Genomic DNA, 57671 nt, shown 5'->3' on the forward strand with positions numbered 1-57671 from the left:
AACAACAACTTTGCCTATGCCAAACTAGCGGATGGCAACGCCCTTTCCTTGAGCAAGTTCGATGTCTCTGGGGAGGAACTTCAAAAGGGACTCCAAGGCTTTATCTATACCGAGAGAGGAGTGCACCGCCCTGGCGATGTCATCCACCTTACCTTTGTCTTGGACGACAAAGGCAATCCCTTGCCCAAAGATCATCCCGTAACCTTGGAGGTCAGTGATGCCCGCGGCAAATTGGTGCAGCGCAATGTGCTCACAGCGGAAGCCGCTCCCATATCTGAAGGGCTCTATGCCAAAAAAGAAGAAAAATTCCACTATTTCCCCATTCCCACCCAACCCAATTCACCGACTGGGACCTGGAATGCCAAAATCATCGTGGGAGGGGCACAGTTCAATAAGAGCTTAAAAGTAGCCACCGTAAAGCCCAACAGACTCAAAGTAGACTTTACCTTTGACGATGAAGTCCTTAAGGCCAACACCAACAATAAAGGGAAAGCAACCGTTCAATGGTTGCACGGAGCACCTGCCCGAAACCTTAAAATCGATATCAATGCCTCCTTGGAACAAAGCAGTAGCGCATTCCCCAACTTCAAGGGATATGTTTTCCAAGATCCCGTGCGGAGTTTCAACCAGACCGAGCTACAATGGATCACCTCTAAATTGGATGCCAATGGGGTTTTGGACATCAACGAAAAAATAAGCATCAATGGCAATGCTCCTGGCATGCTGCAGGCTACTTTTACCACAAAAGTGTTTGAAGGCGGTGGGGATTTCTCCATCGATGTCTTTTCCAAAAAACTGGCCCCCTTTTCACATTTTGTGGGACTTCGCTCACCAGAGGCCAAACGATATGGCTCCTTCCTGACCGATGAGAATACCTCTTTTGATGTAGTGTCGGTCAATGATCAAGGAAAACCGTCGGGGAACCGAAAATTAAAGGTGCAAGTATTCAAAATTGAATGGCGCTGGTGGTGGAACCGGGGCTATGACAATCTCTCACGATACGAAAATGCCACGGTACACCGTCCCTTCAAGGAAATGGAAATAACCACGGGTGCCGATGGAAAAGCCAACTTCAACATCAATGTTCCCGACGAGGAAGGCGGGCGTTTCTTGATTCGGGTGATTGATGAAGCCTCTGGCCACGCCACAGGAAGAACCGCCTATTTCTACCGCAATTGGGGGAAGAGACCCGCTTCCGGGGATACCGAAAGTTCCAAAATCCTGGTCTTCTCTGCTGATAAGGAAAAATATCAATTGGGAGAAGAAGCTGTAGTCACCTTCCCTTCGGATAGGGGTGGACGCGCATTGATCAGTATTGAAAATGGAACCGAGGTCCTTTCCCAACAATGGATCGAGACCTCGGCCCAAGAAACCAAGGCCACGATTCCCATCACGGCCGAAATGGCGCCCAATGCCTATATTAATATCTCATTGTTGCAGCCCCATGGACAGGTAAAGAACGATCTGCCTATCCGTCTGTATGGTGTGGTGCCCCTTTTGGTTGAAAACCCGGCCACCTTTTTGGAACCGCAACTTTCCGTGCCCGAGGTGCTTCAACCCGAGAAATCTTATACAATATCCGTTTCCGAAGCCAATAAAAAACCCATGACCTATTCCCTTGCTGTTGTAGATGAAGGTCTATTGGACCTGACCCGTTTCAAGACTCCGGACATCCACAGCTCGTTTTACGCAAGACAGGCATTGGGGGTAAAGACCTTTGATATTTTTGATGATGTCATGGGTGCCTACTCCATCAGTGTGGACAATATTTACGCCATTGGTGGGGGTGGAATCGGTGCTGGGGCCAAAAATCGCAAGGCACAACGCTTTAAACCTGTGGTCACCTATTTGGGGCCCTTCACGTTAAAAGCTGGGGAAAAGGCATCCCATACCATTGACATGCCCAATTATGTGGGTGCCGTCCGTACCATGGTGGTGGCCGGAAATCGCAACAGCGCTTATGGGAATGCCGAAAAAACCACTCCGGTACGCAAACCTCTGATGGTATTGACCTCCATTCCCAGAAAATTGTCACCCGGTGAAAAAGTGACCATCCCTGTAACAGTCTTTGCCATGGAACCCAAAGTGAAAAATGTAACGGTTTCCATTGATGCGGGCAAGGCCTTAGAGCCCATTGAAGGCACCTCCAAAAGTATTACGTTCAACTCGGTTGGGGAACAGATCGTGAATTTTGATTTTAAAGTCAACCCCACGACCTCCTACCAAACCATAAAGGTTACGGCTTCGGGCGCTGGGGAAAACGCCAGTAGTGAAATCGAGATTGATGTGGAAAACCCCAACCCGATCACCACAAAAAGTGAACTGTATACCATTGATGCCAATGGTTCGCAGACCCTATCCTTTGAAACCTTCGGCACTTCGGGAACCAATGAAGCTTTTGTGGAGTTTTCTACCCTCCCCCCCATGGATTTTTCAAAACGAATGGATTATCTGCTGCGCTACCCCCACGGTTGTGTGGAACAGACCACATCCGCTGCATTCCCACAATTATTTTTGGCCGATGTCTTGGATGTTACTTTTGAACGAAAAAAAGACATCGAGAAAAATGTGAAGGCAGCCATCCGCAGATTGGGTGATTTTCAAACCCCATCTGGCGGACTCAGCTACTGGGCAGGCTATGGCAATGCCGATGATTGGGGCACCTCATATGCCGGTCATTTTATGTTGGAGGCCAAACAACAAGGCTATCAACTGCCATTGACCTTCTTGAGCAATTGGCTGCGATACCAAAAGAACACGGCCCGCCAATGGAGCAATCAGGCTACGGGATACAACACTGATGTTGCACAGGCTTACCGCCTCTACACCTTGGCCTTGGCTCAACAACCGGAACTGGCAGCCATGAACCGACTACGAGAATCCAAGAACTTGAGCAATGAGGCCAAATGGCGTTTGGCAGCGGCTTACGCCTTGGCCGGCAAGAAAGAAGTGGCACAAGAGATTGCACAAAAGGCGAACATCGACTTCACTCCCAACAATTACAATTACAGAACCTATGGTTCTGTGTTCCGAAACCGGGCCATGGCCTTGGAAACCTTGGTCATTTTGGGGGATGCCCAACAACGGGAGCTGGCAATTTCCTTGACCAAAAACCTATCATCACAACGTTGGTATAGCACCCAGGAAACGGCCTACGCCCTACTCTCCCTATCTAAAATGGTGTTGAAGAACGGTGGCAAGTCCATTGATTTGACTTTTATCCAAAATGGGAAAGAAACGGCCGTAAAAACCGATAGGGCCATTGCCCAAAGAGGTCTTGCCATTACTGCTTTCAACAATGAATTGCAGATAAACAACAAACAGGGCAATACCATTTATGTCACCCTCACGCAAACCGGAAAACTTCCTGTTGGTGAAGAATTGGCCCAACAGCAAAACCTGAATCTGTCTGTGGCCTATCTGGATGCCATTGGAAACGCAATCAATATGAACGAGCTTAGGCAAGGAAGCGAGTTTCAGGCAAAAATCACGATTTACAACAGTTCCAATGATTATGTGGACAATGTGGCCCTGACCCATATTGTGCCCAGCGGATGGGAAATCGTGGACACTTCCTATGCGGGTGGTGACAATGGTAATGCTTCCAAAGCGGATTATGTGGATACAAGGGACGACCGTACCCATCTATATTTTGACCTTGGTCCGAAAAAATCAAAAAGCTTCACGATAAAACTGAATGCTTCATTCCTAGGCGATTACTATCTGCCCGGAGCACAAGCCGAAGCCATGTACGACAATAACTACCAAGCCCGAAACAAAGGACAATGGATTAAAGTGGTTCAGTGATGTGGCGTGGATAAAAAACATATCGCCCCTACGAAAAACGCTTACCAAGCATAAAATCAAGATAAGTGTCCTTGGCGCTGTCTTGATTTTATGGTTGTTCTGTCTGCCCAAAAAACTGTTCCAAGACCCTACCTCCACGGTCGTCAACAGTTCCGATGGGATTCTGATCGGGGCTAGGATTGCCGATGATGGGCAATGGCGGTTTCCCCAGTTGGACTCCGTTCCCAAGCGTTTCGAGGAGTGTATCCTATTATTTGAGGATGAATATTTTTACAGACATCCCGGCTTCAATCCCATTTCCATCGTCAAGGCGATTGGACACAACCTTACCAAAAAAACTCGTAGGGGTGGAAGCACCATTACCCAACAGGTAATTCGCCTAAGTCGGAAAAACAGGGGTCGCACCTATTGGGAGAAGTGTATTGAGATTTTTATGGCCACCCGATTGGAACTAGGATATTCCAAAGAGGAGATTCTGAATTTATACGCTTCGCATACCCCCTATGGCGGCAATGTGGTAGGATTGGAAACGGCTGCATGGCGCTACTTTGGCCTTCCCGCCCATGAATTGAGTTGGGGACAATCGGCGGCATTGGCGATTTTACCCAATGCACCCTCCTTGATCTTTCCCGGAAGAAATGAGCAGGTGCTTTTGGGCAAGCGGAACCGGTTGTTACAAAAGTTATGGGAAAAGGATGTGATAGACGAAACCACCTATGAATTGGCCTTGGAGGAGCCCTTGCCCCAAAAACCCATGCCCCTCCCAGATGTGACGCCCCATCTTACGGAACGGATTAGAAATGGACACCCGGGACAACGCATTACAACGTCCATTGACCGCCCCCTACAAAATCGACTCAACCTATTGGCCGAAAGACACTATCAGCAATTAAAAAGTAACGAAATCCATAATCTGGCCATTTTGGTACTGGATGTGGAAACCCGAAAGGTTTTGGGCTATGTGGGGAATTCCCCTTCGGGGAAAGACCATGCCAATTATGTGGATATCATTACCAAGAACAGAAGTACGGGAAGTACCCTAAAACCCTTTCTTTTCGCTTCCTTGCTAGATGAAGGTATTGTGTTGCCCCATAGTTTGGTCGAGGATGTTCCCACCGTCATCAACGGATACCATCCCCAGAATTTTGACAAAAAACATGCGGGTGCAGTACCGGCCAGCAGGGCACTTTCCCGCTCTTTGAATGTCCCTGCGGTACGATTGCTTAGGGAGTATGGGTTACAAAAATTCTACAACAAGCTCAAAAAAATGAATTTGGAATCACTGGACCGCCCCTCTTCGTATTATGGATTGTCCTTGATTCTCGGGGGAGCCGAAAGCTCTTTATGGGAAGTGACCCAAACGTATGCTGCCTTGGCCTCCACCTTGAATTATTTTGTGGACCACTCGAGCACCTACCGCCCAACCGAGTTTCTGGAACCTTCTTATCTTCTAGAGGATAAACTGGATTTTGGGGAACAACAATTCGACCCATCCATTTTTGGTGCGGGAGCCATCTATAGCACCTTTCAATCCATGATGGAGGTGAATCGCCCGGAAGGGAGTGAGAACTGGCAATTTTTTGATTCCTCCCAGCCCATTGCTTGGAAAACGGGAACTAGTTTTGGGTTTAAGGATGCCTGGGCCGTGGGCACCACTCCCAAATACACCATTGGGGTCTGGGTGGGCAATGCCGATGGGGAAGGCAGACCTGGCCTAACAGGAATCAACGCAGCAGCCCCTATTCTTTTTGATGTACTGGACGCCCTGCCCTACAGCAATTGGTTTCAAGAACCTTTTGATGACCTGATCGAGTTGGAGGTATGCACCCAAAGTGGTTACCGTGCTTCGGTCTACTGTAGCGAAACCCAAAAGGAGTATGTGCCCACCCACGGTACACGAAGTGGTCCCTGCCCCTATCATCAGCAGGTATTTCTGGATGCCTCGGAACAATTTCGGGTGCATTCCGACTGCTACCCTTTGGAAGACATGGTAGCCCAAACCTGGTTTGTGCTCCCCCCCGTACTGGAGTACTATTATACCACATCGCACCCCAATTACGCACCGCTACCTCCGTATCTGGACGGATGTTCTTCCGTGGAAAGCCAACCTATGGATTTTCTTTACCCGAAGCGGAACGAGACCATTTTGCTCCCCAAGGATTTGGGCAATACAACTTCTGATATCGTCCTAAAATTGGCGCATCAGCAGTCCAATGCCATTGTCTACTGGTATCTGGACGAAACCTATTTGGGCAAGACCGAAAATTTCCACGAACTGATTCTGGACATCAAACCAGGGGATTATGTGCTTTCCGCCACGGACCATTTGGGCAATCGCCTAGAACAATCCATCCAGGTCCGGTTGGCCTCAGAAAACTAAGCCTACTTCTTCCGCATAAAAATGGTAATGGGCACTCCGGTGAAATCAAAATTCTCCCTAAGCTTGTTCTCCAAAAATCGCTTGTATGGATCGCGCACATATTGCGGTAGGTTACAGAAAAAAGCAAATTGCGGATAGGGTGTAGGCAATTGGGTACAGAACTTGATCTTTACATATTTGCCCTTGTAGGCCGGAGGAGGTGTATGCTCAATGATAGGGAGCATTATATCGTTCAATTTTCGGGTCACGATTTTCTTTGAACGATTTTTGAAAACATCCACTGCCGTTTCGATGGCTTTGTAGATCCGTTGCTTGGTCATTACCGAAATAAAGAGAATGGGCACATCCTCAAAAGGTGCGATGGCCTGTTTAATTTTAGCGGTATATTCTTTCACGGAATTGGTCTCCTTTTCCACCAAATCCCATTTATTCACCAATATCACGATTCCCTTGTTGTTCCGTTGGGCCAACCAGAAAATGTTTTCCACCTGCCCATCGAAGCCGCGAGTGGCATCCAACATCAAAATACAGACATCACAATGCTCAATAGCCCTTACGGAGCGCATTACCGAGTAAAACTCCAAATCTTCCTTGACCTTGGATTTTCTTCGGATTCCGGCAGTATCCACCAAATTGAATTCAAACCCAAATTGGTTGTATTTGGTATCAATACTGTCCCGAGTGGTCCCTGCAATATCGGTAACAATGTAACGGTCTTCCCCGATCAGGGCGTTTATAAAGGACGATTTTCCTGCATTGGGTCGTCCCACAACGGCAAAACGGGGCAATTCACTCTCTTCTTCCTTCACATCGGGCAATACTTCCACCAAGGCATCCAACAACTCCCCAGTTCCACTTCCATTGATACTGGAAAGGGTGTAGTACTCCCCTAATCCCAAGGCATAGAATTCCACGGCGTCTGCCATTCGTTGTGCATTATCCACCTTGTTCACAGCCAAGAAAACAGGCTTATCAACCTTACGGAGCAATTTGGCCACATCCTCATCCATTCCGGTAATCCCAGATTCCACATCGACCATGAAAATTATTGCATCGGCCTCGCCTATGGCGAGTTCCACCTGCCGGTCGATTTCCTTTTCAAAAACATCATCGCTCCCCAACACATATCCTCCCGTATCGATCAAGGAAAATTCACGACCGTTCCAGTCGCTCTTCCCGTAATGACGGTCGCGGGTTACCCCGCTCACGGCATCCACTATGGCCTCACGGCGTTGTATCAATCGGTTGAAAAAAGTGGATTTCCCTACATTGGGTCGCCCTACGATGGCTACTATAGCTCCCATCAGCATTAAATTTTGGCAAAAGTACCATTTATTATGAAGAAAAAATGATACCTTCTTTTATCTATTTCAATATGTTATGAGTGATTTCACCAATGAGATTGTCCTTAGGCCCCGATTTCAGTTGGCCTTGAAAACCGATTTGGACCACATAAAGCAGGTTTTTGATTCGGTTGGGGACGGACAATTTGTGGTAAAACGTTTGGACGAGCACATCTACATCCGGTTCCAACCCTCTGAAATCACCTTTTGGTCCCCACAGCTCCATCTGGAACTCATTTCCTTTGAGGAAGGAGAGAGCCAAATCCATGGGGTATTTGGCCCCAACCCTACACTTTGGACGTTTTTTATGTTCCTCCATTTTGGTGTGGGCACCCTCTTTGTGATCTTGGGTGTATTTGCCTATTCCAACCATTCGTTGGGAAAAGATGTGACCCTTTGGCTGGTGGGTATGTTCTTCTTGGTATTGATTTGGTTCGGGCTATATGCTTTTGGCCGTATGGGAAAATCCAAGGGAAAACCCCAAATGGAGCAACTCAAGGATTTTTTCAGGAAAATGGTCTCAGGCTTCCCCCGAGAATCGGTCTAGTTGTTGTACCCAAAGCGCTTAAGTTGTTGGCTGTTGCTGCGCCAATTTTTATTGACCTTCACATAGAGTTCGATATGTACTTGCTTTGCAAAGAATTTTTCCAAGTCTTTACGAGCTTCCACACCCACTCTTTTTAGGGCACTTCCCTTGTGCCCGATGATAATCCCTTTTTGGGTATCGCGCTCCACCATGATCACGGAACGGATTCGGATGATATCCTCGTCTTCCAAAAACTCCTCGGTCTCCACTTCTACTGAATAGGGAATCTCTTTTTTATAGTGCAGTAATATTTTTTCCCTGATGGTCTCATTGACAAAAAAACGTTCGGGTTTGTCGGTCAATTGGTCTTTGGGGTAGTAAGGAGGGGCTTCGGGCAGCAATTCCAAAATACGTTCAAAGACTTCCTTTACATTGAAGTTCTCCAAGGCTGATATGGGATGGATCTCCGCATTGGGAAGCACGGTCTGCCAATGTTGCATCTGTTCCTCCAAAGCTGCTTGGTCTGACGTATCTATCTTGTTGAGCAATAGCAACACCGGAATCTTACTGTTCTGTATTTTCTTGAAAAAAGCTTCATCCTTGAGCGCTTTTTCACCGATTTCCACCATATAGAGCAAAACATCGGCATCCTCAAAAGCCGATTTCACAAAATCCATCATGGAAGATTGGAGTTCATAGGCAGGTTTGATAATTCCCGGGGTATCGGAAAGGATTACCTGAAAATCGTCCCCGTTGACAATACCCAAAATCCGATGACGGGTCGTCTGGGCCTTGGAGGTGATGATGGAAAGTTTCTCCCCTACAAAGGCGTTCATTAGGGTAGATTTCCCTACGTTGGGATTTCCAATGATATTTACAAAACCTGATCTATGCGCCACCTTGCTTCAATTTTTTAAAATAGTTTTTGGCCGACTCATTTACTTTGGGTGATAAATACAGTACGGCAATCATGTTGGGAATGACCATTAGGGCATAGGATAAATCTATGAGATTTTTCACTAAATCCAACGATGCAATCGTGGCAAAAACCACCATCACAATAAAAAATACATTGTACCACTTCCCTATTTTGGGATTGGTAAGGAATGAAAGGCATTTTACCCCGTAATAGGAATAGGTAAACAGTGTGGAAAGGGCAAATGCCGTTACTATCACCATTAACAAAATGTCCCCAACCCCATAAAGTGTTGTTTCAAAAGCGGTCATGGTCATGGTAATTCCGCTGCCATCCTCCAGGTACGCCCCACTCAAAATAATGACCACGGCGGTAAAGGTACAAACCATTATGGTATCTATAAATGGGCCCAACATGGCCACCAATCCTTCCTTGGTAGGTTCATCGTTACGGGATTGTCCGTGGTACATGGGTGCACTACCCAGACCGGCCTCATTGGAGAACATGGCACGGCGTACCCCAACTATCACCAGGCCCCAGAATCCACCCGTGACTATAGTATCAAAATTCCAAGCCTCCACAAAAATCATCTTAAGGGCCGGCAATACTTCCCCAGCATTATTTGCCATCACAAAAATCACGGCCAAGAGGTATACCCCTACCATAAAAGGTACAATGGCCGATGCTACCTTGGCGATTTTGGAGAGTCCACCAAAGATAACGATGGAGGTAACTATGGCCAAAACAAACCCAATACCCAGTTTCCAATTAAACTCGCTGGTAGCCAATAAGGTTTCATGGGGTTTGATCACCCCCATAAAGGCTTCGGTAAACTGGTTGGCGGTAAACACGCCAAGAAAACCGAACAATCCGCAAATACTGAAAAAAATGGCCATGGGCTTTGCCCATTTTCCCATTCCCTTGGTAATATAGAACATAGGGCCTCCCTGTAATTTTCCATCGACATCGGTATCCCGGAACATAATGGCCAAACTACCGGAATAGAATTTTATACCCATGCCCAAAAGTGCGGTCATCCAAATCCAAAAAACAACCCCTGGCCCCCCATCATGGATGGCAATGGCCACACCGGATATATTCCCCAAGCCCACAGTGGCCGCTACTGCTGCTGACAATGCCTGAAATGAACTCACATCCCCTTTGGCATTCTTATCATCATACTTTCCTGAAACTACAGCAATGGCATGCCCGAAATAGCGATAGGGCGTAAATTTGGAGTAAAAAATCAGGAAAACCCCTCCTCCTATCAGTAATAGAAGCATGGGCCATTCAGTGTATGGTAGTATAGAGGACAGAAAATCATTGATTGCTTTCATAGGGTCAAAAACTCCGAATTTAGGGATTTTCAGCAGTATAGCCCCAAATGATTTAGGAATATTGGGTTTTGTTTGGAAATAACCGAAAAACGGTTGTATATTTGCCGTCCACATCGCGGGGTAGAGCAGTAGGTAGCTCGTCGGGCTCATAACCCGAAGGTCGCTGGTTCGAGTCCAGTCCCCGCTACTAGAAATTTAAACGGATTGCAGTTGCAATCCGTTTTTTTTTGCCCTATCCTTTCGTTTTCCAACCTACTTTCCCATAATTCTCCTGCGATTCAGACAAGGATGAAGTCAGAAATCAATTTTTAATTCACATAAAAATCCCTAAATACTGGGTTTTATGCCACCCATATTACACAACCCAAAACTCTTCAAAAATATTAATGCGTAAAAAATACGCTAATTAGTGCGTAAAATTTACACTAACTGTTATATTTGTTTTCACCAACCAAGAAAAATGTCAGATATAAACATCAATATTCCAGAAGTCTCAGTGGATTGTGTCATTTTCGGTTTTCATGCAACAGACCTCAAAGTCTTGTTACTAAAAGTCGATGATTCAGAATATTGGAGTTTGCCTAGAGGTGCGGTTTCGCGAAAAGAGTCCCTCGGCATGGCCGCATCAAGGGTACTGGAGGAAACAACGGGTATTGGAAATGTTTTTCTACAGCAGTTTCAAACCTTTGGCGCCGTAGATCGCTACAAACACTATTCAAAAGAGCAGACCAAAGCGGTATTGGAATCCTCTAAAAAAGAGGCGACCGAGAGCCTTTCCTATCAGAGCACCATTTCAATAGGCTACTATGCTTTGGTTGATTTTGAAAAAATAGCCCCCCCTTTTAAAGAATATCAATGGTGTGCCATTTCTGAAATTCCAAACCTTTTGTTCGACCACAACGATTTTGTGGATATGGCCCTTGTGGCCCTAAGAAAAGATTTGCGCTATTTGCCCATCGCCAAGCTTTTACCGGAAAAGTTTACGCTACGCGACATGCAAAACCTCTATGAAACCATCCTTGACCGGGAATTTGACAGGCGGAATTTCCACAAATTGTTGATGCGCTATGAATTTCTCATCAAGCTTCCCGAGAAGAGAAAAGGAGGGGCCAACAAGCCCCCAAACCTATATAAAATAGATGTTGAGAAATACGAAACCGCATTGCAGGATGGTATCTCATACTAAACCCACCAATTGATCAAACCATGAAAAGTCGCCAGTTTTTTATCTCTGTTCTATGGGTCTGGATCGTAGTCAGCCATGGAACCTTGCATGCTCAAGACCATGACACCAAAAAAACCAAGGTGTTTGTCATCGGGGCCGTGGACCAATACCACTCGCCCATGGCGGACAAATCGGAAAGCATGTTTGCCCAACTGGCCAACAAAAATAATTTTGAACTACATTTTACGCGGGATACCTCAGAGATCAATCCATTGAACCTGGCCCAATACGATGTGTTCCTTCAACTGCATGTAGCTCCTTTTGATCTTTCCGCTGCCCAACAATATACCATTCAGCAGTTTATGGAGAAAGGCAAGGGCTGGATCGGAATCCATGCTGCCGGACTCACAGGCACCCAATTTGACCAAAAGGGAAAAGAATATTGGAAATGGTATGAAAATCTCTTGGGTGGCGTAATCTATTCCCCCCATCCTCCGCTCCAAGACGGTTTGGTTCGAATTGTGAATTCAGAACACCCAATTACCAAGGGGCTATCCGCCAGTTTTACCCTGCGTGATGAGTGGTATGAGTTTGACCGGCTTCCGTCCCCACCCGTTAACATCCTTGCCATAGCGGACGAAAGCACATACGAACCCAGAAAACCTATGGGATATCACCCCGTGGTTTGGACCAATCCAAGTTATGACAAAGCGGTATACATAAGCATTGGCCACCATACCAGTTCGTGCGACAATCCAAACTATAGGACCTTGGTGGGAAATGCTATCAACTGGGCGGCCGACCAATATGGAAAGGAAGAAAGGCAGATGGATAGCTTTCTGGAAAGCCAAGCCACTATTCTGGTCAATCAGGTGGGTTATGACAGCAATCTTCCGAAAGAGGCAGTCCTTAAAAGCAAAAAAACCATTACTTCTGGAACAGCTTTCGCTTTGATCGATGCCAGAACAGGAGAAAAAGTATTTACCGGTTCCATTGGAAAATCGGAACAGGTCATGGATTGGTCGGATGATTGGTATACCACCATCAATTTCTCCCAATTCAATACTCCGGGCTTTTACAATATTGAGATAACGCTTGAAGACCATACGCTACAATCTTTTGATTTTGAAATCAATAGCCAACTAATCTCGAAAAGCTTGATCCCTGCCATCACCAAATTTTTTTATGGACAAAGGGCAGATTCCGAAGAAGAGCTCATGGGGGACGCCAACGTAAAACTTTTTGGCAGCGAAAACACTGTTGACCTTCGCGGCGGCTGGTGCGATGCTTCAGGGGATGTGAGCAAATACTTTTCGCATTTGGCGTATACCAACTACATGAATCCGCAACAGACCCCATTGGTGGATTGGTCCATGATGGAAACCGTGGAGGCCATTCCAAATCTTTTGGAGGCCACTGGAATCAAGGACTCGCTCATCCAAGAAACGTTCTACGGGGCAGATTACATCATGAAATCGCTATCCCCCGAAGGCTATTTTTACATGACCCTCTTCTCGTACTTCAAAAAAGACCCCAAGGAAAGACGTGTTGTGGGATTGTTAGCCGATAGTAAAACCACATCGGATTATCAAAGTGGATTTCGCGAAGGAGGAGGCATGGGTGTGGCCGCATTGGCCCGTATCTCCACATGGAAATGGAAAAGTAAGTACAGGCCCAGCGAATATCTGAAAGCGGCCGAGAAGGCTTATGCACATTTGCTGGAAAACAGCACCAAATACATTGATGACCATACCGAAAACATCTTGGATGACTATTCTGCCTTAATGGCCAGTACCGAACTATGGTTGGCCACAGGAAAATCAAAATACCAAAAAGATGCCAGGGCCAGAGCGGAAAAGCTTGTCCAAAGACAGTCCGAGGAAGGCTTCTTCTGGAGTGATGATGCAAAGACAAGACCCTTTTGGCATGCTTCCGATGCCGGACTTCCCTTGATAGCCTTGATCCGATATTTGGATGCCGAAAAAGACAGCGAGTTGAGAAGCCAGACCCTAAGTACCCTTAAAAAATTCATTGATTATCAACTACAGATTTCGGCAGAGACCGCCAATCCGTTCCAGTATCCCAGACAGACCTTCAAATATGAAGGCACTATCATGAAAGGTTTCTTTATCCCGCATGAAAACGAGAGTGGTTGGTGGTGGCAAGGCGAAAATGCCAGGATCGGTTCGTTGGCCACTGCATTGTTGAAAGGAGGGCGATTGGTATACCCAGCAACCACCCATTTGGGAGTGAGCGCAGAATTGGAGCAATCCATCAGTGCCTATCTAAACTGGATTTTAGGCACCAATCCCTATCAGGTGTGCATGATGTACGGTTATGGGCAGGTTAATGTACCCTATATGGCCTCCATGTATGGGCATGGGTCGGGTATTGGGGGCATTTCCAACGGGATTACCGGTTTCAAGGAAAAACCGGATGGCAGCGGAATTGATTTCAGATATGAGGATTCTGGCAATGAATGGCGATGGAGCGAGCAATGGATTCCCCATACCGCATGGTTTTTACAAGCGTTGACCGCCTTGGAATCAAAATAAAAAAGGGTTTGTTTCCCGATATGACAACTTAAAAAGATCAATCAAATGAAAACGATTTCTATACTGTTTACCGCTTTGTTGGGCTTGGTGATGACCACCTCAACATACTCCCAAACCAAAAAACGAATGATCGTAATTGCCGAGCGGGGTGAAATCCATGAAAGCTTTGTGGCCGCTGCTTTGGAATGGTTGGATGGCTATAGCGCTGCGAACCACCTGGAATATGACCTTATTACGGAAACCGATTCCATTTCCACCGACTTTTTGGAACGGTATGATTTGTTCCTTCAGTTGAATTTCCCACCTTATCGCTGGTCGGATGAATCAAAGGCCGCCTTTGAAGATTATATAGACAATGGCAAGGGCGCATGGATAGGATTCCACCATGCAGCACTCTTGGGCGAGTTCGACGGTTATGAAATGTGGGGCTGGTTTTCCAACTTTTTGGGAGGTATACGGTTCAAGGATTATGTCGCTAAAAGAGTGGATGGAGAAGTACATATTGAGGAGAAGGATCACCCAATTTTCAAGTCGCTTCCCAACCACTTTAACCTCCCTAGGGAAGAATGGTACACCTTTGACCGCAATCCAAGGGATGGCGCAAAGGTTTTGGCCACCGTGGATGAAAATAGCTACAACCCACCATCAAACATAACAATGGGAGACCATCCGGTCATTTGGACCAATCCCACCAAGAAAGCCAAAAACGTATACTTCTTGTTCGGTCACCACGGCGGATTGTTTGAAATACAAGAGTTCACCACACTTTTTGAAAACACCCTTCAATGGGCCCTAAAAAAAGATTGATGAGAAAATTTTTGATAGCAACACACGGCAAGTTTGCATCCGGTATAAAATCATCTTTGGATATGATCATCGGGGCACAGGACAACATTTTTGTCCTGGATGCCTATACCGAAAACAATAGTCCCATACAGGACCATTTGGATGACATCTTAAAGGAAATCGAAATAGGTGATGAGCTGGTCGTGTTCACGGACATCATGGGAGGAAGTATTACGAATCAAATCATACAACGGATCAATTCCAGCAATGCACATATTGTTTCAGGGGTAAATCTACCCTTATTGATCGAAGTAATCCTTTCAGACCCCAACGAAGATCTTCAAAAGGTCTTGGATGATGCCATTGAAAATGCAAAAACGCAAATCGTTTACGTGAGCAAATTGATAACTAAACAAACTCAAAATGATTAAATTAACTAGAATAGACGATCGACTAGTGCACGGTCAGGTCGCATTCACATGGGTGCCATCCCTCGGAGTGGACTGCCTTTTGGTGGCCAACGACAAGGTTGCCCAAGACGACTTTCAAAAAATGACCTTGGGCCTCGCCAAACCGGCCGGGGTAAAATTGGTAATCCGTTCCCTTGAAGAATCCATTCAGTTTTTGAACGATGAGAAAAACAAGTCCTTGAAAGTGCTCATCCTGATCAACTCAGTTATGGATGCTTTTGCCATGGTAGATGGGGTCAAAGAAATCAAATCAATCAATTTCGGAGGTATCCGTTCTGGGGAAGGAAAACGATTGATCTCCAAATCGGTGGCCATATCGGAAGAGGATAGCACACTTATACACACCCTGCTGGAAAAAGGGGTGGAATTGGAGGTTCGTCAAGTTCCCACGGACAAAAAGCAAATGATCGAAACCCTACTGTAACACCCTTCTTTTAGATGATAACCAATATTCTTATAACCTTAATAGCAGTGTTCGGGCATTTTGAGGACTTTTTGGGCACTACCCTGCTCAGTAGACCTTTGGTGCTGGGACCTCTCGTAGGTCTGGTTCTGGGTGATGTTACCCAAGGTATCATCATGGGCGCCACTTTGGAACTCATATTTATGGGAAACATCAAAGTTGGGGCGGCCATTCCCCCAGATGTCATTACCGGAGGTGTTCTGGGAACCGCCTTTGCCATCATGTCCGGCAAGGGAACTGCCATCGCATTGGGATTGGCGGTACCTATCTCCATTTTGGCGGAAATGATCTTGAGTGGACTCTTTATTTTCCGTGCCGTGTTCAATAAAAAATTTGAACAGTATGCTGAAGCGGGAGACATTCAAAAATTTCAGCGACTGCACATTGTTTCTGGTCTACTGAAACCACTTTTAATGGGACTGATTGTCTTTTTGGCACTCTTTCTTGGTGCGGATGCCATGAAAGTGTTCTTGGATATGATCCCCCTTTGGGTGAACGATGGGTTGAAAGTGGCCGGCAACATGCTTCCCGCTTTGGGGTTTGCTTTGCTCATGCACGTCATGTTCAACAAAAAAGTGGCCCACTATTTCTTCTTAGGCTTTATTCTGAGCAGTTATCTAAAATTGCCCATGATCGCCATTGGCGGAATTGGGATCATCATAGCACTCGTCATCACAAAGTTTACAGAACAAAATTTTGATTCCGATGATGGGGACCAGACCACAGATGGTGAGGAAGCCATGTCTTCCCTATCCAAAAAGGAAGTGAGGGGTATTTTTTATCGATCCCTTGCCCTGGAAGCCAACTTCAATTTTGAAACATGTCAAAATACAGGGTTTGCATTTTCCATCATCCATATACTGAAGAAGCTATACAAGACCAAGGAAGATATTTCGGCTGCCCTTAAACGGCACTTGCAGTTTTTCAATACAAGTCCATATGGTTCCACATTGATCTTGGGTGTGGCCGCGGCCATGGAAGAGCAAAATGCAAAGACCAAGGATTTCAACCCGGAATCCATCAATGCCGTAAAAGTGGGTCTTATGGGGCCTATTGCCGGAATATTCGATTCCTTGTTCTGGGGCACTTTAAAAGTAGTGGCTGCTGGTGTTGGAGCTTCTCTGGCGCTTCAAGGGAACATTATAGGTCCGGTACTGTTTATCATCATATACAATGGTCCACACCTTTGGCTCAGGTACAAACTTACCTTTATTGGATATACCCAAGGAAACCGCTTTTTACAACGACTGTCAGGGAGTAAGCTAATGGACAACCTTACATTTGGATCTTCCATTGTTGGCCTCATGGTTGTTGGGGCCATGCCCTCCCTGCTCATGTCGGTGAATACCCCTATTGAAATAGGAACAGGGGATTCCACGGTTGCATTGCAAGGAATCTTAGATCAATTGGCACCGGGGATCATTCCGTTGTTGTTGACCTTTTTGACCTACTTCTTTTTGAAGAAAAACGTGAAAGTCACCCTATTGTTATTGGGACTGCTTGTACTTGGGTTCTTGGGAAGCATGTTCCACATATTCATCTAGACTTGTGAAAGTGGATAAAGAAGGAAAAATAGAAAAACGATTTATGGGGGTGGCCGCATCCCCAGGCATTTCCATAGGGTACGCCCATCTTATCATCAAGACCAGACCAACTTTATCTGGAATTTTGATTGACGACCAATCGATTCCCATCGAACTCGAAAAGTTTGAGGATGCCATCCGTACGTCAATGGAGCAACTTGAGCTGTTGAAGGACAAAGCAAAATCGAACCTGGAAGAATTTGACATTCTGGAATCACATATTGAATTGTTACAAGACCCACAGATCAACGATGAAGTCACAACCTACATTACCGAGGAAAGAAAAAATGCACTGGACGCGGTGACCTTGGTGGCCAACAAAATGGTACAGCTCTTTGAAGGATTGGACGATGCCTATTTACGTGCCCGATCGGCAGATATTCGGGATATTGGAGATCGTATTGCGGAAAATCTACAGGGAAACCACAAAGTAATAACTCCTCTTGGTCCCAATTCCATTGTGTTGGCCAAGGAACTCTCCCCTTCGGACACCATATCCATGGATTTGGAAAAAGTTTTGGGCTTTGCCACGGAAACCGGTGGAGCGGTTTCACATACCGCCATCTTGGCCAAATCCAACAATGTACCCGCAGTGTTGGGCTGTGGTAAGCTATTGGAATCGGTAATCCATGGAGATCATATCATCGTGGATGGAACCCAAGGAACGGTGATTGTAAACCCAAGCGAAAATGTGAAGGAAGAATACCGACAAAAGCAGGTGGATTTTATCAAACACAAGGCCTATCTAAACTCGTTGAAAGAGGTGCCTGCCATTACCAATGATGGGGTTGGTATAACCCTATTGGCCAATATCTCCAATGACCAAGACATGAAGAAGGCCTTGGAATATGGGGCCAAGGGAGCAGGTCTTTTGCGTACCGAGATGATGTATATGGAAAAGGAATCCTTCCCAACTGAAGAGGAGCAATACCAATTCTATAAATCGGTGGCCATCCATGCCCAAGGCACTCCGGTCACCGTAAGAACGCTTGACGTAGGTGGCGATAAACCCTTGGGGTATTTTGACCTTCCCAAAGAGGAGAATCCCTTTTTGGGATACCGGGCCATACGCATTTCCTTGGACCAACAAGAAATCTTCAGCACCCAACTTCGGGCCATTCTGAGAGCCGGTGTACATGGAAATCTTAAGATCATGTTCCCCATGATCTCCAGTGTCATGGAGCTTCGGAAAGCCAAGGAAATTTTGGACCAAGTCAAGGAAGAGCTGTTCTCCGAAGGCATCGCATTTGCCCCGAACATCCCCGTGGGAATCATGATTGAGGTTCCTTCAGCTGCAATCATGGCGGATGTACTGGCCAAGGAAGTGGATTTTTTCAGCATTGGCACAAATGACCTTTGCCAATATACCCTTGCCGTAGATCGTGGCAACGAAAACATAAAACAGCTGTACGACCCATTTGATCCCGCCGTGTTGAGGCTAGTTCATCAGAGTATTGAGCGGGCCAATGACCATAACATATCGGTGAGCGTCTGCGGTGAGCTTGCCTCTGATACCAGGGCAACCCTCCTTTTAATGGGAATGGAACTGAGGGAATTTTCAATGAGCAGTACCTCCATTCCAGAGGTAAAGGATATCATTCGCAAACACAATATCAAGAAAGCCAAAGAAATATGGAATCATGTCATGAACATGGACCATTCAAAAAGTATAACCGACTATCTCGAAAAACATATATGATTTCAAAAGAATACATCATCACGGATCCAGATGGAATCCATGCCCGACCAGCGGCAAACCTGATCAAGATCGGACGAAAATTTCAATCGACCATACAAATCAAAAAAGATAAGGACCCCATTGAACTCAACAGTATGATCGGGTTGATGATGTTGGGGGCAAAAGGGGGTGATTCCATAATGCTGACCATAGAGGGTGAGGACGAATTGGAAGCTGCCCAAGCCATAGAAGATTTTTTTCAAAACGAATTGAGTAAACCATAACAACGATACATGAAAATTACCATTACCAAGGACGAATCGGATTTTGACATCACCGCAGCATGGCGGATCATAGCACAAATCTTGGAGAAACCCAATTCTGTGATCGGGCTTTCAACGGGACAGACCACGATCAACATGCACGCCATAGTTTCCCAAATCCATGAAAAATACCCTTTTGCGGTAGATCAGCTCACCCTGTTCAATGTGGATGAATTGACCAATCTCCCCCGTGAGTATGCCGGTAGTTGCTATACCATGATCAAAAACCAGATTGCAGGTCCGCTAGGGATTCCAGAGGAGAATTTCATCATGCCCCCTACCATGTCCGATGATTTTGAGGCCGAAGCAAAGCTTTTTGAGGAGCGTTTGGCAGAACGGGGCGGGGCCGATCTACAGATGTTGGGGCTCGGCACCAACGGCCATATCGGGATCAATCAGCCAGGAACCCCATTTGAGAGTGAGACCTGGGTTTCCCCCATGGATCCTGATTTTGAAGCACGGGTGCGCAGGGAGACCAATGTATCTGCCGATCATGAACTGGGTGGTCTTACCCGGGGCATCAAAAATATTATGCACACCCGGAAACTGATCCTGATCGTAAAGGGAGAGCACAAGGCCGAGATGGTGGAAAAGGCCATATTGGGCCCCGTAACCATTGATATTCCCGCTTCGGTGGTGCAATTGCACCCCAATTGTGAGGTATTGTTGGATGCTGCCGCTGCATCCCGTATCAAGGATAAGATTTCGTAAGAAAGTTGTAATGATCACTTGGGTTGATCATAAAGGCCATATAAATGAATCGATAAAATCAAAACAAATGAGGAGACTACTATTTTGTTTCGCCGCATTGCTCCTATCTCTTTCAGGATGGGGACAATTCGCCACTACAAGCCTTCCCAAAACTTGGGACCACTATCCTTCGGGAATCCAAAAAAGGGGCTTTGGGCTTCATGCATCAAAACTGGTGCAGATGGACAATGACCCAGGCTTGGAAGACGTACTGTTGTTCAGTGCGCATAATGGGCATTACCCCTACTTCGATCTTTTTAAAAATTACTATGTAATTCTAGATCACTACTCCAAGGAAGTGCAGTACACCTCATCGGTTACCATTTCCACGGAACGGGACATCCTATTGGAAGACCGTGACAAGGATGGCAAATACGAACTCTACCGCAAATATTTCAAGGATGATGCATTTACTGTGGATGAAGAAGGCAACCATCTGGATGTGGAGTGGTTTTATGATACGATTGAATTCGACAAAAAAGTGGTCGTGGCTTATGTGACCTCATGGAAAGAGGGACTGCCAGACCCATCGTATGTGACCCATATCAACTATGCGTTTGGACACGTTACCGATAGCTTTGATGGGGTGCGCATTGACAACGAGGAGCGTTTACAGACCATTGTGGACCTCAAGCAGCAATTTCCTTCCCTGAAGGTAATGCTCTCCATTGGAGGCTGGGGAAGCGGACGTTTTAGTGAAATGGCTGCCGATAAAGGGAATCGAGAACGATTTGCAGCCGACTGCCAACGCGTAGTGGAGGAATTTGGTCTTGATGGAATAGATATCGACTGGGAGTATCCCACAAGCAACTTGGCCAAAATTTCCGCCTCTCCTGACGATACCGCCAACTTTACATTGTTGATGAAAGACATTAGGGATGCCATTGGCCCCTACAAACTGTTGACCTTGGCCACTGTGGCCTCTGGGGAATACATCAATTTTAGGGACATCATGCCTTATACCGATTTTGTGAACATCATGGCCTATGATATGGGAATGCCCCCAAACCACCATTCAGCCCTCTACAGATCTAAACGAACCGGAAATATAACCTCCGAGGAAGCCGTGGATGCCCATTTAAAAGCTGGTGTACCATTGGACAAGCTAGTCATGGGTATGCCTCTCTACGGTAAAGGCGATCGGGACAAAGTCGGGGATGTGGATTACAAGAGCCTCCTGCGGCAGACCAAATATGAGGTAAAATGGGATGAAGACGCCAAGGTTTCTTATTTGGTCAACTCACGGGGCCAGATGGTCTATACGTTTGAAACCCCAGAATCCATAGCATTAAAATGCCAATTCATATTGAACAGGGGATTGCGGGGAGGTATGTACTGGTCCTATGAATCCGACGACGAGGAAGGAGCCATGATAAAAACCATTTATAACATCTTAAGAACCCAAAAGCCATGAAAAAACTAAAAATGGCCCTGCTTGGCCTAATTACATTGTTGGGAGGTGTTTCCCAGATGCAGGCACAAAAGACAATCAAAACGATGATCGTCACAGGGCAAGATGGAAACCATTGGTGGAAAGGCAGTAGTGATGCCTTAAAACAGACCTTGGAGAACAGCGGTCTGTTCTCGGTCGATATAGAAACCACGCCCAATTGGGATGGGGATATTGCCTTGTTCAACCCCAACTTTGACCAGTATGATTTGGTGGTGATCAATTATGGGGGAACCACTTGGGCCGAACCTACCCAAAAGAAGTTCGAGGAATACGTTGCCCAAGGAGGAGGCGTCGTGGTCATGCACTCTTCCATTGTGGCCATGGACGACTGGGCCGAATACAACAAAATGATCGGATTGGGTGCATGGAACGGTCGTAATGAAAAAGACGGGCCTTATGTATATTGGAAAAATGACCGGATTGTCTACGATTATGCTCCCGGAAGTGCCGGGCATCATGCCTTGCAACATCCGTTTACCGTGGTCCACAGAAAGCCAGACCACCCTATTTTAAAAGGCCTTCCACCCGTATGGGAACATTTCAAGGACGAACTTTATGGAAGAACCCGCGGTCCCGCCCAACATATGGAAGTACTGGCCACCGCTTATGATGATCCCGAGTTGGATGGTACAGGTAGAAATGAGCCTATGCTATGGACCGTAAAATATGGAAAAGGACGTGTGTTTGTTACAGCCATGGGGCATGCAGGGAACGACCCTGAACTTCGGTATTCTACAGAATGTACGGGGTTTCAGGTTACCTTGCTTCGAGGGGCGGAATGGGCCGCTTCGGGAAAGGTCACCCAAAGAGTACCCAATGATTTTCCCAGCGAGGGAGTCATCACCTTACGAAAACAATTTAAATATCTACCTCGATAAATCCGTAAGGTTTAAAGGGAATTAAATCAATTGAGTTGGACCAATTATCGGCAATACCTTTTTTTGATATGGCTAAAAAGCATTCAAAACTTTAAAACACAGAACATGCAAAACGTACAGCCACACCATTACATTTTCATAGCACTATTGGGTATCTCTACCGGTGCAAGTTCACAATCCAATGAAACCTCCTATTTTATGGATGTCACGGAAACCCACATTCCCCATGATCCAGAAGCCCATGCTTTGGATGTTGCCTTGTTGGATGTGGACGCAGATGGGGATTTGGATGCCATACTGGCGTTGGAATCAGACATCAATCGGCTGTACCTCAATGATGGCAAGGGGAAGTTCACTTGGAAAAAAGGAGTGTTTGGAGGTGGGTCACATGATACGGAACATGTACGTATTGCTGATTTCAACCATGATGGAATCATGGATATCATCTTTGTGGCAGAAGATGATCAATACCATGAATATTATTTGGGCAATGGTGATGCCACCTTCCAAAATGCCAGTGATAGAATGCTTGGCTTTAGTGAAGGCAATGGATTGGAGGTAGGGGATGTAAATGGGGATGGATTGCCCGACATCGTAATCGGCAATTCAGGAGTTTCCGGACAAAATTTCCTTTGGCTCAATAACAAAAACAAGCCGGGTTACTTTATAGATCATACGGCACAAGGGTTACCCAAAATCAATGATGGTACCCAGAGCATAGCACTAGCCGATTTGGATGGCGATGGGGATTTGGACATGGTCGTGGGCAACGAAATCCCCCCAAACAGACTATTTCTAAACGATGGTAAGGGAACATTTAAGGAAATGGCAGACCAATTGGAGCTCTCTGTTCCGCTCCACACTAGAAAAGTTATTTTGGTGGATGCCGAAAATGATGGGGATTTGGATATTGTATTTGCCAATCTCACCAATAATGGGGGACAATGGGAAAAAGACCCCCGAACCCGTCTTCTTATCAATGATGGGAACGCCAATTTCAAGGACCAAACCGAACAAATGCCTTCCAATACCTTTTCAACCTATGCCGGCAGCCCTATAGATTTTGATCAAGATGGTGACATGGACCTTCTGATGAGTGCTATAGAAATCCCTCCTTTTGCCCCTATGCAAATGCATGCCTATGAAAATGACGGGAACGGGAATTTTACAGACAAGACCCAAGAAATCATCCCAAAAAACACTTTTGGCAGAAGCTGGGACATTGCCATTGGCGATGTAAACGGTGACGACATTGATGATACCCTCATTGGAGGCTGGGGATCACAGTTGCGATTGTTGCTGGGAAAAAGGAGGAACTAAAATAATGGGGCTGTTATCCTTGAGCTTCCAATGTTGAAGGGATTTCCAAAACCGGTGCATCCCGTAACCGTATTCCGGTAGCATTGTGAATAGCATTCAGAACCGCTGGGGCTACTCCAGGAACCCCTGGCTCACCAACCCCTGTCGGCATATGATCGGATGCTATCAAATGGACTTCAATTTCTGGCGTTTCACTATATCTCAACAAGGGATAGTCATGGAAATTAGACTGCTGCACCCTGCCTTCTTTCAAAGTAATACACCCTTTGAGCAATGCCGTCAATCCCCAAACAATGCTCCCCTCAATTTGGGATTTCACCTGACTGGGGTTGATTACCTTGCCGCAATCCACAACAGAAGTGAACTTATGGACTTTCAACTGGCCTTCATTTACCGAAACCTCAGCAATATGGGCACAATAGGAGTAGTTGTACATTATGGCCGAAACCCCAAAGGCACGACCCTCTTTCGTAGTTTTTGTATATCCAGACTTCTGGGATGCCGTTTCCAGGGTCTTTCTTAACCGTCTTGCATCCAGTTGGTAAGGCGACTCCGGGTTTCTGTTTAAGCTGGAAACATCCGCTTCCCCCAACAATTCCAACCGAAATGCAAGGGGGTCCTTTCCAAGTTTATGGGCCACCTCATCCATAAAAGATTCCATACCAAAACCCCAGGGATAAGCCATGACACTCCTCCATGAAGCTCTTGGAAGCAGTTGCTTTGCCGAATTCTGTATGCTTTCATGGAATCGTATGGGTTTGCCATATAAGTAAGATGGATAATTGGATGCCCGAGTAAAATATCCCCTATTGGAAAAACCCAAAAAGGTATTGTTCTTTCCCAAATGGGCAGACCAATATTCCACCGTATACGGATGATATTTGGATGCTGATATGGTATCCTCTCTGGTCCAAATCAATTTTACCGGTCTCCTTACCTTCCCTGACAGTATTATGGCCTCCTCTACAAAATCCGTAAAAAACCTTCTTCCGAAACCTCCTCCTGCAAATTTATTATGGATAATGACCGATGCAAGAGGAAGACCTGTAAGCTCAGCTATTCTTTCCCGGGTCATTTGCGGGGATTGGGTCCCGGCCCAAACCTCAACCTCATACCCTTTATGAAAAGCGACCGAGTTCAAGGGTTCCATACACGCGTTTGCCTGGTATGGAATTGTATATCTTGCCGAAATGGTTTCTTCTATCAGTGCATTGGGAAAATCACTGAACGCTCCACCATCAATGGGGTTTACAGCCTTTTCATTTTTCTCAAACTCTTTGAAGATGGCATTTTCATCCAAAGATGCATTGGCCCCATAATCCCATGTGATCTCCAGCAACTCACTGGCTTTGATTGCCCTCCATGACGAATCGGCCAATACGGCAATTCCCGAACGCACCCCGCCAACAAAGTCATTTTCAAAAACAGGAATAGGCTCAATTTGGACAATCTTAATGACCCCGGGCATCTTTTCAACGGCATCTGCATTGAAATGCTTCACCACACCGCCAAATACCGGACATCGGACAATGCGGGCATATACCATATTGGGAAGGGTCACATCCATGGAATATTCCAAACTCCCGGTAACGATTTTTTTATTTTTGTGGCCCGAAATGGACTTTCCAATGTATTGGTAGTCCGATTCCTTTTTGTAAGCAATGTCTTCCGATGGGTATTCGTCTTTGACCAAAGAGAGTAATTCTTCAAATGCTATTTTTAGCTGGGTCTTGGTTGAATGTACAAATCCATCTTTGGCATAACAATCAACAGGAAGAACATCCCATTTTTTGGATGCGGCCAGAATCAGCATTTCCCGAGCCATGGCAGCAGCTTTTCGTAGGGGTTCCCATAACTTTCTGATGCCATTGCTTCCCCCTGTCCCTTGGGTTCCTGGAAACTTTTCATAGCTCCCATCCGCCAATTGAATCTTGATCTTGTCCCAATCCGCCCCAAGTTCATCGGCCAAAATTTGGGTGAGGCCGGTAGAAGTTCCTTGGCCTATTTCAGATTGGGGGCAACTGAATTCCACAGTACCATCTGGCATTATCCTTAGAAAGAAGTTAGGTTCCCATGGCTCCACGGGTTCTGTCTCACAGCCCATAAAACCAATAAAGGAACTGATTAACAACCCTCCAGCCCCAAAACTCGTTGATTTCAAAAAAAATCTGCGCTCCATATCAATATACTATATGCTTTTGACTCTTAAGATGGCTTTTTCAATCCGGTTGTAGGTTCCGCACCGACAGAGATTCCCATCCATGGCTTTTTTGATATCCTGAAGGGAAGGATTAGGGTTTTGGTCCAATAAGGAGACGGCACTGATGATTTGACCACTCTGGCAGTATCCACATTGGGGAACATCTTCCGCTATCCAAGCTTCTTGAACCGGGTGCAACTTATGTTCCGTCCCTATTCCTTCAATGGTTACAATGGTTTTATCTGTAACTGTTTCAACGGGCAATGTGCAGGACCGGATCGAGACACCATCCACCATGACGGAACATGCCCCACATTGTCCAATCCCACAACCATACTTTGTTCCCTTTAGACCCAGACTGTCCCTTAAGACCCAAAGTAAAGGTGTTGCGGGGTCATCTTCAATTGTGTAGTACTTACCATTGATGTGAAGTGATATCATGTTTATCGGAGTTTTGACGATAAACTTATAGGGTAGTCCCCAGGATTCCTTCCTGTTTTTCGAAAATAGGAGATGAATTGTACGTATAAAGATCAATATTGAAATTCTTAATCCCAAGTTGATTCCCCAACATCAATATGACATTAACAAGAAAGGCCGGGATTTTAAATCCCGGCCTTTCTTGTTGCACGAACCATATTTTAAAATCCCTAGAAAATGGGCAGGTATCCGTCCAAATAATCGATGGTTTCCAGTAACTTCCCATTACTGTCATAGTAATTCACCGTGCCATCCCCATTTACCAAGCTTCCTTTTTCCAAGCGGTTTCCTTTTCCATCAAAACAGGAAATTACATCCATAAGCCTACCTTTATCATGCAAAAGCACATGATATAGTTGACCGTTATCGTGATAATGTTTCCATTCTCCATCCTTTGACCCTTTTTCATAATTGCCTATCTCTGCCAACTTTCCATTCCCGTGGTAATATTTCCACTCTCCAAAACCATCCCCGTCCTCATATGCCCCTGTTTTCTCCAAGGTTCCATCCTTATAATATTTCTCATAGATTCCTTCACGCACCTGATCTTTATAGTTTATCAGCTCCGAAAGTTTACCGTCTTCATAGTACATTTCCCATTGTCCGTCACGTCTGTCATTTTTGTAAGCCCCTATTTCCTTAAGTTGTCCATTCTTGTAATATTCCTTCCAAGTGCCTTGCTGATCGCCATTTGAATAACTTCCAATCTTAATCAATTGGCCGTTCTCCGAATACTCTTTGTATGTCCCATGGATCCTTCCTTTCTGATATACCCTTACCTCGGCCAACTGCCCGTTCTCATGGTAAACCTTTGCCTCGCCAATCGGCATACCCGCTTCCATAGTGGCTATGGCCGCCAACTGACCACTTCTATAATATTTTTTCCAAGTACCCGTTGGCATCCCATTTTCCAAAACGCCAACCTCATCCAGTTCTCCGGTATCATAATAGGTTTTGTGCTCTTGGGCATTTGCACTTATACCAATTACCATGAATACGACCAATAATAGTTTCTTCATATTTTCCCTTTTCGGTTAATCTGTCTAAAATGAATTTTTGTAGACCAGGTCTTTAGTGGAACGAATAAAACCCCGTTATCGTATGGACGCAACGGATGCACTTTATTTTACCTTAGGCCCTTTTAAAGAAAACCAATTCTAACTACTTGATGGGTAGACCACTCTTCCTGATTTTATGGTCTGAACAATTTCAATGGTATTTGATCTACGTTCAAAAACCACAAGATCGACCTTTCCATTTTCGCTGAGGCCATAACTTTGAACATTCATGAGTTCCAAAGGTTTTTCGGAGGCCATACGCCATGCCACTGACAGGGGAACCAAGCCCGAGTTCACCAAATGATCTATGCAATTAACTAGCGATTGTGCCGAACCGGCCAAAAGCCTTGGATTCTTCTTCATGAAGAGCCTTCCTTCCTTGCCCAGTTCAATGGCACCTCCAATATGGGAAGTATAGGTTCCCGGAGGTAATCCTGCAAATTGGGTACAGTCACTTACCAAAACACTATTCTCAGGCTTCACCTTGATAAAAACCTTCAACACGGATTCTGGAAGATGAAACCCATCGGCGATAAGGGAAATCCACAAATCATCCGAAGCCAATTGTTCCCAAATATAATTGGGGTGACGGGGCAAGTTAAGGTGGGCGGCATTCCCCAAATGGGTGGACATGCGGGCTCCTGCCTTCACGGCATCCTTGATCTGCTCTGGGGTCGCTTCAGTATGGCCAATGGAAACCAACACCCCAGAAGCAGCGCATTTTTCAATAAAATCATAAGTTCCCTCCCGTTCAGGGGCAAGGGTGATCAATTTTATCCTGCCTTTGGCATATTCTTGCCATGCTTTAAAAAGCTCCCAATCTGGATCTTTAATATGTTCAAGGGGATGCGCACCTCTTGGGCCTTCTTCCGCGGAAAGGAACGGGCCTTCCAGATGGATGCCCCCAATGGAACCATTCACAAGTTTATCTTCTTCGCAGGCTTCCACAATCGCCCTGAGGGCATTCTTTATATTCTCATCTGAATTGGTAATCAAAGTGGGATAGAACGTGGTGACCCCCACTTCCCATAAGCATTGGACAACTTTCGCTACCTCTTCCTTGGTGAGGTTCCCACTATTAAAATCGATTCCCTTATACCCATTTACCTGAAGGTCCACCAATCCTGGAGCTATCCGATGAAACGACTCATCCGAAGGCACATCCACTATATTGGATATAACCCCATTTTCAAAATGGATTTCAATACCCTTTCCACTTTCGAAATGTGTGCCTCGCAACCGGGTTCCCATCGTATTATGCTTTTGACTTGCTATCCAATTTAAGGTGTAAATCCTTTACTTCAGCAGGTACAGGTTTATTATTCAACAGTCCCCATAGCACAAAAAGAAAAAAAGACACCAAGGTCGGACCTCCAATTTCCAAGGCAAGGGAATGTGTTGGAACTAGTTTCAATCCCATAAAAGCCAATAGCCCTCCAACTATGGAAATCAATGCCGCCCTTCCATCACTTTTGGCAAAAGCAGGCAACAATCCCAAGATCATGGGAATGGAAATGGGCCCTAACAACGCAGCAAACCAGCTGACAATCAACCCAAACACCCCTCCAAAATAGCTGGAATTCAGCGCTGTAATGATGGTACATAGGGTAAAACAAAAGGTGGTGACCCTAGCAAGGCGGAGCAATTTTTTATCCGTAAACGTTCTTATTTTAGGAAACAACACAGGAAGTATGTCCCTACTGATCACAGCCGATACGGTATTTGAATCCGAAGCGGTCATGGACAAAGTATTGGCAAACAACGAAGCCAACACAAGGCCCACCAAGCCGGAGGGCAAAAACTCTTTGACCAGCATTCCGTAGGAAAGCGTGGGGTCCGAAAGGTTTTCAAAGAACAAGGGCGCACTGAACATGGGATAAAAAAGCACCAAGGGCCAAACAAAATAAAGTATGGAAGATAATATGGCAGCCTTTTTGGCCATCTTTCCCGATTTGGAAGAAATGAACCGAGTAGCCAAATTCCAGGTGCCTCCACTATAGCTGAAAAAATTAATGATCAATATCACACAGACAAAACCAAAGGTATAGGGTTCATTGAATAAGTTGGAATGCCCTTCTGGTAATCTATCCCATACGGTAAAGATTCCATCGAGACCATCATCCAGTTTTAAGATGATCACCACAAACATGGTGATACCTGCAAGAAGTTGCACCATAAATTGTCCAAAATCATTCCAAACATCCGCCCAAAGACCTCCAATGGTAATGTATATAAGTGAGATCATTCCCACCAAGATGATACCAAAACTAATGGAAGCTCCACTGAAAACATTCAACAAAACCGCAATGGCGGCCAATTTCCCTCCAGTATCAAAAACCTTGATGATAGCCCCTGTCCATGCAATCAGTTGTTGGGTTTTCAGGTCATATCGTTTCAGCAAATATTCTGTTGGGGACTGCACCCCAGAAAAAATACGGAGACGGGACCATCGTGGGGCAATAAAGAATGCCGCCATCAAAGTAGCCAAGGCAACGGTAAAGGCCCACCAAACATACAAACTGAAGCCATGGGTGTAGGCGATACCCGCATAGGCGACAAAAACGGCTCCACTATACCCTGAAACATGGTGTGAGATACCCGACAACCACCAAGGAAGTTTTCCTCCAGCGGTATAAAAGTCTGCCGAATTCTTTACCCGAAAATAGGCCCAGAGACCTATGCCCAAGAGCATTAGGAAATAGAAAGACAAAACAATCCAGTCGAGTATCTGCATCTTGATTATGAGATTATTTGGCCTTTGCAAGTCGGTCATAAAGGCCTTTGACCTGCTGGACCCGTATGTTGTTCTGTTCTTGCAGTTCCGCATCATAAAGAAACCCCTTGTTGATCTCCATGAACCGCTTGTTGAGCGTTTCGGCTTCAGCTAGAATAGCGTCCAATTTTGCAAGCAAAGCTGGAGTTTCCACTACTGAAAAATCTTTGGAATTGTACCGGGCCTCCACTGCTTTGAAATCCAAATAGTGCATCCGCAAATCGGCCATGAGCTTAAAATGCTCAAATTCCTGCTGGTTTCTGCGGGGTTCAATCTGGTTGACTTCTTTCCGAATTGGGTCATATTTGGCCTTTACTTCATCAATACTGGCACTTTTTTCAGGTTTTCCGTTCGCAATCAACTCTGAATCCGCCGAAAGGAATTTCCATAGCACCTGACTGTCCTTATGGCTTAAACCAAACCGTTCTTTCCCATATTGCAAAGCAAAGGATTGCCCATCAATGGGGGCATCCTGTTCCAAGGCCTGGGCATAGCTTGCGATCAAAATTCGGAAACCGGACATGGGATAGTTGTTCCTTATCTGTACCATATCCAACACGTCATATCCAGAATCCCAAGTAAAACCATATACACCGGAAGTGGACCAAGAAGTCATGACCATACCTTTGTAGCCCGCTTGTCTGGCATAAGGAATAAAATCGCTCTGATTTTGAAAATGCTTTGGCCATTTGGTCACATACCAATTATCCGGATGGGACCGTATGGACGGAGAGCCCCAAAAGGTAAACCCAATTTTCTGAAGGGAAGGAATGTCGCCAAAGTGACTTATTTTCCATCCATAATTCCAATCCACAAAAATGGTTTCCGCTGGTAAATCAGCAGCTGCTTCGGGGTGTTCCAAGATAATATCGGCCCACATTACCGGTATTTTTCCCAATTCGATTACGATTTCAGATATCATTTTCATATGGTCCACAAACAGTTTGGACTTGCCATACTTTTCCGATTTCTCTTTACATCTTGGGCAATGCCCCAACAAATAGGTCTCGTCCCCACCAATATGGATGTAATCCGAATTGTGTGTTTCCGCCAAGTCTGAAAACAACTCGGTAAATAGAGCTTTGCTCGCTTCATCTTCCATGGGACAGAGTTGGGAAATATCCTTTTGGTCTTCTTTCAATTCACTATATCTAGGATTCCTTAGGATATATTCCACATGTCCCAAACTCTGCTGTAACGGAATCACCTTTATACCCAAGTTGTCGCAGTAGGAGATAAAATCATCAATTTCCTCTCGGGTATATGAATATTTATTGGAAATGGTAGGATGGTTCTTGAACGGATAGGTCCCTTCCCATTCCATGACCAAAGTATTCATCCCAAAATCTGCCAACTCCTTGGCAAATTCCTTCAAGGCCTCTGGCGTCATGACCTGTATCCTTAGGTCAATATGAAAACCTCTTACCTTAAAATCAGGGTTATCCTGTCCCCGCAAGGTCAGAGGAGCCTTGAGGCATAAAACCAGAATCAACAAGGTCCTTAATAAGTGTTTTGAAATCATATTTCTTCTTTTAAATTGAAATTTCCATGACTTTTTGATACGCATCCTCATCAAAGTAAAACGTGCAATCCGGATGTGTGGTCAAAATAGATGCCGGGCAACTTTCCGCAACCGGTCCCGTCAATGTATTTTTTACCGCCTCACTTTTATTTGTTCCCAAAACAACGCAGAACATTCTTTTTCCACGGACCAGAGCGGGTACGGTCAAAGTCAAGGCTTCTTTGGGGACATCATCCAATCTCTCAAAACATTGGTCATTTACCTGTTGAATCCTACAAGCTTCATCCAATTTCACCACCTTAATGGTCTTGGAATCGTTAAAATCTGCCACAGGAGGGTCATTGAAAGCAATGTGTCCATTTTCACCAATCCCCAAACAAACCACATCAATTGGTTTTTCATTGATCAAAGCTGAATATCGGGAAAGCTCACTTTCCACTTCGCCAAATGGGTCGATCAAGATTTGTTTCTTCAAGGGAACCTTTGAAAAAAGTCTGCTTTTTAAGTATTCCGAAAAATGTTGTTTAGCTCCTTGGGGCAGTCCCAAATACTCATCCATATGAAAAGCCGTTACCTTGCCCCATTCAATATGCTTTGAGGCTGACAAATAATCCAACATGGCATCTTGTGAGGGTGCTGCTGCGAAAATAATCCGGATATCGTCTTGCCACTGCTGAAGTTTAACAAGGTGCTCTTCAACTGCTCTTCCTGCTGCCTCCCCTGCTTCCATTCGTGAAGCATACACATTTATATTATCTTGGTTTTCCCCCATTCTTCCCTAACCAGAAAATGATTAGGACCCAAATATAGAGTTAGCACAATATTTATGCAAACGTTTGCATAAATAATTTCGAATCAAAACGGACCAAAGAATCCCCTAGCATTAAAAATCCGCTAAATTTGTCTGTAAAATTGGAAAAAAAGTCCAGTGTTCGATTAATGAACAATTCCAACATTTAAAATAAACGCAAACGTTTGTAACTCATTGTGATGTCCAACCCAAGAATAACCCTTAAAGATTTGGCCAGGGAGCTCCAACTATCCCCATCCACCATTTCGAGGGCCATTGCTGGGCATCCTGCCATAAGTGAATCCACCAAGAAAAAGGTACGGAAAAAAGCCGAAGAACTTGGTTTTGTACCCAATTCCATAGCCGCGGGTTTCCGAAAAAAAAGAACCCACTCCATTGGGGTCATTGTTCCCCAAATAGATATCCATTTTCACTCATTGGTCATTAGTGGCATTGAAGATCTTGCCTACAGGGAAGGCTACAACATTACCATATTCCAATCCAAGGATTCCATTGAAAGGGAAAAGGAAATTGCCAAGATCCTTCAGAATAGGTCGGTGGAAGGCATTATTGTATGTCTTTCCAATGAAACCAAGAGCTATACCCATTTTAAAAAGTTGGTCAAACTTGGGATTCCCATCATATTCTACGATCGGGTCCCTTTGGATTTTCAGGCCAATAAAGTGGTCATAGATGATTTTGGCTCTGCTTTCAAGGCCACGGAACATCTTATCGAACAAGGATGTCAAAGAATAGGGCATATAGCAGGGAATCAGGGCACCTCAATATTTAAGCATCGTTTTGAGGGGTACAAAGCTGCATTACAGGCGCATGATATTCCTTATGACCCCAATTTAGTCCTTGAGACCCAAAACCTCAGTTATGAAGAAGGGGCTTCCTGCGCCCATAAATTCATTGCCTCACCCCAAATACCTGATGGGATTTTCTGCTCCAACGACTATACGGCCATCAGCGCAGTTCAAGTTTTCCAAAAAGCCGGACTTAAGGTTCCCGAACAAACAGCAGTGGTAGGGTTCAGTAATTACCCTATATCACAGGTAATCCAACCCAACCTTACCACGGTAAATGACCGGGCATACCAAATGGGAGAGGCAGCCGCTAAATTGTTGATACGACAAATCGAGGATGAAGACAATGCCATCGACTTTGAAACCATCACCCTTAAAACGGATTTAGTAATCCGGGAATCCTCGCTTCGAAAAAAGTAATCCCAGAATCACTGTTTTGTAGATTACCAACCTAAAACTTATGTGCACCTCAAGTTTAGTACTGTGCAATTTTCCTTGTTTCGAAAAAAACACAAATCTTTCAAAAGTTCAAAAAACAAACCACAAAAAAGTTTTCGTACAGCCTTAAGAAACTTCAATGATTACATACATTTACAAAACGGCAAAAAAAGTACTATTTTTTGCATCATTTAATGTAGATTTCCATAATAATTCTATATAATATTTACAAATACTCAAAAAAAATGCCGATTCGACATTTTCGCATATTTCTTGGAGCATCGATTTTGTCCGCTATGCTCATGGGTTGTAACACTGGTGAAAAAGTTGATTTTGCCAGTGAGGTAAGACCTATTCTGAACAAACATTGCATTACCTGTCATGGAGGGGTCAAAAAAAGTGGTGGCATTAGCTTCCTTTTTGAAGAAGAGGCCTTAGCCGAAGGCGAATCGGGGAAAAAGGCCATTATTCCTGGCAATGCGAGTGCCAGTGAATTCATCCGTCGTCTTCATGAAGACGACCCTGAATTGCGGATGCCCTATGAAAAACCGGCATTGAACCAAGAAGAAATAGATTTATTGGAGCGTTGGATCAATCAAGGTGCCCAATGGGGCAAGCATTGGGCCTATACCTCTCCCCAAGATATTGAGGTTCCACAACAGGACCAAGTGGCTGGTTTTTTACCTGAGAACAGTGACTTCGTTCAGAACGACATTGACCATTTTATCATGGCACGTCTGGAGGAAAATGAGTTGTCTCCCAATGCACCCGCCCCAAAAGGTATCATTGCCAGACGATTGGCCTTTGATTTAACCGGGCTACCTCCCAAAGCAATCTGGTTTGATGCCTATACCCAAGGGGAAATGGAATATGAAACTTTGGTGGACAGCCTTTTGGCACAACCTTCCTTTGGTGAAAAATGGGCCAGTTGGTGGTTGGACCTTGCCCGCTACGCGGACAGTAAAGGGTATGAAAAAGATCAAGGCAGGACCATGTGGAAATACCGGGACTGGGTCATAAAAGCCCTGAATGAAAATATGCCCTATGACCAGTTCACCACGGAACAACTTGCCGGTGATTTATTGCCTGACCCGTCCATGGACCAACTTATTGCCACAGCCTTTCACCGAAATACCATGAACAACGATGAAGGGGGTACAGAAGATGAAGAATTCAGGGTAGCTTCCGTACTGGATCGCGTCAATACCACCTTCCAAGTATGGCAAAGCACTACCATGGAATGTGTACAGTGCCATAGTCATACGTATGATCCTTTTAGGCATGAGGAATACTATAATATGATGGCTTTTTTCAACAATGCCATGGATGAAGACACGCCCCATGAGGATCCTGTGCTAAAATTCTACAGCGAAGATGATCAAAAGACCTTAGATCAGATCTTTCAATGGAATCTAAAACATGGAAACCAGGAAGTAGCCGATAAATTCAATAAATTTTTAATATACAACGAGCCGTTTTATCAGGTTCACCACGCCAAGAACTTTGTCAATGGCGAACTGGCCGACACCAAATACCTCTCCCTTTGGCCCAATGGTTCCTGTTACTATGATGACATATATACCCAAGGTGCGCCCAACCTTTATTTTAAGTATTGGGCCAATGACAATGGCACGGTCATGACACTTCGAAAAGACAATGATACGGGCGAAGTCTTGGCGCGTTTCAATATTGATAAGACTCCTCGAGAGATTATCCGTAAAGTGCCATTTGTCCAGGTACAAGATTCGATTCGCTTGTTTTTTGAAGCTGAAAACACAACGCTGCCCCAACAGACAGGGACCAGTTTTATATCTTGGTTTGCCTTTTTGCCCGACCTTCCCGGCGAAGGACAACCTGGCCACGATCAAATCCAGAAAAAATTCCTGGATCTCCTGAACACGGTTACGCCAACGGTGCCCATCATGATAGAAAATCCGGATTATATGACCCGTACAACCCGAGTTTTTGAACGGGGAAATTGGCTCACCTTGACCGATACCGTCACACCGGCCACCCCGGCGATATTGAACCCCTGGAAACAGGAGTGGCCCAAAAACAGATTAGGTCTGGCGCAATGGTTGGTGAGTAAGGAAAACCCCTTAACGGCACGCACCTTGGTAAACCGGGTTTGGCATCAATTGTTCGGAAATGGTTTTGTGGCTTCGCTTGAAGATATGGGGTCACAATCCGAACCGCCTTCACATCCAGCTTTGCTGGATTGGTTGTCACTCCGGTTAATGAATGAAAATGAGTGGCAGTTGAAGTCGCTCATCAAGGATATCGTGATGTCCGGCACCTATCGTCAAAGTTCTGAAGGCAATCCAACCTTGCACCAAATAGACCCAGAGAACAGACTCTATGCCCGTGGCCCACGATTGCGTTTGACTGCGGAACAGGTTAGGGACCAAGCCTTGGCCGTTTCGGGACTGTTGAGTTCAAAAATGTATGGTCCCAGTGTTATGCCCCCACAACCTGATGGGGTCTGGCAGACCGTCTACAGCAGTGAGACTTGGGCGGAAAGTAAAGGAGAGGATCGTTATAGACGGGGTCTTTATACCTATATCAAACGCACTAGTCCATATCCCAGCTTTATGAGTTTTGATGCTAGTAGTCGTGAGGTATGTACCATCCGAAGAACCGTCACCAACACCCCTTTACAAGCTTTGGTGACCCTTAACGACCCTGTATATCTTGAGGCGGCCCACCAACTGGCCAAGGATATGCAAAAAGCGGAAAATATTGAAACCGCCATTGCCCGGGGCTATGAAAAGGCCGTCTTTAGGGAATTGAGCCCAGATAAAAAACAGGCGTTGTCCGAATTGTATGAAGAATCCTTGGCCACCTTTAAAATGGACACGAAGGCCATGGATGACTTTTTGGGAACCGCTGATGCAGAATTGGCCGCGTTGACCGTTGTGGCCAACGCCATTATGAACCTTGATGAATTTATTACAAAGTCATGAGCAAAGATTCTTTGGACCGATTGATCCACGAAAAACTGATGCGTGAAGTACAGGCGCAGACCCGTCGACATTTTATGAAACAGTGCGCCACGGGAATGGGTGGCTTGGCATTGAGCGGTTTCTTGGCTTCCTGTAATTTTCAAAATAATGGCCCTGCAGCAGCCCTAAAAAAAGGCTTGCAATTGACCGAAAGGGACCTGAATCCCTTGGCCACATTGCCTCCCCCTTTTGCTCCCAAGGTGAAATCGGTCATCTATCTGCACATGGCAGGATCGCCTTCGCAGTTGGAGATGTTCGATTATAAGCCCGAATTGGCCAAATTACACAACCAAGATTGCCCACAATCGCTTTTGCAAGGCAAAAAATTTGCGTTTATCCGGGGTACCCCAAAACTTCTTGGGCCCCAAGCCGAATTTGAACGGGTCGGTGAAAGTGGAAATTGGGTCTCGGAAAACCTGCCCCATTTCAAAAAAGTAGTGGATGAAGTAGCTTTTCTAAAAGCCGTGAATACGGACCAGTTCAACCATGGACCTGCCCAATTGTTCATGCATACGGGAACCCCACGCTTGGGAAGACCTAGTGTTGGATCATGGGTCACCTACGGACTAGGGTCTGAAAACCAGAATTTACCTGGTTTTGTGGTACTCACCTCTGGTGGACAGGCACCCAGTGCGGGAAAAAGTGTTTGGGGAAGTGGATTTTTGCCTTCGGTTTATCAAGGGGTACAGTGTAGATCCAAAGGAGACCCTGTACTCTATATTGATGATCCCAAAGGCATGTCCCGTGACCTAAAAAAGAGCACTATTGATGCCATCAATAAAATCAACAAGGCGGAATACGCCCAATATGCCGACCCGGAGATTCTGGCCCGCATCAACCAATATGAAATGGCCTATCGCATGCAGATTGCCGTTCCAGAAGTAATGAACATCAACAATGAACCGGACAATATCAAGGAAATGTACGGGGTGGAACCTGGAAAGGAATCTTTTGCCAACAACTGTCTGCTGGCGCGAAAACTGGTGGAACAAGGGGTACGCTACGTACAATTGTTCGATTGGGGCTGGGACAGTCACGGAACAGACCACAGTACTGCCGTGGATTTGGGACTTCGGAACAAATGTCGACAAATAGACCGACCCATGACCGCTCTCCTATTGGATTTAAAACAACGTGGTCTTTTGGATGATACCTTGGTGGTTTGGGGCGGTGAATTTGGCCGTACTCCCATGAAGGAAAACCGTGAAGGCAAGGAAATGGGCTTTATGGGCCGCGATCACCATGGTGATGCCTTTACCATGTGGATGGCCGGTGGGGGCATCAAAAAAGGTGCCTGCCATGGGGAAACCGATGAAATCGGGTTCTCCGCAGTGGATGGGGCAGTCTCTGTGCACGACGTCCATGCCACCATGCTCCACTTGCTCGGCTTCAACCATGAACAGTTCACCTTCGATTTCCAGGGAAGACCTTTTAGATTGACCGACGTACACGGAGAAGTCATCAAAGAAATATTGGCGTAATCGCAACCAAACTTTAATATACTCATGAAAAAACACCTTTATCTAGCAATGATTCTTTTTGCCACTACTCTCTATCCCCAAAAAGGGGAAATCCTATTTTTTCAGACCAACTGGGGAAACACCCTGAGCTGGGATGCATTTTGCGAACGGGCCAAAACCTCAGGTTTTGATGGTATTGATGTTTGGCTTCCGAATGAGGCAGAAAGTCAACAGCAACTGAAAGCTGCATTGAAAAAGCATAATCTAAAGCTCAATTTGATGCATGGGACCGACAATAGCCTTCCCTTTGAGGAAAGCTTGGAGGCCTATAAAAAGAAATTGTATGTATTGGTGTCGTGGAAACCCGTGGTCATCAATAGTCAAACCGGTAGCGACTTTTTCTCCATGGAGCAGAACACCGCTTTCATAAAAGCTGCCAATGCCATCAGCAAGGAAACGGGCATTCCCATTTATCATGAGACCCATCGGGGACGGTTCAGCTACACCTTGCCCATTACATTGGACTATTTAAAAAAGATATCCGATTTACGCCTTACTGCCGACATCAGCCATTGGATGGTGGTCCATGAATCCTTATTGGAAGGCAGGGATGCCATGCTTTCCGATGTAATTGCAAAGACCGACCATATCCATGCACGCGTAGGCCATGCCGAGAGTCCCCAAGTAAACGACCCCAAAGCTCCAGAGTGGAAAAGAGCCGTTGATCGCCATTTGGACATCTGGGAAAAGGTCATCAGAAAATTTTGGGCGGAAAACAATCGCCCTATGACGGTTACCTCGGAATTTGGGCCACCCTATTACATGCCCGCCCTACCGTATACCCAACTTCCCGTATCGGACCAATGGGAGGCCAATGTCTATATGATGAACATTATAAAACAAAGACTCGGCATAGATTAAATGGATATTCTTTCACAGCTATTGGGGCGGCTGCATCCTCTAATTGTACACCTGCCCATTGGGTTCTTGGTCTTGGGCGTACTTTTATATTGGACCGACCGTAAGACAAAACAGTACACCGGGCTATTGGCCACCTTGTTCCTTTGGGCGGGGTTGGTCTCGGTCTTGGCCTGCATAAGTGGATTCCTGCTATACCAAAATGAGGGCTATGGCTTTGATACCGTCAAGGGTCACCTGTGGTTTGGAATCATCACGGCCGTGTTTTGCTTTGCATTGTATTTAAAATGGAAGTCGGATTCCGTAGCAGTGTTGCAAAAAGTGTCCTTTCCGGTCATGGTTGTTTTAGGGTTGGTGTTGATTTCCATCACAGGGCATAAAGGAGGCAATATCACCCATGGTGAAGGATATCTTACCGAACCCCTTCCCCGAGGGGTAAAAAAAGCACTGGGCATTCCGGTTTTTGAAGAACTCCCCATAACATTGACCGAAGATTCATGGGAGAACGCCGACCTCTATACCGAAGTGGTGCATCCCATCCTCAACAATAAATGTGTAAGCTGCCATGGTCCCAAACAGGCCAAAGGAGAGTTAAGGCTACATTTGGAAGATGGCATTCTCTCTGGTGGTGAAAACGGAGAGGTGATCATGGCCCAAAACCCCGATGGCAGTGAACTTTTTACCCGGATTATTTCACCCAAAGATGCGGATGGCCATATGCCACCCAAGGAAAAAGAGCAACTGACCAAGGAAGAAGTTGCCGTGCTAAAAGCTTGGGTTGAGGCCGGGCACCCTTTTGACGGCAGTATCGCATCGCATGGATTGGATGAAAGCCTGTTTGAGCCCTTCTTTCCCAAGGATGTGGAAGATTTTTATCCCGAGGCCACTTTATCAGCTTTGCCCTTGGACAGTCTACGTTCCGTGAAGGAAACAGGATTGCATGTGGAGTACCTCAGCAAGGATTCCCCTTGGTTACGGGTCACTGCCATCAACAAACCTGGCTTTTCTTTGATGGATACATTGGCCTTGACCCCCATAAACGATTTTATCGTGGAATTGGATTTGTCCCATACGGCCATCAATGATTCCATTTATCCGTATTTGGGCCATTTACCCCACTTGACCGTGCTGAACTTGGGACAAACCGAAGTCACGGACCAAGGCATTGAGGAATTATCCCAGCTTTCGCATTTGAAACACCTCAACCTGACCCGCACCGGAATCACTTCAAACGTGTTTAACAAATTGGAAAGTTTCCCATCCCTGCAAAAAGTATATGTTTTTGGGACTTCGTTGCCTTCGGATGGTCCAAAAGAAATCCATAAAGGATTGGAGGTGGATTATGGCGGGTATACCCTTCCGCGAATTGCTTCGGATTCCATTATTTATTGAATCAGTCGCGGGCCAGATACAAGAATCCTTGAAACTCAAGATCGAGGTCATCCATGGTAAGAAGATAAAAATAGACCCCCGATGGCAATCCACGGTTCCTATCGATGACCCATTTACCGTCTGTGGCATAGCCATTGAATCCATTGGTGTAATTGGTCTGTTCAAAAACCAATAGGCCATTACGATCATAAATGCGCATGTGGTTGTTCGGGGATTGTTCCAACTCATCTATTTGTAAAGAGTCATTGATGCCATCGCCGTTGGGAGTAATCAAATAATTGGGTAAATCCACAATGAAGTTTGGGGTTTCCACGGTACCGAAAGTCAGGATTTCATAAACATTGGGGTCAAAGGTGTTCGAAACCACCATCCCTTGGGAAAAATCACCCACCGCCATACCACCTAGGCTTTCCCATTGGTGGTCCAACCCGTTCCAACCCACAACGGCAATTTCTTCGATGTTATTGGTCAAAAGCGATATTCCACTGCGTTCGTTCCACGAAATTTGTACCGTGGAAGGTATAGATCCCTCCAAATGCCAAAATTCTTGGGTACTGACATTTCCCAACCCCATCGCCCTGGCGTTTGTATTGAAGGTTTCCGAAAAAATGGTCGGATTGTTCGGGTCTTCATAAAAGTAGGCACAAAGGGCGGTAGGATTCACGGCTTCCGAGTTCAAAATCAAAGGGCTTAGCTGTTCGGTATCCCCTACAGGAAAAGTAAAGTTCTGTTTTCCTTGTACCGAAACATAACCATCAACCTTGCTCATATCCGTTGCCCCGGTATGGAAAGCATCGGGTCCAAAATCCAAGGTCACAAAGGAATCTGTTCTGGGAGTCAGGATGTTCCCTTCCATAAAATTGACATTGTTCTTTACTCCAATGTCAATATCCAAGGACAGTCCATTGGACACCAAAATTTCCATATCATTGAACAGTGGTGCAAAACTTCCCGAAACTGAGATAGGAGCATCATTATAAAATCCCACCAACCCCTCGTTATCATCAAAAATGCCATCATTGATCAAATTCCCATGAAAGCCAAGCCCACCACCCGTATAGATTTTTAACATCCCCCAATTGCGCATCCCATCTTGTGCCTCAAGGCATAGACTTGAAAGAAAAAATAATATGATGCAATAGGTTTTCACGGATCAGCGTAATTTATTGATCACAAAACTCGATGTACCACTGCCTTCAAAACGTACCGTACCGGAATTGGCCTCTCTGTAGGTGACGATGGTAACCACATCATTGGCACTCAGCTCCAATATTTCGCTCACATGGATACTGGAATGGTTATGCCCCTGTAGCAAGCTAAACGATATATAGCCCGATGCTCCCAAGGCACCTACAGCAGTCCCATTCACCGCAATGCGGGCATTGACATTGGTACCGAACTCTGTATCGGTCAAAATACTGTCATCGATGCCCACAAGGGCCAAGTTGGCCCGAATATCATATCTCCCTGACTCTTTTACAATCAAGGTGTTTCCACTGACTTCGTAAAGGTTGGTACCATCGTCCACATAGTCATTGGACCCAAAAATAGGTGCAACGGTATTGTTTACGTTGAGGTTGGTGGAGGTATTGGTATTGGTCCAACGCCCTCCAAAATTGACTTTGGAAGTATGGATTACCCCATTGGCATCCGTTTTTACCACTTGGTCTGTGGTTTCGGCATTATCCATTGTCCGCACCCGGGCATAGCCATTCACATCCAAGGATTGGGAAGGCGTATTGGTGCTCACCCCCAATCTATGGTTGGTATCATCCCAAAAAAGCTGTGCATTGTTCTGCGTTGGGGTTCCATCGGTGGCCGCAAAAAAAACTGAGCCTGGGGTTCCTGTAAAGGTGATTTCTTGCCAAGAAGAGCCATTCCATATCATGGCCCGTTGATGGTTCGTGTCGGTAGTATCAAACCAAATGTCGTTCAATACAGGGGTAACCGGAGCCGTGCTTCCTGTAGTGACAGTAGTGTTTCTCACGGTGGTTTTGGTCCCCTTGTTATCAATTACCCTGACCTCTTGCGAATGGACAAAAAAGGGCACTCCAAACACCAACAGGAGTGCAATGCTTATGTTAAGACGCCGGGATTTTGTCATTTTGAAATCCTTTAGGTCCAGTAGTACAACAGCAGGAACAAGAGGAACTGCCCACTGTAACACGCTACTTTACATAGTGTACCTCAATGACATCCCCGGCATATACGGCCCAGTCATTGGGAGCCGACCCTCCGGGCACCAAGGTAACCGTGGATGCTGCCACCGTATAATCCACATTGGCCACCAACTTGGCTCCATTCCGGTACACCCAAACCTGGCTGAAAGCTGGTAAAGTTGGACTTCCGGTAAGCGCATAGGCAGTTTGATCTGCTATAGCGGTAAAGCTCTCCTGACCGCTTTGGATAAGGTTCAAATCGGATGAAAGTAATTTCTTTACCGCGCCTGTAGCTTCATCCCTTACCAAAATGGTATATCCGGTTCCGGTTCCATGGTCCGATTCCGTAGTCGCGTTCGTGGAGGGCAGTTCTGTTGAAATCAATTCAATTCCATCAAGACCGAATACATTGCCATCCACATCAATAAAAGTATCATTGGTAAGCGTGCCTCCCAGCTGCCAGGTAGTTGTGGTCACAGCATTGGTGGTGTTGGATAGCATGGTAATCCCATTGATGGATTGGAGGTACTTAATGGTTCCCCTGTTATCCACTACCCGTACGGCCCCACCTGTGGTAGTGGTGCCCGGGACAATATCGGTTGCTTTGGTAACATCGCCCGTGGTCTGCTGGGCACTGGCCGTCCCAAAGGATACTATCCCGAGGACCAATAGGGCCATTCTGGTGATTATAGAACAATTTGGAGTTTTCATAGTGATTGTGATTTACATTTGGATTCTAGGTTTTTTGTTTTTAAAAGAATTGGACTATCCGAATCTCATCGTCCTGAAAACAGATGATGCCCGGATCCAACGCAATGGTATTGCTTCCTATAGCGGTAAAGTTGATTTTGATTCCGTTGCGATACACGTCTATTTTTTTGGTGTCGGTAATGGCCAAGGGGGTAGCAAACTGGTTTTGACCATTGTTGGCCACCACCAAAGTCTCCTCACGTTGTAAAAGGAATGATTTGTCCATTTGCCTCAACACTTGGGTGGATGCATCCATGACAACCACCAAATCCGCAGGGTTGTTGGACATTTGTAATCCCTCAATAGCCAAGGTGTTGATTGAATTTGATTGTAGACTAGTGGGTCTTGTCAACGCTCCTCCCAGTTCAATGGTATTGGTAGAGGTTTCCGTTATCCCATTTAAAGCCTGTACGGCATTCCCCTGTATTATCCAGTTGGTCCCATCATACGTAAAGAGATCACCGGAGTTTTTGTCTACATAAATATCGCCCGCCAAAGGGTCGTTTACGGTTATGGTAGAAGGGGATCCATTGCCACTTTTTGGATTTCTATTGATCAACACAAAATCTGAACCGTCCCAAATGCTTACATTGTTTTGGGCCGTATCAATCCAAACATCCCCTACTTGATTGGCGATTGGGGCCATACTAGATGTTGTTACCGCCATTCCTGCACCGCAAAGGCTTTTCCATGCGGTTCCATCAAAGACAAAAATGCATTCGGCATCGGTATTATAGACCAATGCTCCATGTAGTGGTGTCATGGCACTCATTTGGGCCTGATTTACCCTTGTAAGCACCAAGGCCCTACTTGTACTTTCCAGTTCCAAAATCGATGCCCCATCCAATACTTGAAGATTCTCACCGATCTTTACTTGGGCCATACCCAAATGAATACCAAGACAGCATATTAGTGTTGTGACTATTTTACTGGTTCGCCTGCACATAAAAACGTAAGTGTCTGAATTTCTGTATTTAAGATATGAAACAGCTAGTGAGATTCCTTTTTTTTGTTGTGAAATCAACAAAAAATGTACTTAAATACTTACAATTGTATTATGTGCAATAAAAATGAGAGCTATTTGAAGTTCATAAAACCGTAATCAACTCATTAAAAGATAGTTACATTAAAAACCCTTTTGTCTATGCCGGAAACACCTTCAACCTTACACCAGAACCAAGCTAGGTATAAGTTCAAACCATCTATACCACTATAGATTGGGCATGATGGTTTTTAGTTAAATGATACAGACAGTAAAATAGGCAAAGACAACTAGCTCCACATTGGGGCAGATGATGGAATGATGCTTAGACCAACTCCACTTTATATTTAAAAAAGGAAAACTAGCATCGGACTACTGGTACATTTGGGCCAATTCCTCCAAGAGCTGGTCCAATTGAGCCTTGCTGTACACTTTTGTTTTCTTAATCAAAGTATGGATATCTTTTGTTGCCCCAATATCTTCCACAGGATTATTGTTCAAAATCAACAAATCCGCCACTTTTCCCACATCAACACTACCGTAGGCATCCAAAAGACCAAAATACTTTGGCCCATTAATTACGGAGGACTGCAATGCCTGTAGAGGAGTAAGGCCTCCATCCACAAAAATCTGAAGTTCATCGTGCAAAGCGAACCCAGGGTAAATATAGGAGTTCAGGAAACCGGCATCCGTACCAGCAATGATATCCATCCCAGATTCTTGTACCATTGGCAATAAGCTTACCATTTTTTGATATCGCTCGTGTCTGGCCTCTATCTCCATTTGGGTCGCCTGGTTGGCCCTATTTATGCGCCAGTCATAGGTTTTGATGAGCCCTGGTCCCAAATAATTCAGTTCCGGGTCCGAAAGATGATCATCCTGCTCCAGATAGGAGATGATCTTACTCCCTATAAAAGTTGGGACCACAGCAGTACCGTTCTCCCCCAACTTCCTATACTTTCCAATAGCTGCCTTCCGGTCAAAAGTTTCATCCAACTGTATTTGAGCAGTGCCCCGATCTATTTCCCCTTTTTTAAATCGCTCAATAATCTCCGTTTCTTTTGAAGACCCCGCCTTTAGCATATACCCCATATGCTCCACGGTACGTTGTCCTGCCTCCGAGGCTTCTTGGATGGTAAGTTCAAAAGGGATATGCCCTGATGTTTTGTATCCCCGTTTTGTAGCTTCCCGAATACTTTGTAAAAACAACTGCGGTTCAAGGGCATTGTCGGTAATCTTTACAAAATCCACATGGAGCTTATCCAAAGAATCCAGCGCCAGCGCCAATTCCTGTTCATTTTCAATTTCCAGATCCCCGGGCCAAATAGAATTCTTCCCTTCCAATTTTGGTCCAGCGGTAAAAATGGATGGCCCCAATAACTCTCCCGCATCAATCTGCGCTTTCCATTTTAGGACATCCGGGCTAATATCCGCAGCACAATCCCTGACCGTGGTGACACCATTGGCAATATATAGAGGCAAAAGATTCTTATTTTCCGTAATCAAGGTATCACCACCCCCAAAATGAACATGCATGTCCCAAAGACCGGGAACCACATATTTGTCTGTGGCATCCACAGTTTCAACACCAGTCCAATGTTCTGCCTCTTCCAATGCCCCGATCCGGGAAATGGTATTTTTGTTGATTCCTATGGTCTGCCCATGGAATATTTCCCCAGAATGGGTGTCCACAATATTGGCATTGGTAATCAGAATATCGAACCCAACTTTAGACTTGCTCTTACAGGCTGTAAACCCTATACTTGCCAACAGGAACAGGGCCACTATTTGTATTTTCATCTTCGCTGTTTTCATAGGTGAGCTTCCATTATGGATTGCAGGGGGCAAAGAACGACTTAAATTTAATGTAAAACATTGCCCTAGGGCAACATTTAGAGCTTGGACTTCAACCTACTAAGGGTATAGGGCGATATTCCTAAATAGGAAGCTGCCAGCTTATTGGAAACGCGGAACAAAAAGTTAGGCTGCATTTTCATAAGAAGTTTGATTCTTTCCAAAGCCGAATACCCTTGATAGCTATAGATGCGCTTTTGGTTGTTTATGAAACTTAACTCCAGAATTTCGCGATAAATCTTTTCAAAACCATTGAACTCGCCAACCAGTTTGTAAAAATCACTGCGGGATATCTGTAAGAGTTCGGTCTTCTCAATGGCCTGAAAATATTCGTAGGAAGGTTGTTGATCTATAAAGCTGGGCAAAGCGGTACAAAACGTATCCTCAAAAGCAAAAAAACGGGACAGTTCCACTCCTTCATGGGTAAGGGAATAAATCCTGACCGCCCCTTTGTTGATAAAGTAAAAATGACGGCAAGTTTCGTTAGCATCGAGCAATAGTGTATTCTTGTTGACCTTTTTAACGCTGAAATGTCCTATGATATGGCCAATCTCTGCATCGGTCAACATTGATTTATTGAGCAGGTACTCTTTTATTTGTTGAAACATGGATCAACCGTCAATTCATCGTGCTTATTCTTTACTTTCCTTTTTGATCCATCGATTCTTCTTGCCGTCTTCCAAAATCAACCGTACAATCTTTGCGGTAAACGCCACGAAAGTTCCAATGGACAGGAATGCGTATATTATTGTGAAAATCTTGCCCAAATCAGTAGTTGGCACAAAATCGCCATACCCTACCGTCGCCATAGTCATTACGGAAAAGTATAATGAATCAATAACGGACCAATGTTCGGTTTGGGAATAAAAAAGGGTAGAACCTATCAACAAAAACATCAAAAAGAAGCACAAGAATTTAAACTCATCATCATTTCGGATTCCTTTGAGGATAGCTTTGGCAAATCGAAAAATATTAAAGGCAAAAGAAAGCACAATACGTCTGTTGGTTTACGATAAACAATGGATCAAGGTGAAGTTACACAAAAGGCAGAACCTTTCCCAATATCCGTAAGGGACAAACTCTTTCCTTTCTGTTCGTAAAACGCATAAAAAAAGGGGATACACGCCTGTATCCCCAAACCAAACAAACTAAAGTAATAACTAACTACTCATTTTCGTTGTCATCCTCAAATTTTGTGTCCGCCATACGCGTACGTTCAAAATGGATGTCATTGAATCGTGGTGTCAAGGTCTTATCATCGGTATCAAAGACCAAAAACTGTTTTGTGTCCATTAATTTGAGTCCGGTATAGGAATCAAATCTGTTATTTTGTAATTGCAGCACTTGCAGGCTTGCCAATTGACCAAACTCTGTAGGAATTTCACCGCCCAACTGGTTGTTGGCCAATACCAATTCCTTTAGGTGGGTCAAGTTCCCCATTTCCGAAGGGATATTCCCTTCCAGATTGTTCTCAAAAAGGCCCAAGGCTTCCAATTGGGTCAGATTTCCAATGGATTTTGGTATGATTCCTTTCAGATTATTGCTGGAGAGATTGAGTTCTTTTAAGTTAGTGAGGTTTCCGAACGAATCCGGTATGGGGCCGCTTAGAAAGTTATTGAACATGGAGAGTACCTCCAACCGCTTCATTCCACCAATACCTTCTGGCAAAGATCCCTTGAAGCGATTCATTTCCAAACGGAGCACCTTTAGGTTTTTCAACTTTACAATATCCTTGGGAAGAACACCTGTAAGACTATTGAAAGCCAAATTCAATTGGGTAAGGTATTTGAGTTTTCCCATACTTTCGGGAAGCACTCCGTCCAAATTGTTCATGAACAAGGTTAATCCCACCACATGGTTGTCCTTTACCTCAACACCTTTCCAAGTATGGATCGGGGATTCCAAATCCCAGGAAACCTTCCATTGGTCTCCTTTGGTGTTGTTAAATAGGTCAACAAGGGCATTCCTCTCCTCTTGGGGGATTTCCTGGTTGGCGTGTGTCCTACACACGGAAACCAGTATACATAAGAAGAAAACGGCCAATCGAATCATTGATTACTTATTTTATCCTAAAGAATTTACCTACAAAGTAATCAAAAGACGAAAAAACCTACAAATATAATCGGCGAACCGACGGTAATTTGTTGTGAACGAGGCCAAATATGTGGTATGTAAATGGACTTTTAGCTAGTTCAGGGCCTCCAATTCGTGGGAAAGGTCTTCCCAGTCCCCCATCAAGGTCTCCAGTTTTTTCTTCTTGCCCTGATAGGTATCAAAAAAATTAGGGCGGGCAATGGTACTGTCATAATCCATTAAAAGGTCATGATCTATGTCGGCAATCTCCTTTTCCAATTGTGAAATCCTCTTTTCCACTCCACTCAATTTGTTCTTGAGCGATTTTTGTTTCTTTTGGAATTGGTAGTCGTTCTCCTTGGAAACCATCTCCACCTTCTGAGCCACTTTTTTCTCCCCTTTTTCAATTTTTCTGAAATCTTCTGCCTTGCGCTGTTCCAGATAAAAATCGATATCTCCCAAATACTCTTTGATGCCACCATCCTTGAACTCATAGACCTTATCCGTGAGTCCCTGGAGAAAATCCCTGTCGTGGGACACCAAGACCAAGGTTCCTTCAAAATTCTGAAGCGCACTTTTCAACACATTCTTGGATTTAATGTCCAAGTGGTTGGTAGGTTCGTCCATCACCAACACATTGAACGGCTGAAGCAACATTTTGGCCAAGGCCAATCGGTTTCGCTCTCCTCCAGAGAGTACCTTTACATATTTTTCCACCTCATCCCCACGAAATAGAAAAGAGCCCAAAATATCCCTGACCTTGCTTCTATTTTTCTCATTGGCAGCATCGATCATGGTGTCCAAGATAGTTTTATCACCATCCAGATATTCTGCTTGGTTCTGGGCAAAATACCCCAGTTGTACATTGTGTCCGGTCTTTAGGTTTCCGGTATGGTCCAACTCCCCCACCATGATTTTGGCCAAGGTGGTTTTTCCTTGTCCGTTCTGACCCACAAAAGCGGTCTTGGTACCTCGTTCCACCAAAAGATCAATATCTTTTAGAACTTCTTTTTTGCCATAGCTTTTGGAGAGATTTTCCAGTTCGGCAACTACCTTCCCAGGGTTTATGGAAACGGGAAAACGAAGGTTCATTACACTATTGTCCTCATCATCCACCTCTATACGCTCTATTTTATCCAGCTTCTTAATAAGGGACTGTGCCATGGACGCCTTGCTCGATTTGGCTCGGAACTTCTCGATCAAGCGTTCGGTCTGCTGGATCTGCTTTTCTTGGTTTTTCTGGGCGCTCAGTTGCTGTTCCTTGATCTCTTTTCGATACGCCAAAAATTTGGTGTACGGCTTGTTGTGGTCATAGATACGGCCCAATGAAATCTCGATGGTCCTATTGGTGACATTGTCCAGGAACATTTTATCATGCGAAACGATCACCACCGCACCTGCATAGGTTTTCAAGAACTGTTCCAACCAGATAATGGATTCAATATCCAAGTGGTTGGTAGGCTCATCCAACAGCAATACGTCGTTGTTCTGCAATAGGAGTTTGGCCAACTCTATACGCATACGCCATCCCCCTGAAAAGGTATCCGTGAGCTTATCAAAATCATCGCGCTTGAACCCCAACCCCAACAACACTTTCTCGGTATCGCCTTGGTAGTTGTATCCGCCCAAGATTTCATATCTGTGGGTGACTTCGCTCAAATCCACCATCAATTGGTGATAACCGTCACTTTCATAATCGGTACGCTCTGCCAATGCCGTATTGATTTCCTCCAGCTGTTGCTCCAAGGATTTGATATCCGAAAATGCCTGATAGGATTCCTCCAATACGGTTCGGCCCTGTTCAAAATCGATATCCTGTCTTAAAAAGCCAATCTTTATGTCCTTTTCCATGGCGATGGTCCCCTCATCGGGTGCCATATCCTTGGACAAAAGCTTGAGCATGGTGGACTTACCCGCTCCGTTCTTACCAATAAGACCTACGCGGTCCCCACAATTCAAACGAAACGCGATTTCTTCAAAAAGATATTCACCTCCAAAGGCTACTGAAAGATTATGGACATTTAGCATTTTATGTGACCTGAATTACAAAACAAAACTACCTGATTGCGTATTTTTGTATAAAAATCGGTGCAAATGTTAAAAAAAGGAACCAAACTGTACAGCATTTTAACAGGAAGTTGTCCTAAATGCCATGAAGAGAGCATGTACGAAAACACCAATCCGTACGCGATTTCCCAAATTTTCAACATGAACGAGCGCTGTTCGCACTGTGGCACCAAGTACAAGATAGAACCCTCGTTTTTCTATGGCGCCATGTACGTGAGCTATGCTGTGGGCATTGCCTTTGCCGTGGCTGCCTTTGTAATTGCCTTCTTGTTTTTCGGAGCTTCCTTGGTGACTACGTTTATTGCCATTGTGGGTACCATGATTGTTTTTATGCCGGTGATCATACGGCTATCGCGCAACATCTGGGTAAATTTCTTTTTTAAATACGACCCCAACGCGGCTTCGCACAAACATACCGTGGCTAAGGGTTAATCCCGATAGTATTTTTTGGTAAACCGTTGGATATCCATTTCAGGGTCAATTTGATTTTGGTGTTCTATCGCTTGGTATAATTGGGTCGAGGCATAGGGGGCAATAAGCACGCCCCTAGACCCGAAGCCGTTGAGCACATACAGGTTTTTATGTGCTGGATGCCGACCTACCAAAGGCCTGCGATCTACCACTGTTGGCCTAATGCCTGCCACGTGGTCCACCACCTCAAAATCACATCGTAAAAAAGTGGTGAGCTTGTCCAGAAGTTCTTTTTTGGATGCTTCGGTGGGTTCGTTGGTCTTATCCTTCCATTTATAGGTGGCCCCCACCCGATATAAGTCTTCTCCCAGCGGAATGGTGAATACGGAAGACTTGATCACTCGGTCTTCTTTATACGCTGGCGCTTTGATGGTCAAAAGCTCCCCTTTGGTGCCGTTCAAGGGCAAGTAGTTGAAAAAAGGATTGTCTTGAAGGCCATAACCACAGGCAAAGACCACCTGTTTGGCCTGTAGGGACTTGTACGAAACCTGTCCCTCTTCAATAGTTAGGTCAGAAAAATTAAAAGATTCCCGTTCCAGAATTCCTTTCTGATCCAGATAGGTCGAGTAGAACTCCACCAAGGTGCCCGTATCTATTCTTCCGGTGTAATTGACTTCCCCAAAACCATGGGGAGCATCCAAACAGGTGTTAGAGTTGGGTAAGATAGTGGTCGATAAAAAATGGTCCAATCCCGGTTTATCAGCAGCTTCAAACCAACTATTCTGCTCCTCAATAGAAGCAAAACGGCGCAATACCGGAACTTTATAATCCAATTGGACCCCTAATTTCCGCTCCAATCCGGCATAAAAAGGTTGGGCCAACTCCATTTGTTCCTTGGCCTTCCAAGCTAAGGTAAACCGCTTTAAAATAACTGGATTGTAAAGCCCACCCGCAACTTGGGAGGCTTGTTGCGATGTATCGGAAACTACTGTAAAGGATTTCCCTTCCTTCTCCAGAACCTCACAAAAAGAGATTCCCGCCAATCCCAGACCTACTACGATATAATCTACCATAGGGCCAAGGTATTGATCTTTGTTGATTTTTTAACCACAACCCTACGATTTGTGCCATCAACCCAAAACAGCCATTCATCAACCCAAAACACCCATCCGTTAATTGCACATCTAAAGACCCATTGATTACCAATACCTTGTTGATAAACAAATTTTATCATGAAAAAAATACACTACTTATGCTTGGGCCTCGCCCTTGTCCTTACCTCTTGTGGGAAGGACGACCCCAACCCGCCCGATGACCCAACCACCAACCCACCTACCATTGCAAGTTTTTCCCCAACGGAAGGTACTCCCGGCACCACTGTGGAGATCATAGGAACCAACTTTAGTACGGTAAAGACCGAAAATATGGTAAAGTTCAATGGGGCCAGCGCTTCCGTGGGCATTGCCACGGCCACCAAACTTACCGTGAGTGTTCCCAATGGTGCCACATCCGGAAAAATTAGTGTCTCCGTGGATGGAGAGACCGCACAAAGCTCAGGAACCTTTACCGTGACCGAGCCTTCGGCCAATACGCCCACCATTGCAAGTTTTTCCCCAACGGAAGGTACTCCCGGTACCACTGTGGAGATTACTGGGACCAACTTCAGTACCGTAAAAACTGAAAATACGGTCGAATTCAATGGAACCGAGGCCACGGTGAGCATTGCAAGTGCCACCCTACTCACTGTTGAAGTCCCCAATGGGGCCACATCCGGTAAAATTGCGGTCACCGTGGATGGACAGACTGCCCAAAGCAGCACCGACTTTACCGTATTGGACCCAACAACTGTTTCCATAAGCGGGTTTGCCCCAGACCAAGAAAATGTGGGTGCCCAAGTGGTTATAGAAGGCGAAAACTTTAGTACCATGGAGGGTGAAAATACGGTTGAGTTTAATGGCGTTGCTGCGCAAGTAACCGCTGCCACCGGCACAAACCTAACCGTAATCGTGCCCGAAGGGGCCACCACAGGTACCATTACCGTTACCGTGGGGCAACAGACCGTGGAAAGTACAACAGAATTTACCGTGGGACCTTGGAAGAAACTGGGCATCCCTTCGTGGATGAACAACAAGAAATACATTCAAGGAGGAAACATGAATGTGTTAAAGGATATTAACAACAAAGACCAAATCTATTATGGGTTTGGTAAATACACCCAGATTAATGATTATTCTACCGATTCCGATGAGGTATATGTCTATGACCTTGAGACTGAAAGCTGGTCAAATGGTGTTGATAGTCCTGGTTCCGGAAGACACAGAGCAACATCTTTTGTAATAGATAATAAGTGGTATATTATAACAGGCACCTATCTTGGCTCTAATGCCACTGATAGTTGGTACTATGATCCAGCTACATCTACTTGGGATGGGATGGCATCTACATGGGGAAGTGGATTGACTTCATTTGTGAACAATGGTGTAAGCTATGTATATGGTATACAATCCTTGGGAGATGATGGCAAACTTAAGTCATTTAACGGTAACACATGGACCGATTTAACCGGATTTAAAGAAAATAACGAAGGTAATCTTGATGCCGTGGGATTTAGTATTGGATCGCAGGGTTATATTGTCACAGGAAAAGGAACCCTGTATTCAGACAGCATGTTCAGGTACAGCATTGCCAATGATTCATGGACAGAAGTAGGAGGTATATTGCCCTTCATGTCCAGAACAGAAGCCATTGGCTTCAACGTTGGGGGTAAAGGTTATGTGGCCCTTGGCAGAGGACAGGATTCATCCTACCTCAACGATATTTGGGAATATAATGCAGGTTCCAATAGCTGGACACAAAAAACCAATTTTCCTGGAGGAGGAAGACAAGGTGCTGCCGCCGTAGTGGTAGGAGAGCATGTCTATATTTTGGGTGGATCTGGTCCAGGAGCCTATGAAGAACTAAGAACTTTCTGGCGATACACCCCTGCCCTGGACAATTAAAAGTTAACTTCTTTATAATAAAGAACGCCGCACATATGTGCGGCGTTCTTTTTGTATTGTTCTGGAAGATCGCTGTTTACCGTCCGTTCTACTAGCTCAAAAACCAAAACATACTTTATGTCCTTCCTACGAAGGCAGGAAACCACATCCCATCCAAACATGCCCCACAACATTCACCAATACTACGTTTATATTCTTACCAACCACAAAAACGGCACCCTGTATATTGGCATGACCAACAACTTACAACGGCGGATACAAGAACATAAAAGCGGAAAATTAAAAGGTTTTACACAACGATATGGTCTCCATATGCTCGTCTACTATGAATTTCATCAATACGTTTCCAATGCCATTCTTAGGGAAAAGCAACTCAAAAAATGGAAGCGTTCATGGAAAATACGACTTATTGAGGAGCAAAACCCTCATTGGGTTGATTTGGCCAAGGAGTGGTTTTAATAATGGATTCCTGCCTCCGCAGGAATGACAAAAGAAAAGATTACACAAAGGAACAAGATTTCAGGAATGACAAAAGAAAAAGATCAGGCAAAGCAAAAAACCTTCAGGAATCAGGAATGATAAAATAGAAAAGATTAGACAACGAAATAAGCTTGAAAGAAGGTCAGGGACCATTGGCTGAAAAGAGTCAAACCCTTAAAACGTAATCATGGTCAACATACCTAAACAAGCAAAAAACGCCGCACAAATGTGCGGCGTTTGGTTTCTATTGAATTGGAAAATTTTGTGGTGGGAATCCCGATTTTCATCGGGATTAATTCTGCTAACAACTTTGATACGCTTGAGGGCTTTCAAAGTTGAGCATTTTTAATACGCCCACATATCCTGTTCACGGTCGCGAATCGTTTCTTTGATTCGTTGTGCTTCCAGTAATTGGAACAGGGCATTGTCAAAAATGTAATCGTCTATCTTACGATCTCCGTGGACGTTGTCCTCCTTGTAGATCACCCCATTGAAACGTCTTGCGTTCAACAGCATGTCATACGAGATGGGTCTTGCGGAGTTCCTTTGGTTGTACACTTTGGCTTCATGCAACACTTGTCGCGCGGCAGGATACCAAACCCAGAACAGCTCTACTTTGTTCTCTCCCGGGTCTATGGACTCATCGTCTATAAAGTTTACGTCCGGAGCAACTGGGGCAATCCCCAATAGACGGTACTTTAGTTCCCCTTGGCGCTTGTCAAAGTACCAGATTCCCTTTATACGATACTCTTCAATATCGGCCGCGGTCAAATCCCTTTGGTTGATAAACTCAGGGGAAATGCGCTCACCGGCGTTCAATTGCTCGTATCCCAAATCGGTGGTATCCACTTTACTCAAGGTGGCGGATAAATCGGCCAAGCTCCTTTTTTCGGTAAAGTACGAATCTGTGTACACCTCGGTCAGTTTCCCGTTCCTGATGTTTTTCATCAACACGTGGTACAAAGACCTTCGGTCCGCCCCAATACCTATGGTATCGGTGGGATAGTACAACGGAAAGTTGACACGCTCATCCAGGTCAATGGTTTCCCAAACGGTCTTGGACCATAGGATGTCCCTATCATCCACATAACCGTACTCGAGGGGAGCGTCATTGTCCTGCTCAATCTGAGCTTCGGTCTTTTTGCCAATATCGTCTGGTAACTTGGCGTTCAAAATGTTCGCCTGTCCCATCATTGATACGGGCAATACGCCCAACAATCCGATTATAAATACATTTTTCCAATTCATGATCACTTCTATACTTTATTAGTTTGTAAGCTCAACCACAACCGGAGATACTTTCTTCAACTTGTAGCTCTTGTTGTTGGTGATATAGGCTTGGATATCGAAAATCTGAACCGCATCGCCTCGTTGTGCCCTTTGCAAGGCAGACTTGGCACGGTTGTCCAATTTGTTTCCATTTACAACCACGGTAGGCTGACCAGGCACTTTGAACTTGAACTGCCCAACGGCAAGGTTCAAATCAAAATCGAAGTCTTCCAACATGGCACCAATGGTAGAGATCTCAAGATTCTTTCTTGGCATCTTAACGCTACCAGACTCTCCACGAACCGTACCACCGGGTCTTGGAATATCCTTGATACGGAACTCAGACTTGGTAGAGATACCTTTACCATCAGGCAATGTTCCTGAAGCGGTAATGGTAACGGACCTACCTGTACCTGGGTTCATAACGTACTGGCTACCACTTCTTCTGGTCAAACCAGCAGCGGATGCAGATACCTTATTATCTGGAATACCAGGAATGGAGATGGTCATTGGGTTGGCAACACCTCGATACACCACGTTCATCTTATCTGCAGAGATAACTGCAGCATTAGGCATGGAAATGGTCGCAAAGGTATTGTTCACCTCAACGGGCACTTCTTTTCCATCCTGCATGAAGTACATGGTTCCTTTAATGGTGTGGTCACCTGGGGTACCGGCACTGATCAACATTTTAATACCTCCAGCTTCCAAAGCGTAGTCTTTACCTTCGGCCAAAGTTCTACCATCCAACGTCAACTCTGCTTTAACAGGGGTTGATGTCTTATCGGTTTTACTTACAATGATCTTACCATCATACTTTTCACCAGAGTAGTAGGCCGTTTTAGGGGCCGCCAAAGAACTGGCAAAATTGGTCAAGGATACGGCAGCGGTCAAGTTACCTTCCAAAAGGTTTTTCAATACCTCTTGCTCAGTAGTCTTGATATCGGCCTGCAATTGGGTCAACTTGGTCAAAGAGGCCACCAATGGGAACCCTTCATAGTGATAGTTGATCCAATCTTGACGTGTACCGTCCCTTTTCTCTACCTTACCATCGGCGTCACCAGTTGCAAAACGGGTCTTTACAGCTTCTTTAACAGCGGTAAACTTCCCTTCGGGCAATGTATTGACAACACCTTCACGGTAATCGTTGATCTGCTTCATGAACTCTTTTCCTTCAGGGCCTAGGTTATCTCCCTGGAAAAACTTCTGGTCCAAATAGTCAGATTTGTCCATGACCACATAGTCTTTGGGATCTTCAAGATCCTTGGTCATTTCTTGTTTCAATCCTTCCAGATAGGTATAATACTTATCGGAAAGTTCTTTGATTTGCTGAGCATTTTGGTACAATGTTCCGTACTCTGCCTCATTCTCTTCAGCTTTGGTTCCCAAGCTTGCCAAGAAATCGGAATTACTGGAGTCCATTCTAGTGTTGGAAGTTTCCAGCTTTTCGTTCATTAGTCCGAAAGCGGCAAGTACTTCCTTGCTCATATTAAGTGCCAACATCGCGATGAAGATCAAGTACATAAGGTTGATCATCTTCTGACGTGGTGTTTGTTTTCCTGATGCCATGTTTATCTAATTAGAATTATAAATTAATTTGATTTGGGGTTTGATATCATTTAATCGATATCCTAATTAGTTCTTGCTACCCATGGCGGAAAGCATACCTCCATAAACTCCATTCAAGGAGGAAAGGTTCGTGGCCAAAGACTCCATTTGGTCTTTCAAGGCTCCTGCATTCTGCACAACTTCCTCGTTGATGGAAGCTTGTCTGCTGGCGCTTTCCAACTGTACTTTGTACAAGCTGTTCAAAGACTCCATTTGGGCAGCGGCGTGGGACAATTCCTCAGAATACTTTTTAGTGTGTTGGATAGCATCTGTGGTTGGAGTGATATTCTTGGCAGCACCTTCAAAACTCTTGATGCTCTCACCCAAGTTGGAGAAAAGCTCAGAATCAATCTTGGCCTCCTTAAGAAGGTCATCCAATTTTCTGGAAAGAAGTCCTTCAGCTTCCTGGGCTTCTTTGGCGTCCTGTTTTTTGGAAGCACTCTG

At 45.1% G+C, this 57671-nt stretch carries 46 protein-coding genes and 1 tRNA gene (2 of these 47 cut by a window edge); 24 read left to right on the forward strand and 23 right to left on the reverse strand.

The window, feature by feature from the left end; translation table 11 throughout:
- Window positions 1-3807: the 3' portion of an alpha-2-macroglobulin family protein gene (locus F8C76_RS09655; RefSeq protein WP_152131559.1), read on the forward strand. The gene continues 1749 nt to the left of window position 1, outside the view; 3807 of the gene's 5556 nt are visible here — the last part of the coding sequence; its start codon lies off the left edge, out of view; it ends in the stop codon at window positions 3805-3807.
- A 1-nt stretch (window position 3808) separates the two neighbouring features.
- Window positions 3809-6187: a penicillin-binding protein 1C gene (pbpC, locus tag F8C76_RS09660; protein WP_249042391.1), complete on the forward strand. Its 2379-nt coding sequence runs from the start codon at window positions 3809-3811 to the stop codon at window positions 6185-6187.
- Between the two features lie 2 nt (window positions 6188-6189).
- Here the strand turns inward: pbpC and der are convergent, their stop codons facing one another.
- Window positions 6190-7491, reverse strand: a complete 1302-nt coding sequence (der, locus tag F8C76_RS09665) for a ribosome biogenesis GTPase Der (protein WP_152131560.1) — start codon at window positions 7489-7491, stop codon at window positions 6190-6192.
- A gap of 76 nt (window positions 7492-7567) precedes the next feature.
- Here der and F8C76_RS09670 point away from each other — a divergent pair, with 76 nt between their 5' ends.
- On the forward strand, window positions 7568-8077 hold the full coding sequence (locus F8C76_RS09670; RefSeq protein ID WP_116216178.1) for a GTP-binding protein: 510 nt from the start codon (window positions 7568-7570) through the stop codon (window positions 8075-8077).
- On the opposite strand, the gene era is transcribed toward F8C76_RS09670, so the two are convergent.
- Window positions 8074-8955, reverse strand: coding sequence for a GTPase Era (gene era / locus F8C76_RS09675; protein ID WP_116216179.1), 882 nt, complete (start codon window positions 8953-8955; stop codon window positions 8074-8076). The genes F8C76_RS09670 and era overlap by 4 nt on opposite strands.
- On the reverse strand, window positions 8945-10309 hold the full coding sequence (locus F8C76_RS09680; protein WP_152131561.1) for an alanine/glycine:cation symporter family protein: 1365 nt from the start codon (window positions 10307-10309) through the stop codon (window positions 8945-8947). Before F8C76_RS09680 ends, era begins: the two co-directional genes overlap by 11 nt.
- 114 nt (window positions 10310-10423) lie before the next feature.
- Here F8C76_RS09680 and F8C76_RS09685 point away from each other — a divergent pair.
- From F8C76_RS09685 to F8C76_RS09745, 13 genes are all read left to right on the forward strand, one after another.
- A tRNA-Met gene (locus F8C76_RS09685) sits at window positions 10424-10496 on the forward strand.
- A gap of 273 nt (window positions 10497-10769) precedes the next feature.
- Window positions 10770-11495 carry an NUDIX hydrolase gene (locus tag F8C76_RS09690; RefSeq protein WP_152131562.1) on the forward strand — a complete coding sequence of 242 codons (726 nt, stop codon included), beginning with the start codon at window positions 10770-10772 and terminating at the stop codon, window positions 11493-11495.
- Between the two features lie 20 nt (window positions 11496-11515).
- The gene (locus tag F8C76_RS09695; protein ID WP_152131563.1) at window positions 11516-14029 is read left to right on the forward strand and encodes a ThuA domain-containing protein; all 2514 of its coding nucleotides are present in this window, start codon (window positions 11516-11518) and stop codon (window positions 14027-14029) included.
- A 45-nt stretch (window positions 14030-14074) separates the two neighbouring features.
- Entirely contained in the window at window positions 14075-14836 is a 762-nt protein-coding gene (locus tag F8C76_RS09700) for a ThuA domain-containing protein (protein ID WP_211372144.1), read from the forward strand.
- A complete protein-coding gene (locus F8C76_RS09705) occupies window positions 14836-15246 on the forward strand; it encodes a PTS sugar transporter subunit IIA (RefSeq protein ID WP_170284016.1) in 411 nt (136 codons plus the stop codon). The genes F8C76_RS09700 and F8C76_RS09705 overlap by 1 nt, the downstream gene beginning before the upstream one ends.
- Window positions 15239-15709, forward strand: a complete 471-nt coding sequence (locus tag F8C76_RS09710; protein WP_129653438.1) for a PTS sugar transporter subunit IIB — start codon at window positions 15239-15241, stop codon at window positions 15707-15709. The genes F8C76_RS09705 and F8C76_RS09710 overlap by 8 nt, the downstream gene beginning before the upstream one ends.
- 14 nt (window positions 15710-15723) lie before the next feature.
- Window positions 15724-17292: a PTS system mannose/fructose/sorbose family transporter subunit IID gene (locus tag F8C76_RS09715; RefSeq protein ID WP_152131565.1), complete on the forward strand. Its 1569-nt coding sequence runs from the start codon at window positions 15724-15726 to the stop codon at window positions 17290-17292.
- 10 nt (window positions 17293-17302) lie between these two features.
- Window positions 17303-19030 (forward strand): phosphoenolpyruvate--protein phosphotransferase, encoded by a 1728-nt coding sequence (gene ptsP, locus F8C76_RS09720; protein ID WP_211372145.1) that lies wholly within the window; start codon window positions 17303-17305, stop codon window positions 19028-19030.
- Window positions 19027-19293 (forward strand): HPr family phosphocarrier protein, encoded by a 267-nt coding sequence (locus tag F8C76_RS09725; RefSeq protein ID WP_170284017.1) that lies wholly within the window; start codon window positions 19027-19029, stop codon window positions 19291-19293. The genes ptsP and F8C76_RS09725 overlap by 4 nt, the downstream gene beginning before the upstream one ends.
- A gap of 9 nt (window positions 19294-19302) precedes the next feature.
- Window positions 19303-20043, forward strand: coding sequence for a 6-phosphogluconolactonase (locus tag F8C76_RS09730; RefSeq protein WP_152131567.1), 741 nt, complete (start codon window positions 19303-19305; stop codon window positions 20041-20043).
- Window positions 20044-20110: 67 nt separating this feature from the next.
- Window positions 20111-21496 (forward strand): glycoside hydrolase family 18 protein, encoded by a 1386-nt coding sequence (locus F8C76_RS09735; RefSeq protein WP_211372146.1) that lies wholly within the window; start codon window positions 20111-20113, stop codon window positions 21494-21496.
- Window positions 21493-22413, forward strand: coding sequence for a ThuA domain-containing protein (locus F8C76_RS09740; protein WP_152131568.1), 921 nt, complete (start codon window positions 21493-21495; stop codon window positions 22411-22413). Before F8C76_RS09735 ends, F8C76_RS09740 begins: the two co-directional genes overlap by 4 nt.
- A gap of 105 nt (window positions 22414-22518) precedes the next feature.
- Window positions 22519-23733, forward strand: a complete 1215-nt coding sequence (locus F8C76_RS09745) for an FG-GAP repeat domain-containing protein (RefSeq protein WP_152131569.1) — start codon at window positions 22519-22521, stop codon at window positions 23731-23733.
- Window positions 23734-23746: 13 nt separating this feature from the next.
- Here the strand turns inward: F8C76_RS09745 and F8C76_RS09750 are convergent, their stop codons facing one another.
- From F8C76_RS09750 to F8C76_RS09780, 7 genes are all read right to left on the reverse strand, one after another.
- Complete coding sequence (locus F8C76_RS09750; protein ID WP_152131570.1) at window positions 23747-25912, reverse strand: xanthine dehydrogenase family protein molybdopterin-binding subunit; 2166 nt, start codon at window positions 25910-25912, stop codon at window positions 23747-23749.
- Between the two features lie 9 nt (window positions 25913-25921).
- On the reverse strand, window positions 25922-26380 hold the full coding sequence (locus tag F8C76_RS09755) for a (2Fe-2S)-binding protein (RefSeq protein WP_283016259.1): 459 nt from the start codon (window positions 26378-26380) through the stop codon (window positions 25922-25924).
- Window positions 26381-26583: 203 nt separating this feature from the next.
- Window positions 26584-27432 (reverse strand): toxin-antitoxin system YwqK family antitoxin, encoded by an 849-nt coding sequence (locus tag F8C76_RS09760; RefSeq protein ID WP_152131572.1) that lies wholly within the window; start codon window positions 27430-27432, stop codon window positions 26584-26586.
- A gap of 138 nt (window positions 27433-27570) precedes the next feature.
- Entirely contained in the window at window positions 27571-28722 is a 1152-nt protein-coding gene (locus tag F8C76_RS09765) for an N-acetylglucosamine-6-phosphate deacetylase (RefSeq protein WP_152131573.1), read from the reverse strand.
- Between the two features lie 4 nt (window positions 28723-28726).
- Window positions 28727-30205, reverse strand: coding sequence for a sodium:solute symporter family protein (locus tag F8C76_RS09770; RefSeq protein ID WP_152131574.1), 1479 nt, complete (start codon window positions 30203-30205; stop codon window positions 28727-28729).
- Between the two features lie 13 nt (window positions 30206-30218).
- Window positions 30219-31766 carry a DUF4838 domain-containing protein gene (locus tag F8C76_RS09775; RefSeq protein ID WP_152131575.1) on the reverse strand — a complete coding sequence of 516 codons (1548 nt, stop codon included), beginning with the start codon at window positions 31764-31766 and terminating at the stop codon, window positions 30219-30221.
- A 10-nt stretch (window positions 31767-31776) separates the two neighbouring features.
- The gene (locus F8C76_RS09780) at window positions 31777-32538 is read right to left on the reverse strand and encodes a 6-phosphogluconolactonase (protein WP_152131576.1); all 762 of its coding nucleotides are present in this window, start codon (window positions 32536-32538) and stop codon (window positions 31777-31779) included.
- A 218-nt stretch (window positions 32539-32756) separates the two neighbouring features.
- Here F8C76_RS09780 and F8C76_RS09785 point away from each other — a divergent pair, with 218 nt between their 5' ends.
- From F8C76_RS09785 to F8C76_RS09805, 5 genes are all read left to right on the forward strand, one after another.
- Complete coding sequence (locus F8C76_RS09785) at window positions 32757-33785, forward strand: LacI family DNA-binding transcriptional regulator (RefSeq protein ID WP_152131577.1); 1029 nt, start codon at window positions 32757-32759, stop codon at window positions 33783-33785.
- Between the two features lie 320 nt (window positions 33786-34105).
- A complete protein-coding gene (locus tag F8C76_RS09790; RefSeq protein WP_249042392.1) occupies window positions 34106-36766 on the forward strand; it encodes a PSD1 and planctomycete cytochrome C domain-containing protein in 2661 nt (886 codons plus the stop codon).
- Window positions 36763-38286: a DUF1501 domain-containing protein gene (locus tag F8C76_RS09795; RefSeq protein WP_152131579.1), complete on the forward strand. Its 1524-nt coding sequence runs from the start codon at window positions 36763-36765 to the stop codon at window positions 38284-38286. The genes F8C76_RS09790 and F8C76_RS09795 overlap by 4 nt, the downstream gene beginning before the upstream one ends.
- A 24-nt stretch (window positions 38287-38310) precedes the next feature.
- Window positions 38311-39186 carry a sugar phosphate isomerase/epimerase family protein gene (locus F8C76_RS09800; RefSeq protein WP_249042393.1) on the forward strand — a complete coding sequence of 292 codons (876 nt, stop codon included), beginning with the start codon at window positions 38311-38313 and terminating at the stop codon, window positions 39184-39186.
- Entirely contained in the window at window positions 39187-40575 is a 1389-nt protein-coding gene (locus F8C76_RS09805) for a c-type cytochrome domain-containing protein (RefSeq protein ID WP_152131580.1), read from the forward strand.
- A gap of 1 nt (window position 40576) precedes the next feature.
- Here F8C76_RS09805 and F8C76_RS09810 read toward each other — a convergent pair whose 3' ends face one another.
- From F8C76_RS09810 to F8C76_RS09850, 9 genes are all read right to left on the reverse strand, one after another.
- Window positions 40577-41725, reverse strand: coding sequence for a T9SS type B sorting domain-containing protein (locus F8C76_RS09810; protein WP_152131581.1), 1149 nt, complete (start codon window positions 41723-41725; stop codon window positions 40577-40579).
- 3 nt (window positions 41726-41728) lie between these two features.
- The gene (locus F8C76_RS09815; RefSeq protein WP_152131582.1) at window positions 41729-42679 is read right to left on the reverse strand and encodes a hypothetical protein; all 951 of its coding nucleotides are present in this window, start codon (window positions 42677-42679) and stop codon (window positions 41729-41731) included.
- A 64-nt stretch (window positions 42680-42743) separates the two neighbouring features.
- Window positions 42744-43445 carry a hypothetical protein gene (locus tag F8C76_RS09820; RefSeq protein ID WP_152131583.1) on the reverse strand — a complete coding sequence of 234 codons (702 nt, stop codon included), beginning with the start codon at window positions 43443-43445 and terminating at the stop codon, window positions 42744-42746.
- Window positions 43446-43485: 40 nt separating this feature from the next.
- A complete protein-coding gene (locus tag F8C76_RS09825) occupies window positions 43486-44367 on the reverse strand; it encodes a phage tail-like protein (protein ID WP_152131584.1) in 882 nt (293 codons plus the stop codon).
- A gap of 471 nt (window positions 44368-44838) precedes the next feature.
- On the reverse strand, window positions 44839-46266 hold the full coding sequence (locus F8C76_RS09830) for an amidohydrolase family protein (protein ID WP_152131585.1): 1428 nt from the start codon (window positions 46264-46266) through the stop codon (window positions 44839-44841).
- Window positions 46267-46358: 92 nt separating this feature from the next.
- Entirely contained in the window at window positions 46359-46928 is a 570-nt protein-coding gene (locus F8C76_RS09835) for a Crp/Fnr family transcriptional regulator (RefSeq protein WP_152131586.1), read from the reverse strand.
- A 24-nt stretch (window positions 46929-46952) separates the two neighbouring features.
- Complete coding sequence (locus F8C76_RS09840; RefSeq protein WP_211372147.1) at window positions 46953-47312, reverse strand: potassium channel family protein; 360 nt, start codon at window positions 47310-47312, stop codon at window positions 46953-46955.
- A 172-nt stretch (window positions 47313-47484) separates the two neighbouring features.
- On the reverse strand, window positions 47485-48330 hold the full coding sequence (locus tag F8C76_RS09845; protein WP_249042394.1) for a leucine-rich repeat domain-containing protein: 846 nt from the start codon (window positions 48328-48330) through the stop codon (window positions 47485-47487).
- A 177-nt stretch (window positions 48331-48507) separates the two neighbouring features.
- On the reverse strand, window positions 48508-50421 hold the full coding sequence (locus tag F8C76_RS09850; RefSeq protein ID WP_152131588.1) for an ABC-F family ATP-binding cassette domain-containing protein: 1914 nt from the start codon (window positions 50419-50421) through the stop codon (window positions 48508-48510).
- A 66-nt stretch (window positions 50422-50487) separates the two neighbouring features.
- Here F8C76_RS09850 and F8C76_RS09855 point away from each other — a divergent pair, with 66 nt between their 5' ends.
- On the forward strand, window positions 50488-50892 hold the full coding sequence (locus tag F8C76_RS09855) for a DUF983 domain-containing protein (protein ID WP_129653454.1): 405 nt from the start codon (window positions 50488-50490) through the stop codon (window positions 50890-50892).
- Here the strand turns inward: F8C76_RS09855 and F8C76_RS09860 are convergent.
- On the reverse strand, window positions 50889-51944 hold the full coding sequence (locus tag F8C76_RS09860) for an NAD(P)/FAD-dependent oxidoreductase (protein ID WP_152131589.1): 1056 nt from the start codon (window positions 51942-51944) through the stop codon (window positions 50889-50891). The genes F8C76_RS09855 and F8C76_RS09860 overlap by 4 nt on opposite strands.
- A 159-nt stretch (window positions 51945-52103) precedes the next feature.
- Between F8C76_RS09860 and F8C76_RS09865 the strand changes: the two genes are divergently transcribed.
- Both F8C76_RS09865 and F8C76_RS09870 read left to right on the forward strand, forming a co-directional pair.
- Window positions 52104-53870 carry an IPT/TIG domain-containing protein gene (locus tag F8C76_RS09865; protein ID WP_152131590.1) on the forward strand — a complete coding sequence of 589 codons (1767 nt, stop codon included), beginning with the start codon at window positions 52104-52106 and terminating at the stop codon, window positions 53868-53870.
- 117 nt (window positions 53871-53987) lie between these two features.
- Window positions 53988-54329 carry a GIY-YIG nuclease family protein gene (locus F8C76_RS09870; RefSeq protein ID WP_313847398.1) on the forward strand — a complete coding sequence of 114 codons (342 nt, stop codon included), beginning with the start codon at window positions 53988-53990 and terminating at the stop codon, window positions 54327-54329.
- A gap of 366 nt (window positions 54330-54695) precedes the next feature.
- Here F8C76_RS09870 and porN read toward each other — a convergent pair whose 3' ends face one another.
- The 3 genes from porN to porL all read right to left on the reverse strand — a co-directional run.
- Entirely contained in the window at window positions 54696-55598 is a 903-nt protein-coding gene (gene porN, locus F8C76_RS09875; protein ID WP_152131591.1) for a type IX secretion system ring subunit PorN/GldN, read from the reverse strand.
- Window positions 55599-55616: 18 nt separating this feature from the next.
- Window positions 55617-57188 carry a type IX secretion system motor protein PorM/GldM gene (gene porM / locus F8C76_RS09880; RefSeq protein WP_152131592.1) on the reverse strand — a complete coding sequence of 524 codons (1572 nt, stop codon included), beginning with the start codon at window positions 57186-57188 and terminating at the stop codon, window positions 55617-55619.
- A 66-nt stretch (window positions 57189-57254) separates the two neighbouring features.
- Window positions 57255-57671 carry the 3' portion of a type IX secretion system motor protein PorL/GldL gene (gene porL / locus F8C76_RS09885; protein ID WP_129653462.1) on the reverse strand. Its footprint extends 240 nt past the window's final position, so only the last 417 of its 657 coding nucleotides appear in the window; the start codon falls outside the window, past its right edge — the gene reads right to left on this strand; the stop codon is at window positions 57255-57257.

The organism is Flagellimonas olearia, from assembly GCF_009184425.1.
Lineage (GTDB): Bacteria > Bacteroidota > Bacteroidia > Flavobacteriales > Flavobacteriaceae > Flagellimonas > Flagellimonas olearia.

What these genes read in the sequence shown, in the direction of transcription:
- der (WP_152131560.1), bottom strand. Translation starts at nt 7,491, where the DNA reads ATGGGAGCTATAGTAGCCATCGTAGGGCGACCCAATGTAGGGAAATCC.
- F8C76_RS09670 (WP_116216178.1), top strand. Translation starts at nt 7,568, where the DNA reads ATGAGTGATTTCACCAATGAGATTGTCCTTAGGCCCCGATTTCAGTTG.
- F8C76_RS09680 (WP_152131561.1), bottom strand. Translation starts at nt 10,309, where the DNA reads ATGAAAGCAATCAATGATTTTCTGTCCTCTATACTACCATACACTGAA.
- F8C76_RS09690 (WP_152131562.1), top strand. Translation starts at nt 10,770, where the DNA reads ATGTCAGATATAAACATCAATATTCCAGAAGTCTCAGTGGATTGTGTC.
- F8C76_RS09695 (WP_152131563.1), top strand. Translation starts at nt 11,516, where the DNA reads ATGAAAAGTCGCCAGTTTTTTATCTCTGTTCTATGGGTCTGGATCGTA.
- F8C76_RS09700 (WP_211372144.1), top strand. Translation starts at nt 14,075, where the DNA reads ATGAAAACGATTTCTATACTGTTTACCGCTTTGTTGGGCTTGGTGATG.
- F8C76_RS09705 (WP_170284016.1), top strand. Translation starts at nt 14,836, where the DNA reads ATGAGAAAATTTTTGATAGCAACACACGGCAAGTTTGCATCCGGTATA.
- F8C76_RS09710 (WP_129653438.1), top strand. Translation starts at nt 15,239, where the DNA reads ATGATTAAATTAACTAGAATAGACGATCGACTAGTGCACGGTCAGGTC.
- F8C76_RS09715 (WP_152131565.1), top strand. Translation starts at nt 15,724, where the DNA reads ATGATAACCAATATTCTTATAACCTTAATAGCAGTGTTCGGGCATTTT.
- F8C76_RS09725 (WP_170284017.1), top strand. Translation starts at nt 19,027, where the DNA reads ATGATTTCAAAAGAATACATCATCACGGATCCAGATGGAATCCATGCC.
- F8C76_RS09730 (WP_152131567.1), top strand. Translation starts at nt 19,303, where the DNA reads ATGAAAATTACCATTACCAAGGACGAATCGGATTTTGACATCACCGCA.
- F8C76_RS09735 (WP_211372146.1), top strand. Translation starts at nt 20,111, where the DNA reads ATGAGGAGACTACTATTTTGTTTCGCCGCATTGCTCCTATCTCTTTCA.
- F8C76_RS09740 (WP_152131568.1), top strand. Translation starts at nt 21,493, where the DNA reads ATGAAAAAACTAAAAATGGCCCTGCTTGGCCTAATTACATTGTTGGGA.
- F8C76_RS09745 (WP_152131569.1), top strand. Translation starts at nt 22,519, where the DNA reads ATGCAAAACGTACAGCCACACCATTACATTTTCATAGCACTATTGGGT.
- F8C76_RS09750 (WP_152131570.1), bottom strand. Translation starts at nt 25,912, where the DNA reads ATGGAGCGCAGATTTTTTTTGAAATCAACGAGTTTTGGGGCTGGAGGG.
- F8C76_RS09760 (WP_152131572.1), bottom strand. Translation starts at nt 27,432, where the DNA reads ATGAAGAAACTATTATTGGTCGTATTCATGGTAATTGGTATAAGTGCA.
- F8C76_RS09765 (WP_152131573.1), bottom strand. Translation starts at nt 28,722, where the DNA reads ATGGGAACCCGGTTGCGAGGCACACATTTCGAAAGTGGAAAGGGTATT.
- F8C76_RS09770 (WP_152131574.1), bottom strand. Translation starts at nt 30,205, where the DNA reads ATGCAGATACTCGACTGGATTGTTTTGTCTTTCTATTTCCTAATGCTC.
- F8C76_RS09775 (WP_152131575.1), bottom strand. Translation starts at nt 31,766, where the DNA reads ATGATTTCAAAACACTTATTAAGGACCTTGTTGATTCTGGTTTTATGC.
- F8C76_RS09780 (WP_152131576.1), bottom strand. Translation starts at nt 32,538, where the DNA reads ATGGGGGAAAACCAAGATAATATAAATGTGTATGCTTCACGAATGGAA.
- F8C76_RS09785 (WP_152131577.1), top strand. Translation starts at nt 32,757, where the DNA reads ATGTCCAACCCAAGAATAACCCTTAAAGATTTGGCCAGGGAGCTCCAA.
- F8C76_RS09790 (WP_249042392.1), top strand. Translation starts at nt 34,106, where the DNA reads ATGGGTTGTAACACTGGTGAAAAAGTTGATTTTGCCAGTGAGGTAAGA.
- F8C76_RS09795 (WP_152131579.1), top strand. Translation starts at nt 36,763, where the DNA reads ATGAGCAAAGATTCTTTGGACCGATTGATCCACGAAAAACTGATGCGT.
- F8C76_RS09800 (WP_249042393.1), top strand. Translation starts at nt 38,311, where the DNA reads ATGAAAAAACACCTTTATCTAGCAATGATTCTTTTTGCCACTACTCTC.
- F8C76_RS09805 (WP_152131580.1), top strand. Translation starts at nt 39,187, where the DNA reads ATGGATATTCTTTCACAGCTATTGGGGCGGCTGCATCCTCTAATTGTA.
- F8C76_RS09815 (WP_152131582.1), bottom strand. Translation starts at nt 42,679, where the DNA reads ATGACAAAATCCCGGCGTCTTAACATAAGCATTGCACTCCTGTTGGTG.
- F8C76_RS09820 (WP_152131583.1), bottom strand. Translation starts at nt 43,445, where the DNA reads ATGAAAACTCCAAATTGTTCTATAATCACCAGAATGGCCCTATTGGTC.
- F8C76_RS09825 (WP_152131584.1), bottom strand. Translation starts at nt 44,367, where the DNA reads ATGGCCCAAGTAAAGATCGGTGAGAATCTTCAAGTATTGGATGGGGCA.
- F8C76_RS09830 (WP_152131585.1), bottom strand. Translation starts at nt 46,266, where the DNA reads ATGAAAATACAAATAGTGGCCCTGTTCCTGTTGGCAAGTATAGGGTTT.
- F8C76_RS09835 (WP_152131586.1), bottom strand. Translation starts at nt 46,928, where the DNA reads ATGTTTCAACAAATAAAAGAGTACCTGCTCAATAAATCAATGTTGACC.
- F8C76_RS09850 (WP_152131588.1), bottom strand. Translation starts at nt 50,421, where the DNA reads ATGCTAAATGTCCATAATCTTTCAGTAGCCTTTGGAGGTGAATATCTT.
- F8C76_RS09855 (WP_129653454.1), top strand. Translation starts at nt 50,488, where the DNA reads ATGTTAAAAAAAGGAACCAAACTGTACAGCATTTTAACAGGAAGTTGT.
- F8C76_RS09860 (WP_152131589.1), bottom strand. Translation starts at nt 51,944, where the DNA reads ATGGTAGATTATATCGTAGTAGGTCTGGGATTGGCGGGAATCTCTTTT.
- F8C76_RS09865 (WP_152131590.1), top strand. Translation starts at nt 52,104, where the DNA reads ATGAAAAAAATACACTACTTATGCTTGGGCCTCGCCCTTGTCCTTACC.
- F8C76_RS09870 (WP_313847398.1), top strand. Translation starts at nt 53,988, where the DNA reads ATGTCCTTCCTACGAAGGCAGGAAACCACATCCCATCCAAACATGCCC.
- porN (WP_152131591.1), bottom strand. Translation starts at nt 55,598, where the DNA reads ATGAATTGGAAAAATGTATTTATAATCGGATTGTTGGGCGTATTGCCC.
- porM (WP_152131592.1), bottom strand. Translation starts at nt 57,188, where the DNA reads ATGGCATCAGGAAAACAAACACCACGTCAGAAGATGATCAACCTTATG.